Raw genomic sequence first — 55751 nt, 5'->3', positions numbered from 1 at the left:
GCGCCGCCGCCACAGCCGGTCAGACCCGCGACCGCCGCGACCACGCCGGCACACATCGCACTCACGAACACTGCCCTGCGGCGGGCGCGGCCGGCCAGGGGAAGTACGGTCACAGGTGGCGCTGCCTCTCGTGCGGTCGGCCTCAACGGCTGGGGGCGTACGGCAGCGTACCCGGGTCGGCCCGGCGGATCGGAGCCGGTCCGTCCGGACCCTCCGCCGGGGCGTGTCCGAGCGGGACGGGCTAGCCTGAAGCCCGTATTGCCGGACGAAACGGCAGGAATCACTTCGGAGAAGAGGAGGCGGACCCATGGCGGCAGGCGCGCCCCGGATCTTCGTCTCGCACCTCTCCGGCATCCCCGTCTTCGATCCGAACGGCGACCAGGTCGGGCGGGTACGCGACCTGGTGGCGATGCTCCGCGTCGGCCGCAAGCCCCCGCGGCTGCTCGGCCTCGTCGTCGAGCTGGCCACCCGGCGCCGCATCTTCCTGCCCATGACCCGCGTCACCGGCATCGAGTCGGGCCAGGTCATCACCACCGGCGTGCTGAACGTGCGGCGCTTCGAGCAGCGGCCCACCGAGCGGCTCGTCCTCGGCGAGATGCTCGACCGCCGGGTCCACCTGGTCGAGTCCGGCGAGGAGGTGACGGTCCTGGACGTCTCCGTCCAGCAGCTGCCGGCCCGCCGCGACTGGGAGATCGACCGGGTCTTCGTACGCAAGGGCAAGGGCGGCACCTTCCGGCGCAAGGGCGAGACGCTCACCGTCGACTGGTCCGCCGTCGACGGCTTCTCCCTGGAGGAGCACGGCCAGGGCGCGGAGAACCTGCTGGCCACCTTCGAACAGCTGCGGCCCGCCGACCTCGCGAACGTGCTGCACCACCTGTCGCCCAAGCGTCGGGCCGAGGTGGCCGCCGCTCTCGACGACGACCGACTGGCCGACGTCCTCGAAGAGCTGCCCGAGGACGACCAGATCGAGATCCTCGGCAAGCTCAAGGAGGAGCGCGCCGCCGACGTCCTGGAGGCCATGGACCCCGACGACGCCGCCGACCTCCTCGCCGAGCTGCCCGAGGAGGACAAGGAGCGGCTGCTCGCCCTGATGCAGCCGGCCGACGCGGCCGACGTGCGGCGCCTGATGGCCTACGAGGAGCGCACGGCCGGCGGTCTGATGACGACCGAGCCGATCGTGCTGCGCCCCGACGCGACGGTCGCCGACGCCCTGGCACGGGTGCGCAAGGAGGACCTCTCCCCCGCCCTCGCCGCGCAGGTGTACGTGTGCCGGCCGCCCGACGAGACGCCGACGGGCAAGTACCTCGGCACCGTGCACTTCCAGCGGCTGCTGCGCGACCCGCCCTACACGCTGGTCGGCTCGATCCTCGACGACGACCTGCAGCCCCTCGCGCCCGGCGCCACGCTGCCCACCGTCGCCGGTTTCTTCGCGGCGTACGACATGGTGGCCGCCCCTGTCGTGGACGAGGGCGGCGCGCTGCTCGGGGCGGTCACCGTCGACGACGTACTGGACCACATGCTGCCCGAGGACTGGCGCGAGACGGAGTTCCATCTGGCGCAGGACGGAGCGGACCATGGGGGCGGCTGACCGGGAGCGCGAGAACCGCGCCGAGCCCCGGAGCCCCCGGTTCCGCCTCGACCAGCCCCGCCCGCCGCGCCGCAAGCTGCTGCCCGACTACGACCCGGAGGCGTTCGGGCGGCTCTCGGAGCGGATCGCGCGCTTCCTGGGCACCGGCAGGTTCATCGTCTGGATGACGGTCGTCATCATCATGTGGGTGGTGTGGAACATCGCGGCGCCCGATCACCTGCGCTTCGACCAGTACCCCTTCATCTTCCTGACGCTGATGCTCTCCCTCCAGGCGTCGTACGCCGCCCCACTGATCCTCCTCGCGCAGAACCGCCAGGACGACCGGGACCGCGTCAACCTGGAGCAGGACCGCAAACAGAACGAGCGTTCTATCGCCGACACCGAGTACCTGACCCGGGAGATCGCCTCCCTGCGCATGGGTCTCGGCGAGGTGGCGACCCGCGACTGGATCCGCTCCGAGCTCCAGGACCTGGTCAAGGAGCTGGAGGAGCAGCGGATCGAGCAGCGTGACGCAGGCGACCGCTGACGGCCCTTCCCCGGGCGGGGTTACCGCGCCGTACTATCGGGTCTATGGCTACGGAAGACGCGGTGCGTGAAGCACTGGCGACGGTGAACGACCCCGAGATCCAGCGACCCATCACCGAGTTGGGGATGGTCAAATCGGTGGACATCGGCGCCGACGGGGCGGTGGCGGTCACCGTGTATCTGACCGTCTCCGGCTGCCCGATGCGCGAGACCATCACCAAGAACGTGACGGACGCGGTCGCCGCCGTCGAGGGCGTCACGCGCGTCGACGTCACCCTGGACGTGATGAGCGACGAGCAGCGCAAGGAGCTGGCCTCCGCGCTGCGCGGCGGCACCGCCGAGCGCGAGGTGCCCTTCGCCAAGCCGGGCTCCCTGACCCGCGTCTACGCCGTCGCGTCCGGCAAGGGCGGCGTCGGCAAGTCCTCGGTGACGGTGAACCTCGCGGCCGCGATGGCGGCGGACGGCCTGAAGGTCGGCGTCGTCGACGCGGACATCTACGGCCACTCCGTGCCGCGCATGCTGGGCGTCGACGGCAAGCCCACCCAGGTCGAGAACATGATCATGCCGCCGTCCGCGCACGGCGTGAAGGTCATCTCCATCGGCATGTTCACCCCGGGCAACACCCCGGTGGTGTGGCGCGGCCCGATGCTGCACCGCGCGCTCCAGCAGTTCCTCGCGGACGTCTTCTGGGGCGACCTCGACGTGCTGCTCCTGGACCTGCCGCCGGGCACCGGCGACATCGCGATCTCCGTGGCGCAGCTGGTCCCGAACGCCGAGATCCTCGTCGTGACGACGCCTCAGCAGGCGGCGGCCGAGGTCGCCGAGCGGGCCGGTTCCATCGCCGTGCAGACCCATCAGAAGATCGTGGGCGTCGTGGAGAACATGTCGGGGCTGCCCTGCCCGCACTGCGACGAGATGGTCGACGTGTTCGGCACGGGCGGCGGCCAGAAGGTCGCCGAGGGCCTCACCAAGACCACCGGCGCCACGGTGCCGGTGCTCGGCTCCATCCCGATCGACGTGCGGCTGCGCGAGGGCGGCGACGAGGGCAAGCCGGTCGTTCTGACCGACCCGGAGTCCCCCGCCGGCGCGGCGCTGCGCACCATCGCGGGCAAGCTGGGCGGCCGCCAGCGCGGCCTGTCGGGCATGTCGCTGGGCATCACGCCCCGCAACAAGTTCTGATCGCCCAGGGGCGCGGGGAACCCCCACGCGCCCCTGGCGGCGTCACGCGTACGCGCCGATGTCCTCGATCACCGAGAACCCCAGCCCGTACGCGCTCATGCCGCGCCCGTACGCGCCCAGGTGCACGCCCTGCCCGGTGGAGCCGGCGAGCACCCACCCGTACTCGGACTCCCGGTAGTGGAACGACGTCGGCTCCCCGTCCACGGGCAGGGAGAGCGACGACCAGTCGGCCCCCTCCAGGTCGTCCGCGAGGACCCACGCCGTCTCCGTCTGCTGGTCCAGCCAGTCGTCGCGCAGGGAGTGGTCCAGCTGGGTGGGCCAGGTGCAGGAGAGCAGGCCGACCCCGGCGAGCCAGGCCGCCGAGGAGACCGAGGTCGCCTCCAGGACACCCGTGCCGTCCGCGCTGCGCCGCACCGGGTTGGCCGCGACGGTCACCACCACCGCGAAGCGCTCGTCGTCGCTGTTGCCGAGGGTCCCCTCGGCGCGGACCGACGGCTCCTCGCCGTGGCCGATCGAACCGTGTTCCACGCAGCCGTCCGCCGTCGCGCCGACCCGCATCAGCCAGCGCGGCCCCGTGAACGCCTCGTCGAGGCCGTACCAGGGGAAGGGCGCCAGCAGGTAGCCGTCGACCGTGCGCCGGACGGAGGGCGCCGTCTGCGCGGTGCCCTCCGCGGCCGGCGCCTGCGCGCCTACGCGACTTGTCGTCTCCATGTACCCGGCCGCCTCCTGTCTCTCTGTCCGTCCGGAGCGGCCCGCCCCCCTCGGGCGTCCTCACGCCGGACAACAAGGCAGGATAGCCACACCGGTCGGCGACGACGGTTCAGGCGAGGCCTCAGGTGGCGTCCGCGTCGAACGGCGGGCGGTCACCCAAGTCGGGCTTGGCGGGCTCGGCGGTCTTCTTCCGCATGTCCACACTGGATGCGCCCGAGGAGGTGGCGACGGCCGGCGCGGAGGAGTCGGACGAGTCGCTGGCGCGGCCGTGCACGGCGTCCGCGACCTCGTTCATCTCCTTCTTCAGGTCGAAGCCGTTGCGGATCTCCTTGAGACCCAGCTCGTCGTTGTCGAGCTGCTTGCGGATGAACTTCTTCGGGTTCAGGTCCTCGAACTCGAAGTCCTTGAACTCCGGCCCCAGCTCTTCCCTTATGTCCGCCTTCGCGCTGTCCGAGAACTCACGGATCTTGCGGATCGTGCGGGAGATGTCCTGGATGACCTTCGGCAGCTTGTCGGGGCCGAAGATGAGCACGGCGAGGACGACCAGCGCCACTATCTCGAGTGCGCCAATGTCATTGAACACCTAGAGCTCCTTGCGATGTCCTCAGCCCGCAACAGGTCGTCGTCCGAGGTCTGGACCGTGCCCACGGTACCCGGCGCCCGTGTCCGTCCGGTAGCCACTGCGCCACAACGGGGCACAGACCAGCTCCGGCCGCTGCCCGGGCGGCTCAGTCACCGTCCGCCGAGCCGAGCACCAGGGTCACCTCGCGGTCGCGGCCACCGCCCTTGACGGTCAGGTCGAGGCGGTCCCCGGGGCGGTGGGCGCGGACCTTGACGATCAGTTCGTCACTGGAGTGCACGGGGGCGCCGTCCACCTCCGTGATGACGTCGCCCGGCTTCAGGCCCGCCTTGTCGCCGGGGCCGTCCGTATTGACCGCGGGGCCGCCGTCCCCGCTCTTGTCGGCGATGCGGGCGCCGTCGCCGGTGAACTCGGTGTCGAGCGTGACGCCGATCACCGGGTGCGTGGCCTTCCCGACGTTGATCAGCTCTTCGGCGACGCGCTTGCCCTGGTTGATCGGGATGGCGAAGCCGAGGCCGATGGAGCCCGCCTGGCCGCGGCCCGGGTCCGAGCCGTCGTCGGCGGAGCGGATGGCGCTGTTGATGCCGATGACGCGCGCCTTGGAGTCGACCAGCGGGCCGCCCGAGTTGCCCGGGTTGATGGGGGCGTCGGTCTGGAGCGCGTCCACGTACGAGACGTCGCTGCCGTCGCCCTTCTCACCGCCCGCCGTGATGGGCCGCTCCTTGGCGCTGATGATCCCGGAGGTCACCGTGTTCGCCAGGTCGAAGGGGGCGCCGATGGCCACGACGGGGTCACCCACGCGCACGTTCTCGGAGTTGCCGAGGGTCAGCGGCTTCAGGCCCCGGACGCCCGAGACCTTGACGACCGCGAGGTCGTAGCCGGAGTCACGGCCGATCACCTCGGCCTCGGCGGTGTCCCCGCCGCTGAAGGTCACCGTTATCCGGCCGCCCCGGCCGGCGGGCTCGACGACGTGGTTGTTGGTGAGGATGTGGCCCTTGCCGTCGAGGACGAAGCCGGTGCCGGTGCCCTGCGCCGAGCCGCCGCTGACGTGCAACGTCACGACTCCGGGGAGGGCCGTGGCGGCGATCGCGGCCACGCTGCCCCGTGGGCGGTCCTTGGACTCGACGTCGGCCTGCGGCAGTTCGATCTCGTCCAGGCCGTTGCGCTCCAGATACGACCCGAGCGCGCCGCCGATGAGGCCGGACACGAGGGCGATCAGGGCCACCCCGACGACGAGGACCCGCCTGCCGCGCTTGCGCTGCTGCTCCCTGGTCTCCGGAGGCAGCGACCCGATCTGCTGGAGCGGCACGTTCCAGGGGTCGTACGCGGGCCTGGGCGCCCCCTGAGCCGCCTGCGGGGCCGGTGGGGCCTGCGGGGCGGCAGAGACCTGGGGAACGCCGCCGTACGCGCCGGAGGCGGCCGCGGGCCCGCCGTGCGGGGACGTCATGCCGTGCGCGGGTGTCGTGCCCTGGGCAGGCGCCGTGCCCTGCGGGGGTGTCACACCGTGCGGGGGCGTCGTGCCGTGCGCCGGTGTGTTCCCGTGCGGGAGCGTGGTGCCGTGCTGGGGCGTCGCACCGTGCGCGGGCGTCGTGCCGTGCGGGAGCGTCGTGCCGTGGGCCGGGGTGGTCGCCGGGTGTTGGACCGGGGGCGCGGGCGCCCAGGGTCCCGGCTCCCCGTACGGCGGGGTGCTGTAGGGGTCCGGGTCGTGCAGGGGGCGGGGCCGCTCGCCCTGTGCGGAGGAGGCCGCGTCACCGGGGACCACGCCACCGCCGGACGGCACACTGGCACCGGGACCCGGTTCCAGGACCGCGCCCGGCTGCTCGGGCACGCCCGGCCGGGACACGTCGAGCTGCTGGGTCACCCCCGGCTGCGGGGCGGCGCCCTCGGGGGCCGCGACGGGCGGCTGGGGCGGGCCGGCCGGCGTCTCCGGCCGGGGACGGCTCCACCACTTGGCCTTCGCGGGCTTGCCCTCGTCCATGCTCTCCCCACAACTGGCCCGCGGCGGACGCCGATGACATGCTCGCCGACTACCTGCTCGACAACTCCGCGCCCGCCGGATCCCCCGACAGGTACGGTCCACCGAGATTCAACCAGGTTCCCGCACCGGAGCGCAGGGCTCCCGGCGCGTCAGTGGACCTGCGCGGCGTCCCGCAGCGGACCCGGGACGGGGTTCACCGCGGTGGCGTCCACCGATTCCGCGCCGTCCGAGCCCACTTGGCCCGCCACGGGCGGCCGCGCGACGCGGGGCGTCGTGGGGACGCGATGCGGCAGCTGGGGCGGGCGTATCAGAGGAGAGAGCAGGGCGGCGCCCGCCGGCATCGGCGCCGTCAGCTCGGGCACGGCGCCATGGGTGCGGGGCGGCCGCGCGCCACCGGGCAGGAGGGGGCCCAGCACCTCGGTCGGGGCGAGTGGGGCCGCCAGGACGCCGGAGCGCCGGCCCTGCGCCGCCGACGGGTTGCCCGCGCCACGCCGCCGCACTGAGTCGGGCGTCGCGGCGACACCGGAGCCCTGGCTGCGCTGCGGCGTGACATTGCTGGGCGCCTTGGAGCCGCCGGCGCGCGGGTCGCCGAGGTCCGCGGGGACGCCCGCGGTGACCCCGCCCAGCGCGATCGCGGCCAGCGACACCGCGCCCGCCGCGGCGAACGCGAAGCGGCGTCCGCGCCAGAGCGAGCGGTCGCCGTCCTGCCGGGTGACGTCGTGGACGCGGAAGCCGCGCCCCGTGCCGGGCAGCACCGCGGCGTGGGTGCCGGTGGGCGCGTACTCCACGAAGGAGTCGGTGCGCACGCCGAAGAGCCCGGGCCGCGGCAGCCCCGCGGAACCGGTCGATCCGGTGGCGAAGCCCTCGCCGGCGGGGTGCCCGGCGTCGTCGGGCGGCTCGAAGCCACCCGCGGGAAGACCTTGCAGGCGGGCGAGGAAACTCTCGCTGGGCGGCGGTGGAGCGGCCTGCGCGAAGACGCTCTTCAGGCGGCGCTGGGCGTCGGCCTCGGTCTTGCACATCGGGCAGGTCGCCAGGTGCGCGAGGACGCGCTCGCGCGCGTCATGGCCCAACTCCCCGTCCACCAGGGCGGCGAGACGGTCCCCCAGATGCTGCTCGGCGTCGGACAGCTGCCGCTCGTCAGGATTCGACCGTGATCCACTCACGCGGTCGCGCCCCCTCCTCCCAGCGCCACGGCTCCGGTGACCGCGAGCGAGCGACGCTCGGCACGGGCTTCGGGAGAGCGGTGCTGGAGGGCCTTGCGCAGCTGCGAGCGGCCCCGGTGGATACGGCTGCGGACCGTGCCGAGCTTCACGCCGAGGGTGGCGGCGATCTCCTCGTACGAAAGGCCCTCGATGTCGCAGAGGACCACGGCGGCGCGGAATTCGGGCGCGAGGGTGTCGAGCGCCTGCTGGACGTCCGCGTCGAAGTGCGTGTCGTTGAACACCTGCTGGGGGGAGGGCTCGCGGCTCGGCAGGCGCTCCGCCGCGTCCTCCCCGAGGGCGTCGAAGCGGATGCGCTGCTTGCGGCGCACCATGTCCAGGAAGAGGTTCGTGGTGATGCGGTGCAGCCAGCCCTCGAAGGTGCCGGGCGTATAGGTCGACAGGGACCGGAAGACACGGACGAAGACCTCTTGGGTGAGGTCCTCGGCGTCGTGCTGATTGCCGGTCAGGCGATACGCCAGGCGGTAGACCCGGCCGCTGTGCGTGCTGACGATCTCCTCCCAGGTGGGCGGAGTCCACGCCTGCGCATCCGCGTCAGCGGCAAAGGTCGCGGTCTGAGCGGAGTCGTTGGCACGGATGCGGTCAGCGGTGTCGGTCACGGATTTCGGCTCACCCGCCAACCCGAGAAAACGCCGGAGCGCTCCTCCCCGAACCGCGGACGCAGCCGCACCTCCCCTGTCGGCTCTGGTGGTGTCCAGTGGAGCCCCTACCATAACCACCTCGCCCGTTAGCTCCGGATAAGCGTTTTTACGTGAATTTGGTACGGGCTTCGCCGCGCGTGTCCTGCCGCTCGGGCGTGCCCGCTTCCGCTCCTGGTCCATACCGATCCCCCCGCCGTCCTCCCACTCCCTGTAAACGCCCGGTCCCATCTGCGGGTTCCCGGCCCAACGGATACAGTCACGGCCAGGCAACCATGGGGACAGGAGAGGGCCATTACCGGCAACCGGCAGACGAGCTGGGCGTTCGCCGACGCCTTTGTCGCCGAGGACGAAGCGCTGCGCTGGGCCCGCGACCGGGCCCGGGAGGCAGGGCTGCCCTCGGTGTCGCCCGGCACCGGCGCCGCGCTGCGGATGCTCGCCGCCACGGCCGACGCGAAAGCGGTCGCCGAGATCGGTACCGGGACGGGAGTGTCGGGGATCCACCTGCTGCACGGCATGCGGCCCGACGGCGTGCTCACCACCGTCGATCCCGAGCCCGACCGTCAGCAGTTCGCCCGCGAGGCCTTCCGTGCCGCGGGCTTCGCCGGCAACCGGGCGCGGTTCATCCCGGGGCGGGCCCTCGACGTCCTGCCGCGCCTGGCCGACGGCGGTTATGACCTGGTGTTCTGCGACGGCGACCGCATGGAGTCCCTGGACTACCTCGCCGAATCGTTGCGCCTGCTGCGACCTGGCGGACTGGTCTGCTTCGAGGGCGTCTTCGCGGACGGCAGGACGGTGGACTCGGGGCCGCAGCCCGTGGAGATCCTGGCACTGCGGGACCTGCTGCGCACCGTGCGGGAGAGTCCGGAGCTGGTCACGTCGCTGCTGCCGGTGGGCGACGGACTGCTCTGCGCGGTGAAGCGGTAGCGCGAGGCCGGCGGACAGGAGCACGAAAAGGGGCGGTTCCCGACCGCTCCTTTTTTTCTGCCCCGCGCCCCGGTTGGGGCCCGAAAAAACAGCACTGCCCCGGCATCGACGATGCCGGGGCAGTGAAAAGAGTGGGTGCGCTTCCGCGTCAGCCGACGACCTTCTTCAGAGCGTCGCCGAGCGCGTCGGCCTCGTCCGGAGTCAGTTCGACGACAAGTCGTCCGCCGCCTTCGAGCGGAACGCGCATGACGATGCCCCGCCCCTCCTTGGTCACCTCGAGCGGGCCGTCGCCCGTCCGCGGCTTCATGGCCGCCATGCTCGTTCCCCTTCCTGAAACCAGCTCATCGCAGCCGACAACCCAGGTGTCACCGGCATCGAACATATTGCTTCCAGGCCATTATCCCGCATCGCGGGACCCGATGACCAACATCGGTCTGCATCGCTTGCGCAACGCGCGCCCGCAAAACCACCCAATTCGGCGATGTGGCTGCGATACTTCGCCGCCCCCCACACCCGACAGAACCGGAATTCTTTGACGCAGGTCACATATCCGGCCTCGTGCCGGACCGTGATGATCTCCGTCATGCTGAGGTCCACGTACTGGACCAGCGGAGGGGACCACCATGGCCGACAGCGTGCTCTACGAGGTGAGCGACGGACTCGCGACGATCACGATCAACCGTCCCGAGGCGATGAACGCCATGAACACGGAGGCCAAGGTCGCCCTGCGGGAGGCCGTGCGGTCGGCCGCCGCGGACGCCGAGGTGCGCGCGGTGCTGCTCACCGCGACCGGGCGCGCCTTCTGCGTGGGCCAGGACCTCAAGGAGCACATCGGCTCCCTCGCGGCCGACCGCGAGGCGGGCACGGGGCAGACCATGAGCACGGTCCGGGAGCACTACAACCCCATCGTGCGGGCGCTGACGGGCATGCCGAAGCCGGTCGTGGCCGGGGTCAACGGCGTCGCGGCCGGCGCGGGGCTCGGTTTCGCGCTCGCCGCCGACTACCGCGTGGTCGCGGACACCGCCAAGTTCAACACCTCCTTCGCCGGGGTCGCCCTGACCGCCGACTCGGGCGTCTCCTGGACGCTGCCGCGCGTGATCGGCCCCGGTCGCGCCGCCGATCTGCTGCTCTTCCCCCGCAACATCACCGCGCAGGAGGCGTTCGACCTGGGCATCGCCAACAAGGTCGTGCCCGCGGCCGATCTCGCCGCCGAGGCCGCGCGGGTGGCCCGCGCCCTGGCCGAGGGGCCGACGCTCGCGTACGCGGCGCTGAAGGAGTCCCTCGCCTACGCGGCCGGCCACTCGCTGGACGAGGCGCTGGACAAGGAGGACGAGCTCCAGGGCAGGGCGGGCGCCTCGCAGGACCACGCGATCGCCGTCGAGGCCTTCATCGCCAAGGAGCAGCCGAAGTACCTGGGGCGCTGAACGTCAGGCGGTCCCGGCCGCCTCGCGGGCCACGCAGTCCGCGAGGTGGTCGTTGACCAGGCCGCAGGCCTGCATCAGGGCGTACGCCGTGGTCGGGCCGACGAAGCGGATGCCGCGCTTCTTGAGGGCCTTGGCCAGGGCGAGGGACTCGTCGGTGATCGCGGGGACGTCACCGAGGGCCTTCGGCGCCTCGCGGGAGGCCGCGTCGGGCGCGTACGACCAGATGAGCGAGTCCAGCTCGCCGGCGGGCCAGTCGGCGAGCACGCGCGCGTTGGCGAGGGTCGCGTCGATCTTGGCGCGGTTGCGGATGATGCCCGGGTCGGCCAGGAGCCGGGCGCGGTCCTCCGCCGTGAACTCCGCGACCGCGGCGATCTTGAAGTCCGCGAAGGCGGCGCGGAAGCCCGCGCGGCGGCGCAGGATGGTGAGCCAGGACAGGCCTGACTGGAAGGCCTCCAGGCAGAGCCTTTCGTAGAGCGCGTCGTCGCCGTGGACGGGGCGGCCCCACTCGTCGTCGTGGTACGCGATGTAGTCCTCGGTGGACAGGCCCCAGGGGCAGCGCAGGCCGCCGTCCGGGCCCGCGAGGGCGCCGCCTTCGATGCTCACTGTCCGCTCTCCCCGTCCTCGACGTCCTGTATGCCCTTGCCGTCCGCCTGGTGGGCGCCTGTGGCCCCGCGCCGCTCGTACCCCTCGAAGAGGGCCGGGCCCGCGACCGCCGTGGCCTGGACGCCCGCCAGGGCCGCCTCCAGCTCGGCGATGCGGGCGTCGCGCTCGGCCAGTTCGGCGCCGAGGCGGCCGAGCACGTCGTCGACCTCGTCCATGTGGTAGCCGCGCAGGGTCGTCGGGAAGCGGACCGCGTCGACGTCGGCCCGGCGCAGCGGCCGGTCGGGAGGCAGCGGATCGGTGAACCGCTCGGGCGCGGCGTCGGGCAGGACGGCGCTCTCGCCGCCGCCGACCACGGCGAGGGTCACCGCGCCGACCACCACGACGAGGGCGATGACCAGGAACAAGAACAAGACCATGCCGTCAGGCCCTCACACTCGACTGCCCGTGCTGAAACTGTGCGGCTCCGATCGTGCCATGCGCCTGTGACAGTTAAGGTCGCAGGCGGCCGAACCGCGGCACGGACCCACCAGCGACAAGGACCCAGGAGGGCCACAGGGCATGCTCAGGCTTGGCAGGCGCGAGTTCGACGCGCACGAGCCGGTGATCATGGCGATCGTCAACCGGACCCCGGACTCCTTCTACGACCAAGGGGCCACGTTCCGCGACGAGCCCGCGCTGGCCCGGGTGGAGCAGGCGGTCGCCGAGGGCGCGGCCATCATCGACATCGGCGGGGTCAAGGCGGGCCCCGGCGAGGAAGTGACGGCCGAGGAGGAGGCGCGGCGCACGGTGGGCTTCGTCGCCGAGGTGCGCAGGAGGTTCCCCGACGTGGTGATCAGCGTCGACACCTGGCGGCACGACGTCGGCGAGGCGGTCTGCGAGGCCGGCGCCGATCTGCTCAACGACGCCTGGGGCGGCGTCGACCCGCGGCTGGCGGAGGTCGCCGCGCGGTACGGCGTGGGCCTGGTGTGCACGCACGCGGGCGGTGCCGAACCGCGGACGAGGCCGCACCGCGTCGCGTACGACGACGTGATGGCCGACATCCTGCGCGTGACGGTGGGCCTCGCCGAGCGCGCGGTCGGCCTCGGCGTGCCGCGCGAGTCGGTCCTGATCGACCCGGGGCACGACTTCGGCAAGAACACCCGGCACAGCCTGGAGGCCACCCGCAGGCTCGGCGAGATGGTGGAGACGGGCTGGCCGGTGCTGGTGTCGCTGTCCAACAAGGACTTCGTGGGCGAGACGCTGGACAAGCCGGTCAAGGAGCGGGTGATCGGCACCCTGGCGACGACGGCGGTCTCGGCGTGGCTGGGCGCGCAGGTCTACCGCGTGCACGAGGTCGCGGAGACGAGGCAGGTACTCGACATGGTGGCGACGATCGCGGGGCACCGGCCCCCGGCGGTCGCCCGTCGGGGGTTGGCCTGAGCAACCGGGCCCGCCCCCAGAGGCCGGACGGAGTCCGGCACAGCCGTGCGAAGCCCGGGAGACGCCCCGGGCGCCGAGCGGTGCGAGGGCGGCACGAAGAAACGGTCATGGTGGCGACGATCGCGGGGCACCGGCCCCCGGCGGTCGCCCGTCGGGGGTTGGCCTCAGGTGTCTATGCGGGCGCTCTGCGCCTACTTGCCGACTTCCTTGGTGACCAGGGAGATCGCCTCTTCCACGTCGTCCGTGACGTGGAAGAGGAGCAGGTCGGCCTCGGAGGCCTTGCCCTGGGCGATGACCGTGTTCTTCAGCCAGTCGAGCAGGCCGCTCCAGTACCCCGTGCCGAACAGGACGATCGGGAAGCGCGTGACCTTGCGGGTCTGGACGAGGGTGAGCGCCTCGAACAGCTCGTCCAGGGTGCCGAGGCCGCCGGGCAGCACCACGAACCCTTGCGCGTACTTCACGAACATCGTCTTGCGGACGAAGAAGTAGCGGAAGTTCACGCCGATGTCGACGTAGGGGTTCAGGCCCTGCTCGAAGGGCAGCTCGATGCCGAGGCCGACCGAGGTGCCCTTCGCCTCGACGGCGCCCTGGTTGGCCGCCTGCATCGCGCCGGGCCCGCCGCCCGTGATGACCGCGAACCCGGCCTCCACGAGCGCCTTGCCGATCTCGACCCCCGCCGCGTACTCCGGCGAGTCCATCGGGGTGCGTGCCGAGCCGAAGACGCTGATGGCGGGCGGGAGTTCGGCAAGGGTGCCGAAGCCCTCGATGAACTCCGACTGGATGCGCAGGACCCGCCAGGGGTCGGTGTGCACCCACTCGGAGGGGCCGTCGGAGTCGAGGAGACGCTGATCGGTGGTGCCTGCCTGGACCTTGTCGCGGCGGCGCAGCACCGGGCCCAGCCGCTGCTCCTCGGGACGCTTCCCGGCAGCGGGGGTCCCTCGGTCCGTGCCGGCGTCGGGGTTGGTCATCGTCTGCTCCCTCCATGCGTGCGTGACCCACAGGGTAGGTCCACGCGGGTTACGCCCGAGGGACCTGCGGATGTCCGGCACCGGGAGGGTGCCCCGGTGGCCCCGGGGCCGGGCTAGGCCGTCAGCCAGGCCCGCAGCCGTTCCTCCGCCTCCGGGACGCGCGAGGCCTTGACGCGTTCGTCGACCTTGTGGGCGAGCAGCGGGTCGCCGGGGCCGAAGTTCACCGCGGGTACGCCGAGCGCGCTGAACCGGGAGACGTCCGTCCAGCCGAACTTGGGGCGGGCCTCGCCGCCGACGGCCGCCAGGAACGCGGCGGCGGCGGGGTGGGTGAGGCCGGGGCGGGCCGGGCCCGTGTGGTCGTCGACGACGAACTCGTCGACGCCGCAGTCGGCGAAGTACTCGCGCACGAAGGCGAGGGCGTCCTCCTCGCTGCGGTCGGGGGCGTAGCGGAAGTTGACGGTGACGGTGCACTCGTCGGGGATGACGTTGGTGGCGACGCCGCCCTCGACGCGGACGGCGTTGAGGCCCTCGTGGAACTGGAGGCCGTCGACGAACGGCCTGCGGGGCTCGTACGCGGCGAGCTTGTCCAGGATCGGGGTGGCGGCGTGGATGGCGTTGGAGCCCATCCACGCGCGCGCGGAGTGCGCCCGTACGCCCCTGGTCCTCAGCAGGACGCGCAGGGTGCCCTGGCAGCCGCCCTCGACCTGGCCGTCGGTGGGCTCCAGGAGGACCGCGAAGTCGCCGGCCAGCCAGTCGGGGTGGGCCTCGGCGACATGGCCGAGGCCGTTGAGGTGGGCGGCGACCTCCTCGTTGTCGTAGAAGACGAAGGTGAGGTCGCGGTTGGGCTCGGTCACCGTCCGGGCGATGCGCAGCTGGACGGCGACGCCCGACTTCATGTCGCAGGTGCCGCAGCCCCACAGGACGCCGTCCTCGTCGAGGCGGGAGGGCACGTTGTCCGCGATCGGCACCGTGTCGATGTGCCCGGCGAGGACGACCCGCTCGGCGCGGCCGAGGTGCGTGCGGGCCACGACGTTGTTGCCGTGCCGGTCGACGGTGAGGTGCGAAAGGCCGCGCAGGGCCGTCTCGATGGCGTCGGCGAGGTCCTTCTCCGAGCCACTCGGGGACGGGAAGTCGACGAGCCGGGCGGTCAGCTCGGCGGCGTCCAGCGTGAGGTCAAGCGGGGTCTGGGACATGCGCACGACCCTAACGCCGCGGGGCGGGCGGGCCGGTCGGCGGACTCCAGTACCTTGGTCGCGTGCCTGAGCCACCCCTCTTCGCGCGGCGCGGCCGTCTCCGCCGTCTGGCGGCCGCGGTCCTCGTGCTGTGCGCCGTCGCGGGCTATGTGGCGGTGCAGTACGTGTACGGCGGCAAGCCGCCGGCGCGGTGCCGGGTGGTGTCGGCCCACGACGACGGCGCGGCGTACGAGTTCACCGCGGAGCAGGCGGGCAACGCCGCGACGGTCGCCGCCGTCGGCACCTCGCGCGGCATGCCCGAGCGGGCCGTGACGATCGCGTTGGCGACCGCCCTCCAGGAGTCGGGGCTGCGCAACATCCGCCACGGCGACCGGGATTCGCTCGGCCTCTTCCAGCAGCGCCCCACGCAGGGCTGGGGCGACGAGCGCCAGATCATGGACCCGGCGTACTCGGCGGCCCGTTTCTACGAGCATCTCGCCGACGTCCCCGGCTATTCGCGGCTGCCGCTCACGGTGGCCGCCCAGCGCGTGCAGCGCAGCGGCTATCCGCAGGCGTACGCCAAGCACGAGCCGGACGCCGTGCTGCTCGCCGCCGCGCTCACCGGCCGCGCGCCCGCCTCCTTCAGCTGCGAGGGACGCCCGGGCGCGGTCCCCGGCGGCCCGGCGCGGGTGCGGGCGGCGCTCGCCCGCGACTTCGGGCGCGGGGTGCGGACCGAGGGCCGGGGGCGGACGGTGACGGTTCCGGTGCCCACCACGGCCGCGGCCGACGGCAGGGCACCGCGGCGCGGCTGGGAGCTGGCGCACTGGGCGGTGGCGCAGGCCTCCGCGCTGCGCGTCGAGCGCGTCTCGTACGGCGGGCGGGAGTGGGTCGCCGCGGAGTCGGGGACGTGGCGCAGGGTGCGCGGGGACGGCGCGGCGGGGCCGGGCCGTGCCTCCGGCGAGGTGCGCATCGTCACCGGGCAGTAGTACGCCACGTCACCCGTTCGGGGGGCGGCGATCATCGCGGCGCGCCGGGTCCGCCGGCCTCTCCGCCGCCTGCGCGGGCCCCTGCCCGATCCCTTGGGAACGAAGAGGATGAAGGATTCGGCAGCGCACCTCGGCCGCGATCCGTTTGCCCGTTTTTATCCAGAGCCGATAATGCGACGTATTGCCAACTCTTTACGTCCGCGCACCGCAACCTTCCCGGGCTTCGAGCGGTAGTCACGGCGTCCGATCGCCGGAAGCCATCCGGTGGGGCGCCGGAGCCGATCCGGCTGGACATCCAACGTTCTCTCCCGTCTGAAGGAGCACCATGTCCCTCCCCCTGACCCGCCGGATCGCCCGCGCCGCGCTGCTCAGCGCCGCAGGTGCAGCTTCCGTGGTCGGTGCGGCCGGCTCCGCGAGCGCCGTTGGCCTGCCCGCCTCCCCCGACCTGGGCGGCTTGACCGCGCTGGACGGCGCCGGTCTGGGCAACACCGTCGACGGCGCCGCCCAGAACACCACCAAGACCGCCGGGGACACCGGCGGCAAGGCCGTGAAGAAGGCCGTCCCGGCCGCGGGCAAGGTCGTCGGCAAGGGCGCCAAGACCGCCGCCCCGGCCGCGCAGAAGGCCGCCGGCGACGTCGCGGGCAGCGCGGGCGAGGTGCTCGGCGACACGGCGGGCACCGCCACCAAGGGCGGCCTGCCCACCGACGCCGTGAGCAAGGGCGGTCTGCCCACTGACGCGGTGAGCAAGGGCGGCCTGCCCACCAGCGGTCTGCCCACCGCCGGCCTGCCGACCCAGGGCCTGCCGCTCGGCTGATCGCCCGGCACCCGCACGCGGGCCCGGAGCCGGTGGCTCCGGGCCCGCGTCATGTCCGGGCGCGGCTCACGCCAGGCGCTGGACCGCCGCCGCCACCCGCTCGTCCGTCGCCGTCAGCGCCACGCGCACGAAGCGCTCGCCCGCCGGCCCGTAGAAGTCGCCGGGCGCCACCAGGATGCCGAGCCCCGCGAGATGTCCGACGGTCTCCCAGCAGGACTCCTCGCGCGTGGCCCACAGGTACAGGCTCGCCTCGCTGTGCTCGATGCGGAAGCCGTGCCCCAGCAGGGCGTCCCGCAGAGCGGCGCGCCGGGCCGCGTACCGCTCGCGCTGCTCGCGCACGTGCTGGTCGTCGCCGAGGGCCGCGACGACGGCCGCCTGGGTCGGCGCGGAGGTCATCATGCCGCCGTGCTTGCGGATCTGCAGCAGGTCGCCGAGGACGGCCGCGTCACCGGCGACGAACGCGGCGCGGTAGCCCGCGAGGTTCGACCGCTTGGACAGGGAGTGGACGGCGACGATCCCCTCGTAGGAGCCGCCGCACACGTCCGGGTGCAGGACCGAGACCGGGTCGGCCTCCCAGCCCAGTTCCAGGTAGCACTCGTCGCTGACGAGCAGCACGCCGTGCTCGCGCGCCCAGGCGACGGTGCGGGTCAGCTCCTCGCGGGTGAGGACGCGGCCGGTCGGGTTCGAGGGCGAGTTGAGCCACAGGAGCCGCAGGTTGGTGGGGTCGAGGTCCGTCGGCTCGTCGTAGGCGACGTACTCCGCCCTGGCCAGCCGCGCGCCCACCTCGTACGTCGGGTAGGCGAGGCGCGGGTAGGCGACGACGTCGCCCGGGCCGAGGCCCAGCTGGGTCGGGAGCCAGGCGACGAGTTCCTTGGAGCCGACGACCGGCAGGACCTCGCGGTGCGTGATGCCCCGTGCGCCCAGGCGGCGTTCGCACCAGCCGGTGAGCGCGTCGCGCAGTTCGGGGGTGCCCCACACCGTCGGGTAGCCCGGCGAGTCGGCGGCGGCGACCAGGGCCTTTTGGATCAGCTCGGGGACCGGGTCGACCGGTGTGCCGACCGACAGGTCGACGATGCCGTCCGGGTGCGCGGCCGCGGTGGCCTTGTAGGGCTCCAGCTTGTCCCAGGGGAAGGCGGGAAGCCGATCGGAGACTGCGGACACGTGCTCACTCCCGTGGTGCGCTTGTTTCGTGGGGGCGGCCCGCGGCGCCGCGGTGGAAATGCCTCGGTCCCGTACGGCAGGACATGCCGTACGGGACCGGGGCGGCGCTCAGGCTGCCGTTCTTACTGGTTCTGCGGCGGCAGTGCGGCGATGAAGGGGTGGTCGCGCTCGATCAGACCGAGCTTGCTTGCGCCACCGGGCGAACCGAGCTCGTCGAAGAACTCGACGTTCGCCTTGTAGTAGTCCTTCCACTCCTCGGGAGTGTCGTCCTCGTAGAAGATCGCCTCGACCGGGCAGACCGGTTCGCAGGCTCCGCAGTCGACGCATTCGTCCGGGTGGATGTACAAGGACCGGGAGCCCTCGTAAATGCAGTCGACCGGGCACTCCTCGATGCACGCCTTGTCCTTGACGTCGACACAAGGCTGCGCGATGACGTAGGTCACGCTGTCGTTCCTCCTCGATACGGGCGTTGGCGGGCCGTCCTCAGGCTCCGCTCGCCTGGCGCGCGGGAGCGCGGCGTCGTCGATGCCCGCCCCTAGTATCTCCGTTCCCGGGCAAGATCCGAACAGGAGGGGCGTACAGAGCTGTGGAATTCACTGCGGGCGGACGGCTTGAGGTCCGCATCACCCCTGCTGACGTGGGCAAAAGGGTATCGGTAAGACGCTTGAGGGAAGCGGGTTCACCGGGCGGCGGGTTCACCGACACGGTCGGTGTTCTCACATCGTGGAACGATGGTGTGGTGCTCATCACACGACGGACGGGCGAAAGCGTGCGGATCGCGGAGGACACCCTGGTCGCGGCGAAGGTCGTGCCGGCGGCGCCTGCCCGCAGACGGGGGCCCGCCGCCTCGTACGCGGAACTGGCGCGGGTCTGCGCGCGGGCCTGGCAGCCGCCGGAGAGCGAGCGGCTCGGCGACTGGGAGCTGCGGGCCGCCGGCGGCTTCACGCGGCGCGCCAACTCGGTGCTGCCGCTGGGCGATCCGGGACGGCCGCTGGACGAGGCGCTGGCGTACGTACGGCAGTGGTACGCGGCGCGCGGCCTGCCCGCCTATGTGCAGACCGCGACGGGCGCCGAGGGCACGCAGGAGCTGCTCTGCGCGGAGCTGGAGGCGCGCGGCTGGGCGCGCGAGGTGAGCGCGGAGCTGCGCGTCGGCGCCCTGGCGCCGGTCGCGGATCTGGACGCGGACGTGTCGCGCGTAGAGCTGTCCCGCTCGTGCGACGAGGCGTGGCTGCGGCGGTACGGGCGGGCCGGGGACGTGGCATCCCATGTGTCCGAGGTGCTGGCGAGCGGGCCGTCGGTGTGGTTCGCTTCCGTGCCCGGGAGCGGTGATGGCCCGGCCGCCATCGGGCGGTGCGTGGTGGACGGGCGCTGGGCGGGCTTCATGGCGGTCGAGGTGGACCCGGAGCACCGGCGGCGGGGACTCGCCACCGCGGTGATGACCGCGCTGGCCCGGCAGGCCCTGCTGGACGGCGCGTCGGCGGCCTGGCTCCAGGTCGAGGACGGCAACGGCGGCGCGCGGGCGCTGTACGACCGGATGGGCTTCGCGGCACATCACACCTACCACCACTACCGGCACGACGGTCCCTGAGGCGGCGGCCCCGGCGGGGCGGCGCACGGCACGGAAAGCAGCCCGGCGAGGGCATGAGACACGAGGCACGTATGCACGCGGAGTCCGGCGAATGGCGGCGGCGGTTCGCCGAAGAGGCACGGTCCGAACGGCCCGGACTCGCCCTGCTGTGCCTGCTGATCGGCGCGGAGGCCGACCCTTCCCTGGACGAGGCGGGCATCGACGCCGCTGAGATCGAGCTGGACCGGCTCGCGGGCCTGCTGCCGTTCCGTCCCGGCGGGCCGCGCGCGTGGGCGGCCGCGATGGCCGAACTCCTCGGCGGGCAGTGCGGCTTCGAGGGGACGCCGGGCGACTACCAGCGCCTGGAGTCCTCCCTCCTGCACCAGGTGCTCCGGCGCCGCAGGGGCCTGCCGATCCTGCTCTCCGTGGTGTGGATGGAGGTGGCGCGGCGCGCGGGCGCCCCGGTCTACGGGGTGGCGCTGCCGGGGCACTTCGTGGTCGGCTTCGGGCCGCGCGACGAACAGGTGCTCGCCGATCCGTTCGACGGCGGGCGGCTGCTGACCGGGCAGGACGCGGAGCTCTTGGTGGCCGGGACCGCGGGTACCGGCATCCAGCCGTCGATGCTGACGCCCGCCGACCCGCTGAACATCGTGCAGCGCATCCTGAACAACATCCGCGCCTGGGCCGCCGCGCGCCCCGAGCGCTCCGAGGTCGCCCTGTGGGCCCTGGACCTCTCCCTGCTGCTGCCCGCGCACCCCGCGCGCCTGCGTTACGAGCGGGCCCAACTCCTCGTGCAGCGCGGCGACTTCCTCGGCGGTGCGGCGGAGCTGGACGAGTACGCCGACGTCGTGACGGCGGTGGAGCCGACCACGGCGGAACGGGTGCGCCAGCAGGCGCGGGCCGCGCGGGCGATGCTGAACTGAGCGGCGGGGCCGCCCCTCAGAGCCAGCCCTTGTCGCGGGCGGCCCTGACGGCCTCCGCGCGGTTGCGGACGGCGAGCTTCTGGATGGCCATGGACAGGTAGTTGCGGACGGTGCCCTGCGACAGGTGCAGGGCACGGGCCAGCTCGGCGTTGGTGGCGCCGTCGGCCGCCGCGCGCAGCACCTCGCGCTCGCGGTCCGTCAGCGGGTTCGCGCCGCCCGCGAGGGCCGCCGCCGCCAGCGTGGGGTCGATGACCCGCTCCCCCGCCAGGACCTTGCGCACCGCCGCGGCGAGCTGGGCGGCGGGGGCGTCCTTGACCAGGAACGCGGCGGCGCCCGCCTCCATGGCGCTGCGCAGATAGCCGGGGCGCCCGAAGGTGGTGAGCACGACGATCTTCGTGGCGGGGCACGCGGCGCGCAGCTCGGCCGCCGCCTCGATGCCCGTGAGCCCGGGCATCTCGATGTCGAGCAGCGCCACGTCCACGGCATGCGCGCGTGCCGCCGCGAGCACCTCGTCGCCGCGGGCGACCTGGGCGACCACCTCGATGTCCGGCTCCAGGCCGAGCAGGGCCGCGAGGGCCTCGCGGACCATCGACTGGTCCTCGGCCAGCAGCACCCTGATCACACCGCTCGTCCCCGCCGCCACGCCGTTGCCGTCCTCGCCGCTCATGCGGGCGATCCTACGGCCGTGGAGGTCAGCGGCACGCGGGCCGCCAGTCGGAAGCCGCGGCGGGGCGCGGGGCCGGTCTCCAGGGTGCCGCCGACGGCCGTCACGCGCTCGGCGAGGCCGGTCAGCCCGTTGCCGGCGACCGTGCCCGGGCCGCCGCCCGTGCCGTCGTCCTCGACGGACAGTTCCAGGAGCGGCCCGGCCAGGGTCTGGCGGGCCGTGAACGCCACCGTGCAGTGCCGGGCGCCGCTGTGCCGCACGACGTTGGTGACGGCCTCCCGCAGCGCCCAGGCGAGCGCCGTCTCGCCCGTCTCGTCCGGCAGTTCGGCGGGCCCCTGGAGCGGCACGTCGGCCTCGATGCCGGCGGCGGCCAGCGCCGTGCGGGCGCCCGCCAGTTCGCCGGCCAGGGTGCGCCTGCGGTAACCGGAGACGGCCTCGCGGACGTCCACCAGGGCCTGTCGGCTGACCTGTTCGATGTCGGCCACCTGCTGGGCCGCCTTGTCGGGCTGGTCGGGGAGCATCCGCCCGGCCAGCTCGCTCTTGAGCGTGATCAGGGAGAGCGAGTGCCCGAGCAGGTCGTGCAGGTCCCTGGCCAGCCGCAGCCGCTCCTCGTTGGCGGCGAGCTGGGCGACGGTGGCCCGTGCCTGGCGCAGCTGGATCGTCGTACGGACCAACTGGCGTACGCCGCTCATCGCGAAGCCGACGAGGAGGCTGAGCACGGCGAGGTTGCCGAGGAGGTCCTGGAGGCTGTCCGTGCGCAGGCCCACCGCGATCATCGTCGCCGTCACCGCGGGGATGATCCAGCCCGCGTACCGCATCGGGAGCACCGCGCCGGCGGAGACCGAGACGTACACGAACAGCCCGAGCCAGTCGCTGCCGAAGGCGAACGCGAGGACCACGGCGAGGGCGAGTTGCACCGCGAACGACACCTGCACCGCACGCCAGTCGAGCACCCTCACGGTGTACCGGAAGACCAACGAGAGGTAGCACGCCACGAAGGCCGCCAGGCCCAGTGAGCCGAGCGCCGTGGCCACGGCGGAGCGCTCGGTCACCACGAGGTCGTGCACCGGGCCGGCCAGGAAGACGAGCCAGATGCCGATCCACAGCGACTTGACGAGGATCTGCCGGCGGTCGAGGACGGGCCGGCCGAAGACGTGCAGCGGGTGGGCCTCTTCGAGGAGCGGGTCGTGCGCGTCGCGGGCGCGGGGAGCCTTGCTCACGCCTTCAGTGTGTCCTTCCGGTACAGCCACGCCGCGCCGCCCGCGAACAGCAGGAAGTAGGCGACCAGCAGGGTGACGTCCTTCGCGTGCGGGGCGTCGCCCAGTTCGATGGCCTGCCCGAGGGCAGCGTACGCGTGGGTGGGCAGCCAGGACGCCACGTCCCGCAGCCACCCCGGGAAGGTCGTCGTGGGCATCCACAGGCCGCCGAGCAGGGAGAGCCCGAAGTAGACGATCATCGTGAGGGGGCGGACCGCGTCGCCGGACGCCAGGTAGCCGATGGCCACGCCGAGCGCCGCGAAGCAGAGGCTGCCCGCCCAGATCGCGCCGGTCAGCGCCAGCCACTGCCAGGCTGCGAAGCGGACGTCCTTGAAGGCGGCGGCGACGGCGAACACCACGAGGATGGACGGCAGGCTGACCACCGCCGCGCTCGCCGTCTTCGCCAGGACGTAACCGCGCCCGGGGAGCGTCGTCAGGCGCAGCTGGCGCACCCAGCCGCTCTCCCGTTCCTTGGCGATGCGCTCGCTGTTGCCCATCAGTACGGCGGTCAGGGCGCCGAAGGACGCCATCGAGACCATCATGAACGCGGGGACGGAGAGCCCCGAGCCGGGCACCTCGTCGGAGCCGCCCTGGGTGCCCGCCACGATCAGGAAGAGCACCGAGGGGTACATCACGGAGAAGAACAGGAACTTGCGGTTGCGCAGGGCGCGGACGATCTCCAGCTTGATCAGTCCGCGCGAGGCGAGTGCGTTGGTCATCGGGTCCTGGCCTCCTCGGCCTCGGTGATCGCCACGAAGGCCTGCTCCAGGCCGAGCCCGGCGACTTCGAGGTTGCGGGGGTAGGCGCCGAGCCCGTACAGGGCGTGCACGGTGGCGTCGGCGTCGGCGGACTGGAGCCGGACCGTGCGGCCCGAGACGTCCAGCGACGTCAGGAAGGGCAGTTCGCGAAGTCGTCCGGTCAGCGCCTCGTCGGTCTCGGCGAGGTCGAAGGAGACCTTGCGGGCGCCCGCCCTCGCCTTGATCTCGGCGGCGGTGCCGTCCGCGAGGAGACGGCCGCGGTGCAGGACCAGGACGCGGTCGGCGATCGCGTCGGCCTCTTCCAGGTAGTGCGTGGCGAACAGGACCGCGCGGCCCTGGTCTGCCTGCTCGCGCATGGTCGCCCAGAACGCCTGGCGGGCGGTCACGTCCATGCCGGTGGTCGGCTCGTCCAGGACGATCAGGTCGTTCGCGCCCGCCGTGGCGAGTGCGAAGCGCACACGCTGCTCCTGGCCGCCGGAGAGCTTGTCGGCCTTGCGGTCGGCGATCTGCGTGATGCCCGCGTCGGCGAGCACGTCGGTGACGCGGCGGGGCCTCGGGTGCAGATCGCAGGCCAGGCGCACCAGCTCGCGCACGGTGACCTCGCCCATCAGGCCGCCGCTCTGCAGCATGGCGCCGACCCGGCCCGCGGTGATCGCCTCGCGCGGCGAGGTGCCGAAGACCCGCACCGTGCCGCTGTCCGGGCGCCGCAGGCCGAGCAGCAGGTCGAGGGTGGTGGACTTGCCCGCGCCGTTCGGCCCGAGCAGCGCCACGGTCTCACCGGGGCGCAGGTCGAGGGTGAGACCGTCCACGGCGCGCATGTCGCCGTAGCTCTTGGTCACCTGGGTGAAGCTCACTGCCGTCATGTGATCCATCGTCGGCGACGGCGGTCGGCGACGGCAGTGTCGTCCGTGCCGGATCCGGGATGACAGATGTCATGCAGAGCTGTCGTCCCGGGCCCGGCGCGGACCTGTGCGTACGGCGGCTAGTCGGCGTTCGTCTCGATCACGCCGATGCGCTCGGCCGGTGTCTTGCCGAGCAGCGCCTTGTTCATGGCGCCCGCCACGTCGGTCGGCTGGACCGGTGTCTTGTCGCCGTTGCCGCGCTGGATGAGGATGCCGTCGAAGATGTTGCCGTACAGCTTCTTCAGCTCCACCAGGTCGTAGTGCGGCTGCAGGCTGCCGTCGTCCACGGCCTTGGCCGACAGGATCTTCGGCAGGGACCTCGCCGGGCCGAAGGGGATCTCCTTGCCGCCCGCCCTGATCGTGACGTTGGCGGACATCGCCGGCTTGGCGAACCGGGTCATGAACTTGTCGACCTCGGCCTTGGAGACCCGCGGGCTGCGGGTGGTGACCGGCACCCGGACCGGTCCGGCGCCGCCCGTCTCGACCTGCTTCTCGTAGGCCTGGGCGACAGCGGTGGTGGACGCCGCGGGGTCGATGCCCTTGCCGACCCTGCCGTAGACGGGGACGGCCTTGCCGGGCAGGAACTTGACCGTGCCCTCCTTGGCCGAGCCCGAGCCGCCCGCGGCGCGCTCCAGGGCGGCCGCCAGCTTCTCCTCGTCGACGGGCATGACCGGCTCGACGACACGCTGGTTGCCGAAGAGCGAGCCGATCACCGAGACGGGGTTGTAGTCGCTGCCCGCGGCCTCGCGGACGGTGGCCTGGCTGTCCAGGGTCAGGCCCGCCTGGTCCGGCTTGAGCGTGACCTGCTCACCGGCCACCGACAGCTTCAGGGGCTTGGCGACGCGCTCGCCGAGGGCGTCGTCCAGCTTCTTGACGGCCTCGTCGCGGGTGCCGCCGCCGATGTCGACGCCGAGCACCGTGGTGCCCTTCGGCACGTCGGCGTGGTTCATCAACAGGCCCGCGCCGTACGCCCCGCAGGCCACCACGACCACGGCGGCCGCGAGGAGGACCAGTTTGTTGCGGCCCTTCTTCTTCGGCTTCGGCGCCGGCTTGGCGGCGGCGGGCGGCACGTCGGAGCGCACCGGGTCGGGCAGCTTGGGCGGGGTGTGCGCCAGCGGCCCGTCGCCCCGCTCCCCGGGCGGGAACGGCGCGTTGTCCTGCGTGGCCGGTACGACGGGGATGCCGCTGGTCAGCGTCTCCCCGGAGACGTTGCCGCCCGGGGCGGGGGCACCCGGTCCGCCGACGGGCGGGCGCGGGCCGCCGGGGGGCGGCGAGAGGGGCCCGCCCTTCTGCGGCGTGAGGATCGCGGTGTCGTCGCTCAGGGCGCCCGAACGCGGCGGGACGCCCGTGGAGTTGCCTGGGCCGGCGGGACCGGCGGGGCGGGAGCCGGGCGTGGTCGGCGCGAGCGGGCCGTCGCCAGTGACGGGGCCGCCGGTCGGGCCCGCGGGGCCCCGGGAGCCCTGGGGGCCGTTCGCGGCGTCCCCCGGGCCCGTGCCCGGGCCGCCGGTGAAGTACGGCAGGTCGCCCTGCGGCGCTCCCGCGCCGAGGGGTCCGGACGCCACGGCGCCGGATACGTCGTAGGAGCCCGAGCCGTCGAACGAGCCCGAGCCGTCGTAGGAGCCCGAGCCGTCGAACGAGCCCGAACCGGAACCGTTCGCCCCTGGGCCGCCGGGGGCGCTCGAACCGCCCGCCGGGGGCGCGCCGTTGCCGGCGCCCGCCGCGCCGCTGTCGCCCCGCGCGGGCTTGCGCGGCGCGAACCAGTCGCTGGTCTTCTCCTCTGCCGTACCGGAACCTGCCCCTCCGCCCTCACCCGGGGCGGACCCGGCACCGGCGTCCGCGCCGGACGAGGCGGAAGCGGAACCGGACGGGAAGTCTCCGCCGCCGGCTCCGGAAGCGGCGCCTCGCGCGGCGTCCGCGTCCCCGGCCGTGTCCCTGGCGCCGGGGGCCCCGGGCGCGGCGTTCGCGTCCTGGGCGCGCGAGGTGTCACCGCGCGAGCCGCCCTCGTCGCCGACGGGCGTCCGCATGACGACCGGTGGGATGGGCCGCGAGCCGGGGATGTTGATCCGGACGCGGGTGGTCAGCGTGGTCTGGGTCTCGGGCTCGTCCGGCCGCTGCTCGGCGGCCTGCCGCCGCCGGCCGTCCGCGCCGCCGTCCGCGGCAGGGCCCTGCGCCGGGGAGCCGTACGGCGGCGTCCCCGAGGGGTATGCGGCTCCACCGCGCCCCTGGGGCCCGGAGGACGAACTGTCAGTTTCACGACTCAAGGCAGGTTCTCCTGGTTGACTCCGCCGCCCGGTCTCGGCCTCGTCCGGGGTCCCCCCGGCCGGAGGATGGGGAGGATCGGCGGCCGCACCACCATACTGGCCGCCGTCGGCACTCTTCCTGTGACCGGCGTCAAACCCGTGCGGAACACGGTCCGAAGTGGTACGTCACTTGCCAAGTCGGGCGGCGCCGCCGCCCGGTTGCGGCCGCCGGCCGAGCGTGGCGCACATCACAGCCACCGCCATACCGCCGAACAGGAAGGCGTACGAGCGCAGGCCCGCGCCGAAGAGGAAGTCCCCCTCCGATCTGGTGGCGGTGAGCAGCATGACGGCGACCAGCCAGCCCGCGGCGGGCGCGACGGCCCCGGCTCTGGTGCCGGCCGCCCGCGCCCCGCCGTAGAAGGCGCCGGCCGCGCCGAGGAGCGCGAGCAGCAACCCGGCGGGGAAGAAGCCGCCTTGGACGAGCGCGCCGGCGGTGCCGACGAGCGCGCCGAGCACGAAGAGAGCGGCGTACGCGGCGAGCCGTCCCGCTCGCAGCGGCTGCGCGAGGAAGCTTCCCGCGGGGGTGGGCGCCGGCGCGGGCGCGGGGCCCGGGGGCGGCGAAGCGGAGCCGGGGGACGACGCACGGGAACGCGTACTCACAGCGAGGTCACCTCGGCCATATCCGTCGTCCTTTCGAGTCCCGCGAACAGATCCGTCTCGCGGTGTCTGCCGTCACCCGACATTTCTCCCCGTACCAGCTCGTAGTACTCCACCTCGAAGAGGGGTTGGGCGAGATCGTTCGAGAGGACGAAGAGAGGCTCGCTCACCGTGATCTGGGTGGCGTGGGCGCGCATGGCCGCCGCCTTGGCCGCCTTGAAGGGGCCGCCGTCGATCTCCGTCGTGATCCGCTCGTCGTCCGTGACGCCCGGCACGTCGGCGACGGCGGCGGGCCGCGTGAACGGCGAGAAGCGCAGCGGGTCCGCCATCCGCCGGAAGCGCTCCTCGGCCACGGAGCGGGGCACGCGGTTCCAGTAGATCTTGGCGATGGTGTGCGGCTCCCCGAGGTCGCGGCGGAAGGCCGGCTCGGCCGCGAGGTCGGCGGCGCGCATGGCGACGCGGTGCGCCTGGATGTGGTCGGGGTGGCCGTAGCCCCCTTCGGGGTCGTACGTGACGAGGACCTGCGGCCGGACCTCGCGGATCACCTCCACGAGGTACGCGGCGGCCTCGTCCGGGTCGGCCGACCAGAAGGCACCGGGCCTCTCGTTCTGCTCGACGCCCATCATCCCGGAGTCGCGGTACCGGCCCGCGCCGCCGAGGAAGCGGTGGTCGGTGACGCCCAGCTCCTTCATGGCGGCGGCCAGTTCCCCGACGCGCCAGGCGCCCAGGGAGTCCTCGCGGTCGGCGGCGAGGTGGGCGAGCCCGGCCGGAATGACCTCGCCCTCCTCGCCCAGCGTGCAGGTCACCAACGTCACATGGGCGCCCTCGGCCGCGTACTTGGCCATGGTCGTGCCATTGTTGATCGACTCGTCGTCGGGGTGCGCGTGCACGAGCAGCAGGCGCCGGGCGGGCGGTTCCGTCATGGGACCACCCTACGAGGACGCCGCGGGACCTTCCCACGAGGACCGCGGGCGCGGGTCAGAACTTGATGTCACCGATCATCCCCGCCACGTTCGTCGTCAGCTCGTTGATCGTCGGGGCGATGGACGAACTCGCCAGGTAGAAGCCGAGCAGCGTGCAGACGACAGCGTGTCCCGCTTTCAGGCCTGACTTCTTGACCAGCAGGAAGACGATGATCGCCAGCAGCACCACCGCCGAAATCGAGAGTGCCACGGCGGTCACCTCCAAGTCGTTGACGAAACCCAGTGCGGACGCCAGCGGGTTCATACCCACCAAGCGCTACGGATCATAACTATCCGTGCGGACGCATGACTCGGAGCACAGCAGCACAGGGGGGCGCATGCGCCCTAGGGTCGGGGGATGACGACCGAGAATCCCGCAATCCACAGGCCCGGCCCGAGCCCTGAGTCAGGGCTCTCCTTTCCCCGGGAACACGCGCGTACGCAGCGGTTCACCCTGGGCGCGCCCCGTGCGTTCACGGTGGCGCCCGACGGATCGCGGGTCGTCTTCCTGCGTTCGTCCTCCGGCACCGATCCCTCGCACCGGCTCTGGGTCCTCGACCTCGCGGACGGCATGGCCGAGCGGCTCGCCGCCGATCCGGGCGTGTTGCTGGGCGGCGCGGCCGAGCGGCTCTCCCCGGCGGAGCGGGCGCGGCGCGAGCGCAGCCGGGAGGGCGGCGCGGGCATCGTGGAGTACGCGACGGACGCAGCGGTGGAGTTGGCGGCGTTCGCGCTGTCGGGCCGGCTCTTCACGGCGGAGCTGCGAACGGGCACGGTGCGTCAACTGCCCGCGCGGGGCCCGGTGATCGACCCGCGCCCCTCACCCGACGGCCGGCATGTCGCGTACGTCTCCGGGGGTGCCCTGCGGGTGACCGGTGCCGACGGCGAGGGCGACCGGGCGCTCGCGGAGCCGGAATCCGGCCACGAGTCGACCGTCACCTACGGCCTCGCGGAGCATGTCGCGGCCGAGTCGATGGCGCGGTACCGGGGCTTTTGGTGGTCACCCGAATCCGACCGGCTGCTCGTCGCGCGGGTCGACGACGCGCCGGTCGGGCGGTGGTGGATCGCGGACCCCGCGCACCCCGACCGGGAGCCCGCCCAGATCGCCTATCCGGCGGCGGGCACGGCCAACGCGGACGTACGTCTGTTCGTTCTCGGGCTGGACGGTTCGCGTACCGAGGTGGTGTGGGACCGTGTCCGGTTCCCGTACCTCGCCCGGGTGCACTGGTCCTCGGACGGCGCCCCGCTGCTCCTGGTGCAGGCCCGCGACCAGCAGAGTCAGCTGTACCTCGCGGTGCGCCCCGAGAACGGTTCGACGCGGATGGTGCACGCCGAGGAGGACGCCGACTGGCTGGAACTCTTCGCCGGGGCGCCCTGCTGGTCGCCCAGCGGCAAGCTGGTGCGGATCGTGGACGAGGGCGGGGCGCGGGTCCTCGCGTGGGGCGAGCGGCCGCTGACGGGGGCCCAGTTGCACGTCCGCGCGGTCCTGGACGTGACCGAGCAGGACATCCTCGTCTCCGCGTCGGCGGGCGAGGCCGCGGCCGATCCGGGCATCGGCGAGGTGCACGTCTACCGCGTCAACGAACTGGGTGTGGAACGCCTGTCGCGGGAACCCGGGGTGCACTCGGCGGTCCGCGCGGGCGGTGTCACCGTACTGGTTTCGGCCACTTTGGACCGTCCCGGCGCGGCGGTCCGCGTGCTGCGCGACGGCAAGCAGGTGGCCACCGTCGCCTCGCACGCCCGGCGCCCGGGGCTCACGCCGCGCGTGACGCTCACCGAAGGGGGCACGCGCCGCGTTCCGTGCGCCGTCCTGCTCCCCACGGATTACCAGGCGGCGGACGGGCCGCTTCCGGTACTTCTCGATCCGTACGGCGGTCCGCACGGTCAGCGCGTCCAGCGTGCGCAGAACGTCTTCTTGACCTCGCAGTGGTTCGCCGACCAGGGTTTCGCGGTGATCGTGGCGGACGGGCGCGGCATGCGGGGCCGCTCCCCCGCCTGGGAGAAGTCGATCAAAAATGACCTGACGCTCACGCTCGACGACCAGGTCCACGCGCTGCACGCCCTCGCGGCGAGCGGCGAATACCCCCTGGACCTGGACCGGGTGGCGATCCGCGGCTGGTCCTACGGCGGCTACCTCGCGGCGATGGCCGTGCTGCGCCGCCCCGACGTGTTCCACGCGGCGGTGGTCGGCGCCCCGGTGACGGATCTGCGGCTGTACGACACGCACTACGAGGAGCGGTACCTGGGGGATCCGACCCGGGCCCCGCAGACGTACCGCCACAACTCCCTGGTCTGGGACGACGGTCTGGTGGAGGCGGTCGAGCCGCACCGTCCGATGCTGATCGTGCACGGTCTCGCCGACGACAACGTGGTGGTGGCGCACTCCCTGCGGCTGTCCTCGGCCCTGCTCGCCGCGGGCCGCCCGCACGAGGTCCTGCCCCTGTCGGGCGTCACGCACATGACGCCGCAGGAGCAGGTCGCGGAGAACCTGCTGCTGTTCCAGGCCGACTTCCTGAAGCGGTCGCTGAACCTGGCCTGAGCGGGCCGCGGCGCTACGGCACGACCTGCTTCTCCTCGGCGAAGTGACAGGCAGAGTCGTGCGCCGCGGGCCCGGCCGCGTACCGGAACTCCGCGGGTACCGCGAGCGCCGGCACCTCGAGGGCGCACCGCTCCCGCGCCTTCCAGCAGCGGGTGCGGAAGCGGCAGCCCGAGGGCGGGTTGGCGGGTGAGGGCACGTCGCCGCTGAGGATGATCCGCTCCCGGTGCTCGCGCGCCGCGGGGTCGGGGACCGGCACGGCGGAGAGCAGGGCCTGGGTGTAGGGGTGCGTCGGATGTTCGTAGATCTGTTCGTCGGTGCCGATCTCGACGATCCGCCCGAGGTACATGACGCCGACCCGGTCGGAGATGTGCCGCACGATCGACAGGTCGTGGGCGATGAAGACGTAGCTGAGGTCGAACTCGTCCTGGAGCTGGTCGAGGAGGTTGATGACCTGGGCCTGGACGGAGACGTCGAGGGCGGAGACGGGCTCGTCGGCGACGATGACCTCGGGCCGCAGCGCGAGGCCGCGCGCGATGCCGATGCGCTGGCGCTGACCGCCGGAGAACTGGTGCGGGTAGCGGTTGATGTACTCGGGGTTGAGCCCGACCACGTCGAGGAGTTCCTGGACCTTCTGGCGGCGCGAGCCCTTGGGGGCGACCTCGGGGTGGATCTCGTAGGGCTCCCCGATGATGTCGCCGACGGTCATCCGCGGGTTCAGCGAGGTGTACGGGTCCTGGAAGACCATCTGGATGTTGCGGCGCACCGCCTTCAGGGCCCGGCCCGAGAGCCTGGTGATGTCCTCGCCCTTGTAGCGGATCTCGCCCGCGGTGGGCCGCTCCAGGTTGACGAGCATCTTGGCGACCGTCGACTTGCCGCAGCCGGACTCCCCGACGATGCCGAGCGTCTCGCCCCGCGTGAGGTCGAAGTCGACGCCGTCCACGGCCTTGACCGCGCCGATCTGCTTGCGGATGAGCACGCCCTGGGTCAGGGGGTAGTGCTTGACCAGGCCGCGCACCTGGAGGATCGGTTCGTGCCCGGGGTCAGCGTGCGGCATCGAGCGTCTCCTTCCAGAAGTGGCAGGCGCTCCCGCGCTCGGCGACGAGGCCCTCGTACGTCACGCGCGCGAGCGGCGGTTCCTCGGTGACGCAGATGTCCTGGGCCATGGGGCAGCGCGGGTGGAAGGCGCAGCCGGGCGGGATGCGCGTGAGGTTCGGCGGCAGGCCCTTGATCGCGTAGAGGGCGCGGCCCTTCTGGTCCAGGCGCGGGATGGATTCGAGGAGGCCGCGGGTGTACGGGTGGGCGGGCGCCCGGTAGATCTCGTGGACGGGGGCCTTCTCGACGATGCGGCCCGCGTACATCACGGCGATGGTGTCGGCGACGTCGGCGACGACACCGAGGTCGTGGGTGATGAGGATCAGGCCCATGCGCATCTCGCGCTGCAGTTCGGCGAGGAGGTCCATGACCTGGGCCTGCACGGTGACGTCGAGGGCGGTGGTCGGCTCGTCCGCGATGATGAGGGAGGGCTCCAGGGCCATCGCCATGGCGATCATGATGCGCTGGCGCATGCCGCCGCTGAACTGGTGCGGGTACTGGCCGACGCGTTCGCGGGCGGCGGGGATGCGCACCCGGTCCATCAGCTCGACCGCCTTGGCCCTGGCGTCCTTGCGGGACATGCCCCGGTGGACGACGAACATCTCGCCGAGCTGTTCGCCGACGCTCAGCACCGGGTTCAGCGACGACAGCGCGTCCTGGAAGATCATCGCCATGCCGGCGCCGCGGATCCCCCGGCGCTCGTCCTCCTTGAGCTTCAGCAGGTCCCTGCCCTGGAAGAGGATCTCGCCCTTGGTGATCCTGCCGGGGGGCGTGTCGAGGATGCCCATGACGGCCTGGGCGGTCACGGACTTGCCGGAGCCCGACTCGCCGAGCACGGCCAGCGTCTCGCCCTCGCGGACGGCGTAGTCCACGCCGTTGACGGCCTTGGCGACGCCGTCCCTGGTCCGGAACTCCACGTGCAGGTCGCGCACGTCGAGCAGGGTGGGCGCCGCCCCGGCGGGGGCCGCGAAGGCCTCGGATGCCTCGGTTGCCATGGGCGCCTACCTCAGCTTCGGGTCGAGGGCGTCGCGCACCGCGTCGCCGAGCATGATGAACGCGAGCACGGTGACCGCCAGCGCGCCGGCCGGCCAGAGCAGCATGTGCGGGGCGTTGCGGATGTACAGGGAGGCGGCCGAGATGTCGATGCCCCAGCTCACCGTCGGCGGCTTGAGCCCGACGCCCAGGTAGGAGAGCGTCGCCTCGAGCGCGATGAACGTACCCAGCGCGATGGTCGCGACGACGATGACGGGGGCGACGGCGTTCGGCGCGATGTGGCGCAGCAGCATCCGGGTGTGGGAGGCGCCGAGGGCCCGCGCCGCCTGGACGTAGTCGTTCTGCTTGGCGGTGATCACGGAGCCGCGGGCGATGCGGGAGATCTGCGGCCAGCCGAGCAGCACCATGAAGCCGACCACGGGCCACACGGTGGAGCTGGTGACCACGGACAGGAGCACCAGGCCGCCGAGGACGACGGGGATGGCGAAGAAGACGTCGGTGAGGCGGGAGAGGATCGCGTCCCACATCCCGCCGAAGAAGCCGGCGAGGCCGCCGAGGACGCTGCCGAGGAGGGCGACGCCGAGCGTGGCGCACACGCCGACGGTGACGGAGACCCGGGTGCCGTACACGACGCGGGTGTAGACGTCGCAGCCCTGCTCGTTGAACCCGAAGGGGTGGCCGGGCGAGGAGCCCTTCTGGGCGTTGGCGAGGTCGCAGGCCAGCGGGTTGCCGGTGGCGATGAGCGAGGGCCACAGCGAGACGACGACGAGGAAGACGATGATCAGGCCCGAGACGAGGAAGACGGGGTTGCGGCGCAGGTCGCGCCAGGCGTCCGACCACAGGCTGCGCGCGGGCGCCGAGGGGCCGCCGCCGTCGGGCCCGGCGGGGGTCCTGTCCAGCGAGGTCGCCTCGCTCGCGGCGAGGTCCATGGCGCCGCCCGCCCCGGTCGCCGCGATGGCGCGCTCCGGCTGATGCGGCTCAGGCATAGCGGATCCTCGGGTCGAGTACGGCGTACAGGAGGTCGACGATGAGGTTGGCCAGCAGGAAGACCAGGACGAGGACGGTCACGAAGCCGACGACGGTCTGGGTGCTCTGGCGCAGGATGCCCTGGTAGAGCTGGAAGCCGACGCCGTGGATGTTGAAGATCCGCTCGGTGACGATGGCGCCGCCCATCAGCGCGCCGACGTCCGTGCCGATGAAGGTGACGACGGGGATGAGCGAGTTGCGCAGCAGGTGCCGGGTGATGACGCGGCGCCGGGGCAGGCCCTTGGCGATGGCGGTGCGGACGTAGTCGGCGCGCCGGTTCTCGGCGATGGAGGTGCGGGTCAGGCGGGTGACGTACGCCAGGGAGACCGAGGCGAGGACGAGGCCGGGGATCAGGAGTTCGTCGAAGGGCGCCTCGCTGGAGACGGAGGGTTTCATGACGCCCCACTTGACGCCGAGCAGGAGTTGCAGCAGCAGGCCGGTGACGAAGGTCGGCACGGAGATCACCACCAGCGTCAGGAGCAGCACGCCGGTGTCGATCGGGCGCCCGCGCCGCAGCCCGGTGAGCACGCCCAGCGAGATGCCGATGACGATCTCGAAGACGATGGCGACGACGGTCAGGCGGATGGTGACCGGGAAGGCGGCCGACATCAGCTCGGTGACCTTCTGGCCGTTGAAGGCGGTGCCGAAGTCGCCGGTGAAGACGTTGCCCATGTAGGTGAGGTACTGCTGCCACACCGGTTTATCGAGTCCGAACTCCTTCTTCAGCCGGGCGGCCGTCGCGGCGTCGCACTTGCGGTCCCCGCACAGGCCCGCGACGGGGTCGCCCATCACGTTCACCATCAGGAAGATCAGCAGTGTGGCGCCCACGAAGACCGGGATCATCTGGAGCAGACGCCGGATCACATAACGTCCCATGGCCGCTCCCGGCGTCTCAGTCGACCTTGATCTGGTCGTACACCGGCACGCTGAACTGGTTCAGCGTCACGTCGGAGATCTTGTCGGAGTAGCCCGCGCTGCCGTTCTGGTACCAGAGCGGGATGGACGGCATCTTCTCGGCGAGGATCTTCTCGGCGTCCTGGAACTTGGCGACGGCCTTGGCGCTGTCGGTCTCGGCGTTGGCCTCGTTGACGAGCTTGTCGAACCTCTCGTCGGAGAACTTGCCGTCGTTGGACGAGGCGTCGGTGAAGTAGTTCGGCTCCAGGAAGTTCTGGATGAGCGGGTAGTCCATCTGCCAGCCCGCGCGCCAGGCGCCGTCGAGTTTCTGCTGGGAGGCCTTGCTGCGGAAGTCCGCGAAGGTGCCGACGGGGTTGCCGACGCAGGCCTTGTCCTTCTCCAGCGCCTTGTTGATGGAGTTGCAGACGGCGTCGACCCACTCCTTGTGGGAGCCGGTGTCCGCGTTGTACGTGATCTTCAGTCGGCCGCCGGGGATGCCGCCGCCCTCCTCGACCAGCTTCCTGGCCTTGGCGGCGTCGTACTCGCAGGCCTCGCCGCAGAGCCCGGACTTGTACCCGCCGTCCGCGCCGAGCACCGGGGAGGTCCAGTCGGTGGCGGGGGTCCGCGTCTTCTGGAAGATCGTCTCGGTGATCTGCTTGCGGTTGATGGCCATGGACAGGCCCTTGCGGACCTTCTCCGCGCCGGGCTTGGTCCACTTGTCGTCGTAGAAGGGGAAGGCGAGGGCCTGGATGATGCCGGCGGGGGTGTTGATGTACCGGTCGCCGAGGTCGCTCTTGGCGTTCCTGAGCTGGGCTGCGGGCACGTCGTCGACGAGGTCGAGGTTGCCGGCCATCAGGTTGGTGTAGGCGGTGTTGTTGTCGGTGTAGACCGTCATGTCCACACCGCCGTTGCGCGCCTTGTCCTCGCCGGGGTAGTCGTCCCACTTGCGCAGGGACATCTTCGAGCCCTTGGTGTACGACTCCACGGTGTACGGCCCGTTGCCGACGGGCTTGGCGAGCCAGGCGTCGTGGTCGTCGTAAAACGCCTTGGGCAGGGGGGCGAAGGCGGGGTAGCCGAGGGTGTCGGGCCAGGTGGAGAACTTCTGGGTGAGCTTGACGGTGAACGTCTTGTCGTCGACGACCTTCAGCCCGGAGAGGGTCTGCGCGCTGGGCTCGCCCTTCTCGGGGTGGACCTTGTCAAATCCCTCGATGTAGCCGAAGAAGTAGGCGTTCTTCTGGTTGTTCTCGAGGTTCGCGCCGTAGTTCCAGGCGTCCACGAAGGACTTGGCGGTCACCTTCTCGCCGTTGCTGAAGGTCCAGCCGTCCTTGAGCTTGACCGTGAAGTTCTGCGCGTCCTTGGTCTCGATCGACTCGGCGACCATGTTCTTGGCCTCGCCGGTCTTCGGGTCGTACTCCTTGAGACCCCGGAAGATCATGGCGAGGACCTTGCCGCCCTGCACCTCGTTGGTGTTGGCCGGTTCCAGGGGGTTCTGCGGGTCGCCCCAGGAGGAGCTGACGATGCCGGAGCCGTCGCCGCCACCGCCGCCGTCCCCGCCGCCGCCACAGGCGGTCGCCGCCAGGGTGACGGTCACCGCGCATGCGGCCCATCGGGCGTGCGTGGCTCCACGCATGGAGTCCTCCTATTCCGGGCTGTCGCCGCGCTCCGAGTCACTTATCGGCCAATATCGCCCCAGGGCTCAGGAACCGCACATTTACCCCACCCGTATGAGGACCGTACGAGGTCGAGTCCATCCGGATGTACGCATTCCGAGACAGCGGCGCCCGCATATCGGACTCATTGCCGCGCTTGCCCCATTGAGTCCGACCTTGTCCATCACGCATGATTACGCCAAGGCAATGTTATGGCCCTTATTGGTCAAAGCCTCGGCAAAGAATCCCAAGAGCCCATCAAGGCGGCCGAACATTCATTGACCCCGTGGGAAGCACCTTGCGAAAGTCGCGCCTAGCCCGTAGGTGCCCTGGTTGTCCTGCGGAATCCTGATGACCCCTCCGGGCCTGGAGCGCCATGACCTCGCCAACTCCCGCTGCTGCCGCCACGCTTGACGTGGTGGCCAAAAACGACGGCATGCCGCCCGCGCCCAAGGACCGGGGCGGCAAGGGGCGTTCGCCGGGCCGGCTGGCCTGGACCCGCTTCAAGAGGGACAAGTCGGGCGTGATCGCCGCGTGCGTCGTGCTCTTCTTCTTCGTCATCTCGCTGGCGGCACCGCTGATCTCGAAGGTGTACGGCAAGGACCCGTTCACCACGTACGGCGTGAACGACCCGAGCCTGTTCAACGAGTTCAGCTATCCGTTCAAGCCGAACGGCGGCATCGACGGAGAGTTCTGGTTCGGCATCGAGCCGCAGCTGGGCCGGGACGTCCTGACCTTCCTGCTGTACGGCATGCGCAACTCACTGCTGATCGCCACGGCCACCACGATCCTGGTGACGCTCATCGGCATCACGGTCGGTGTCACCGCCGGGTACATCGGCGGCAAGACCGACTACTTCATCGGCCGGGTCATCGACATCCTGCTGGCCTTCCCCTCGACGCTCTTCTTCATCGCCTTCTGGCCGGTGATGATCTCCGTGGTCGTGGCCCCGGAGGACAAGACACCCACCTGGCTGACGGTCACCAGCCTCATCGCGGTGATGACGGCCTTCGGCTGGGCCTCCATCGCCCGCCTGCTGCGCGGTGAGGTACTGGCCCTGCGCGAGCGGGAGTTCGTGGAGGCCGCGAAGGTGACCGGCGCCTCACCGGCCCGCATCATCTTCAAGGAACTGCTCCCCAACCTGTGGACGCCGATCCTCATCCAGGCCACGCTCGCGCTGCCGATGTTCGTCACCGCGGAAGCCGGCCTCGCCTTCCTGGGCGTGGGACTTCAGGAGCCCACTCCCGACTGGGGCGTGATGATCCAGCGCGCCTCCGAGGTGTACGAGCAGGACATCACGTACATGGCCTTCCCCGGCATCGCGATGGTGATCTTCGTCGTCGCCTTCAACCTCCTCGGCGACTCCGTGCGCGACGCGCTGGACCCGAAGACCAAACGCTGACACTCCCCAAGCCGGGCACCTGCGACGGGGCAGTGCCGGGCCGCTCCTCCGCTCTTCTTCCTCGACACATCAGGGTTGGTAGCCACATGTCTCTCTCCCGCAGAAACTTCGTCGTCGCGACCTCGGTCGCGGCCGGCGGTTCGATGGTCCTGTCCGCGTGCAGCAGCGGCGGCTCCGGCAACGGTGGCAAGGGCGGAAACCACGGCGGCGCCACCAAATACACGGGCGCCGAGGTCAAGATCGGCACCGCTGAGGACTCCAAGGGCCCGGCCCCCGAGGTCGAAGGCGCGCAGAAGGGCGGCACGATCTACGGCGTCGCCGAGGACGACGTGTCGCACATGGACCCGCAGCGCATCTACTTCGCGTACAACTCCTCGGTCGCCAACCTCTTCGCCCGCGCCCTCACCGGCTACTACATCGACGCCAAGGGCGGCATGACCCTCGTCGGCGACCTCGCCACCGACACGGGCAAGGCCTCCGACGGCAACAAGACCTGGACCTTCACGCTGAAGGACGGCCTGAAGTGGCAGGACGGCAGCGAGCTGACCGTCGAGGACGTCCGCCACGGCATAGAGCGCTCCTGGGCCTCCTTCATCACCGAGGGCGCCTCGTACGTCCAGATGGCGCTGACCGGCAAGGGCGCCAAGTGGCGTGAGGGCTACAAGGGCCCGTACGGCGGCGACCACCTCGACTCGATCGTCATCGACAAGGCGAAGAAGACGATCACCTTCAAGCTGAAGGAAGCCCGCCCGGACTTCAACTTCACGCTGGCGATGACCTCGTACTCCCCCGTGCCCGTCAAGCACGACACCAAGGAGAAGTACGACAAGGCGCCGGTCTCCTGCGGTCCGTACATCGTCAAGCACCGCTCCATCGACAAGTCGATGACGCTGACGCGCAACAAGCACTGGGACCCGAAGACCGACCCGATCCGCAACGCCTACCCGGACAGCTTCGAGTTCGAGTTCGGGCCGACGGGCCTTGACTCCTGCGACCGCTTCATCGCGGACCAGGGCAAGGACCAGCAGATGATCGCGATCTACGAGAACATCCCGGCCGAGCGCATGCAGAAGGTGCTCAGCAACCCGGACGTCAAGAAGCGGTCCTTCAACGGCCTGTCCTCCGGCACGTACTACTACGCCATCAACTGCAAGCGCATCACCGACGTCGAGGTCCGCAAGGCCCTCAACATCGCCTGGCCGCTGGAGCAGATCCGCCGGATCTACGGCGGTGAGTCGGCGGGCGAGCTGGCGACGACCATCCTCAGCCCCGACATCATCGGCCGCGAGAAGTTCGACGTCTTCGGCAAGCTGAAGAAGCCGCAGGGCGACCCCGAGCGCGCCAAGGCCATCCTGAAGAAGGCCGGCAAGCTGGGCCAGAAGATCGTCTACGCCTTCCCGCAGCGCCCCACGTACGACAAGACCAAGGTCGTCATCGAGAACTCGCTGAAGGCCGCGGGCTTCGACCCGGTCATCAAGCCGCTGAACTCGACGGACTACTACGACCAGGCGCAGCGCATCGACAACAAGTTCGACGTCATGTGGTTCGGCTGGTCCCCGGACTGGCCGACCGCCTACACCCTGATCCAGCCGCTCTTCGACGGTGACGCCATCGGCGACGGCCAGAACAACATCTCGCAGACGGACGTCGACTGGATCAACGAGGCGATCAAGAAGAACGCGGTCATCTCGGACCAGAAGGAGGCCGGCAAGGCCTGGGCCGCGCTGGACAAGCGGATCATGGAAGAGGTCGTGCCGATCATCCCGGAGACCTACCAGCGCCGCTTCTACCTGCACGGTTCCAAGGTCGGCGGGGCCCAGCACGACCCGCAGTTCGCCGCGACGCTGATCTACAAGACCTACGTCAAGGCCTGACGAACGGCCCCCGTGGCGGGGCGGGCCTCCTGAGGGAGGACCGCCCCGCCCCCTCCTCACCCACGGCATCCGTCAGGAAAACCAACTGCCATGCTCCGCTTCCTCCTTCGCCGCATCGCCGGTGGCGCGGTGATCCTGCTGATCATCAGCGTTCTCGTCTTCGTCCTCTTCTACGCCGCCCCGCGCGACCCCGCCCGGCTGGCCTGCGGCAAGGTCTGCTCCCCGGAGACCCTGGACCTGGTACGGCACAACCTGGGGATCGCCGACTCACTCCCGGTGCAGTACTGGCACTGGTTCCAGGGGCTGTTCGTCGGCCGTGACTACGCCTCGTTCGGCAACTGCCCGGCGCCGTGCCTCGGTTACTCCTTCCGCAACCGTGAGCCCGTCCTCGGCACGATCCTGGACCGCTTCCCGACCACCTTGTCGCTCTCGCTCGGCGCGGCCCTCGTATTCGTGATCTTCGGTGTCGGCACCGGCATGCTGGCCGCCCACAAGCAGGGCAAGACCCTCGACAAGATCGCCTCGTCCGCGTCGCTGGTCGCGTCCTCGCTCCAGATCTACGTCGTCGGCGTCTTCGCCGTGTACCTCTTCACCTACAAGCTCCAGTGGCTGGACCGGCCGCAGTACACGTCGATCAGCGAGGACCCGGGCGCCTGGTTCTCCGGCCTGATGATCCCCTGGCTGGTCCTCTCACTGATCTTCACGGCGAACTACACCCGCATGACGCGCTCCCAGATGGTCGAGACCCTCAGCGAGGACTACGTCCGTACGGCGCGCGCCAAGGGCCTGTCCGGCCGCTCGGTCTTCTTCCGCTTCGCCTGGCGCGGCGCGATGGGCCCGATCGTCACGATCTTCGGCCTCGACCTGGGCGTGCTCCTCGGCGGCGCGATCATCACCGAGAAGACCTTCGCCCTGCACGGCATCGGCGACCTGTCGGTCCGCGCGGTCTACACCAGCGACCTGCCCATGCTGCTGGGTGTCGTCCTGGTGGCCGCCACGGCGATCATCTTCTTCAACATCATCGTCGACGCGGTGTACGCCCTCATCGACCCGCGCGTGCGCCTCGCCTAGGAGCCGGATCCCATGAGCACCCCCTTCCTCTCCGTACGCGATCTGCGCGTCCACTTCTCCACCGAGGACGGCATGGTCAAGGCCGTGGACGGCCTCGACTTCGACCTGGAGAAGGGCAAGACCCTCGGCATCGTCGGCGAGTCCGGCTCCGGCAAGTCCGTCACCAACCTCGCCATCCTCGGCCTGCACCACAAGGACAGCACGGTGATCGAGGGCGAGGTCCTGCTCGACGGGCAGGAGCTCCTCACCGCCACCGAGCGGGAGCTGGAGAGGCTCCGCGGCAACAAGATGGCGATGATCTTCCAGGACGCCCTGGCCTCGCTGTCGCCGTACCACACCATCGGCCGGCAGATCGGCGAGACGTTCCGCAAGCACACCGGCGCCTCCAAGAAGGAGGCGCGGGCGCGGTCGATCGAGATGCTGACGAAGGTGGGCATCCCGCAGCCGGACCTGCGCGTGGACGACTACCCGCACCAGTTCTCCGGCGGTATGCGCCAGCGCGCGATGATCGCGATGTCGCTGGTCTGCAATCCGACGCTGCTGATCGCCGACGAGCCGACCACCGCGCTCGACGTGACGGTCCAGGCCCAGATCATGGACCTGCTCAAGGACCTCCAGCAGGAGTTCGGCACGTCGATCATCTTCATCACCCACGACCTCGGCGTCATCGCGGACATCGCGGACGACGTCCTCGTCATGTACGGCGGCCGGTGCGTGGAGCGCGGCACGAAGAAGGAAGTGCTGCGCGCTCCCCAGCACCCCTACACCTGGGGCCTGCTCGGTTCCATGCCGTCCCTGGACGGGCCGGTGGACGTGCCGCTCTCGCCCATCCCCGGCACTCCGCCGAGCCTCCTCAACCCGCCGTCCGGCTGCCGCTTCCACCCGCGCTGCACGTTCACCGAGCAGGTCGGGGGCGGGCGCTGCTCCAGTGAGCAGCCGCTCCTGGAACTGACCGGGGGCCGGGGCGCGGCCTGCCACCTCACCACGGAGCAGCGGTCGCAGTTCTTCGCCGACTTCGCCGGCACCGCGGGTGCCGCGGGCCTCGTGGCCGAGGCGGGCCGCGGCGCGCACGACGCCGACCGACGCGACTGACGTACAAGAGACGGGACTTCACGACAATGAGCAGCACCACTCCCACTCCTCTCCTGGATGTCAGCGGGCTGACCAAGCACTTTCCGATCATGGGCGGGTTCCCGTTCAAGCGGAAGGTCGGTGCCGTGCAGGCGGTGGACGGGCTGGACTTCGCCGTCGCCGAGGGCGAGAGCCTCGGCCTGGTCGGCGAGTCCGGCTGCGGCAAGTCGACGACGGGCCGGCTGATCACGCGCCTGCTCGAACCGACCGGCGGGAAGATCACCTATCGCGGGCAGGACATCACGCACGCCTCCCGCAAGGAGCTGGCGCCGGTCCGCTCGGAGATCCAGATGATTTTCCAGGACCCGTACGCGTCGCTGAACCCGCGCCAGACGGTCGGAAAGATCATCTCCGGACCGATGGAGGTCAACGGCATCACTCCGACGGGCGGCCGGGAGGCCCGCGTCCGGGAACTCCTGGAGACCGTCGGCCTCAACCCCGAGCACTACAACCGCTTCCCGCACGAGTTCTCGGGCGGTCAGCGCCAGCGCATCGGCGTGGCGCGGGCGCTGGCCCTGGAGCCCAAGCTCATCGTGGCGGACGAACCGGTCTCCGCCCTGGACGTCTCGATCCAGGCGCAGGTGGTGAACCTGCTGCAGAAGCTCCAGAAGGAGCTGGACATCGCGTTCCTGTTCATCGCCCACGACCTGGCGGTGGTCCGGCACTTCTCGCAGCGGGTCGCCGTCATGTACCTGGGCCGGATCGTGGAGATCGCGGACCGCGAGGACCTGTACGGCAATCCTCGCCACCCCTACACCAAGGCGCTCCTGTCGGCCGTCCCCGAGGCGACCCCGGACGACGTCCCGCGCCGCGAGCGCATCCTGCTCACGGGCGACGTCCCCTCCCCGGTCAACCCGCCCTCGGGCTGCCGCTTCCGTACACGCTGCTGGAAGGCGACGGACAAGTGCGCCTCCGAGGACCCGCCGCTGGTCCAGCTCGACGGCAACCGCGGGGGGCACCTGACGGCGTGCCACTACCCGGAGGACTCGGCCCAGCTCTCGGTCCCGGCGGCCCGCAAGTCCCTCTGACCGGCCCGCAAGTCCCTCTGGCCGGCGCGCGGAACCCACCCCGCGCCCCGGGTCCTGCCCCCGGCCACATCCACGGAACCGGCCCGCCCTCCCCCTTGACCCGAGCGGGGCGGGGCCGGTTCCGGCGGGCTCACCCGCACTCCGGGTCCGTCGCCAGCCGGGCGTGCAGTTCCACGTCGTGACGGACACCGTCGTACGACAGTTTCCGGCGTTGCAGGCCCTCCACCGTGAAGCCCGCCGCCTCGGCCACGCGGCAGGAGGCGGGGTTGTTCGTGCGGTGGCCCAGTTCCAGGCGGAACAGGGCCAGTTCGTCGAAGGCCCAGCGGGCCAGTGCCCCGCAGGCGTAGGTGGCGATGCCTCTGCCGCGTGCGGCCGGTGTCGTCCAGTAGGAGACCCAGCCGGTGGCGTGGGTCCGGTCCACCGCGCCCACCGCGACGTTGCCCAGGGGGACGCCCGTGCGGGCGTCCACCACCGCGAGGGCGTATGCCGAGCCGCCCGCCCACTCGGCGGCGCGTCGGGCTATCCAACCGTCCGCCGCCGCCCGGGAGTCGACGGGCCTGTCGGCCTGACGGCCCATCTCCGGGGCAGCGAAGGCCGCCAGGACGGCGGGGGCGTCCTCGGGCTCCCAGGGGCGCAGGAGCGGCTCCTGCGGCGTTGACGGAGGCGGGAGCGGGGGCCGGGACCGGTTCATGACGCTGCCTTCGGGGCGAGGTGACGGGGTGACGGGGTGACAGGGTGACGGGGTCGGGAGGCTACGGGGGCGTTTACCCCGGCATCAATCCCTGGCCGACTCCTCGACGCGGGTCGCCCTCGCCCGTCAGGCGGTCCCACCGCTGCCAGGCCCGTACATACGCCTCCTGTACCGCGTCCTCCGCCTCCGCCAGGTCCCCGGTCATGGCAGAGACCGCGGCCACCCGAGCGCTGTCGCCCGCTTCTGTACTGATACACGCCCGGCGAGCACGGGTTGTTACACACGAAGGCGCCCCCGGCCGTGTCGGCAGGGGGCGCCTTCGATCTCTTGCCGGCCGCGGGCCGGTGACGTCATGCCGCGTGTACGACGTCCTTCTCCTCCGCGAAGTGGCACGCCGACTCGTGGGCCGCCGGGGTGTCCCGGCCGACGAAGCGCTCCGGGATGGCGAGGAGCGGGGTCTCCTCGGCGCACTTGTCCTGCGCCTTCCAGCAGCGCGTGCGGAAGCGGCAGCCGGAGGGCGGGTTCGCCGGGGAAGGGACGTCGCCGGTGAGGATGATGCGCTCGCGGCCCTCGCGGGCCTCCGGGTCCGGGACGGGGACCGCGGAGAGCAGCGCCTGCGTGTACGGGTGCGTCGGGTGGTCGTAGATCTGCTCGTCGGAGCCGATCTCCGCCATCTTGCCGAGGTACATCACGCCCACGCGGTCCGAGATGTGCCGGACGATCGACAGGTCGTGCGCGATGAAGAGGTAGGAGAGGTTGAACTCGTCCTGGAGCTTCTCCATCAGGTTGATGACCTGGGCCTGGACGGAGACGTCCAGGGCCGAGACCGGCTCGTCGCAGATGATGATCTCGGGGTTGAGCGCCAGGCCGCGCGCGATGCCGATGCGCTGGCGCTGACCGCCCGAGAACTGGTGCGGGTAGCGGTTGATGTACTCGGGGTTCAGGCCGACCACGTCCAGGAGGTCCCGGACCTTCTGGCGGCGCGAGCCCTTCGGGGCCACCTCGGGGTGGATCTCGAAGGGTTCCCCGATGATGTCGCCCACCGTCATACGGGGGTTGAGCGAGGTGTACGGGTCCTGGAAGACCATCTGGATGTTGCGGCGGACCGCCTTCAGCGCGCGCCCGGACAGCTTGGTGATGTCCTGGCCCTTGTAGAAGACCTCGCCGGCCGTGGCCCGCTCCAGGGTCATCAGGAGCTTGGCGACCGTGGACTTGCCGCAGCCGGACTCGCCCACGATGCCCAGCGTCTCGCCCTGGTAGAGGTCGAAGGAGATGCCGTCGACCGCCTTGACCGCGCCGATCTGCTTCTTGAGCAGGATGCCCTGGGTCAGCGGGAAGTGCTTGACCAGGTTGCGGACCTGGAGGATCGGCTCGCCGCGTTCGACCGGGGCCTCGATGGCGGCCACGGCCTCCGTCTCGGTGGCGGCGTCGACCAGCGCCACCTCGGAGACGTTCGGCATCACGTCCTGCGGCTCCTCGGGCGGGAGCTTCTTCGGCTCAGCCATGGATCGTCTCCTTCCAGAAGTGGCACGCGCTGCCGCGGCCCGGCAGATCCGCGCCGTCCTGCTCGGTGACCGACATCAGGGCCGGGATCTCCGTGCGGCAGATGTCCTGCGCCTTCGGGCAGCGCGGGTTGAACGCGCAGCCACCGGGGATCTTGAGCAGGTTGGGCGGCAGGCCCTTGATCGCGTAGAGCTCCTGGCCCTTCTGGTCCAGGCGCGGGATCGAGTCGAGCAGGCCACGGGTGTACGGGTGCGCGGGGCGCTTGTACAGCTCGTGGACGGGTGCCGTCTCGACGATGCGGCCCGCGTACATCACCGCGATCTTGTCCGCGACGTCGGCGACCACGCCAAGGTCGTGGGTGATCAGGATCAGGCCCATGTTGTACTCGCGCTGCAGCTCCGCGAGCAGGTCCATGACCTGGGCCTGGACCGTCACGTCGAGCGCCGTGGTGGGCTCGTCCGCGATGATCAGGTCGGGCTCCAGGGCGAGCGCCATGGCGATCATGATGCGCTGGCGCATACCGCCGGAGAACTGGTGCGGATAGTCGTTCACCCGCTCCTTGGCGGCCGGGATCCTGACCCTGTCCATCAGTTCGACGGCCTTGGCCTTGGCCTCCTTGCGGCCGAGTCCCTCGTGCACCCGGAACATCTCGCCGAGCTGGTAGCCCACGGAGAGGACGGGGTTGAGGGACGACAGCGCGTCCTGGAAGATCATCGCGATCTTGCGGCCGCGGATCTTCCTGCGCTCCTCGTTGGACATCTTCAGCATGTCCTGGCCACGGAAGAGGATCTCGCCCTGCGGGATCTTCCCGGGCGGCATGTCGAGGATGCCCATGATCGCCTGGGCGGTCACGGACTTGCCCGAGCCGGACTCGCCGAGGACGGCGAGCGTCTCGCCCGCGTCCACGCTGTAGTTGACGCCGTTGACCGCCTTGACCACACCGTCTCGGGTGTGGAACTCGACGTGCAGGTCCTTGACGTCCAGGAGCCTGCCACTCTTCTCCTCGCCCGAGCGGGGGGCGGGGACGGAATCTGTCTTCTGATCGATGCTGGTCACGTACGCCTCCCTCAGCGCAGCTTCGGGTCGAGGGCTTCGCGTACGGCGTCGCCGAGCATGATGAACGCCAGCACGGTGACACTGAGCATCCCGGCGGGGAAGATCAGCGTGTGCGGGTTGTTCCGGATGTCGCTGAGTGCGTCGGAGATGTCGCCGCCCCAGGAGAGCGCGTCGTCGCCGAAGCCGAGGCCCAGATACGACAGTGTCGACTCGGCGACGATGTAGGAGCCGAGTGAGATCGTCGCGACGACGATGACGGGGGCGAGGGCGTTCGGCAGGATGTGCCGGAAGAGGATCCGCTTGGTGCCCGCGCCGAGCGCGCGCGCCGCCACCACGTAGTCCGCGTGCTTGGTCGTGATGACCGCGCCGCGCATCACACGGGCGATCTGCGTCCAGCCGAGGAAGGCCAGGGCGCCGGTGATCACCGCCGCGTTGCGTTCGGTGAAGGCGTTCAGGACGACCATGGCGCCGAGCAGGAACGGGACGCCGAAGAACACGTCGACGATGCGGGACAGCAGGCTGTCCCAGATCCCGCCGAAGTAGCCCGCCAGCATGCCGACCAGGCCGCCGAAGACGGTGACCAGGATGGTCACGCCGAGGCCGACCATGATCGAGTTGCGGGTGCCGTAGACGGCCCGGGCGTAGACGCTGCGGCCCTGCCGGTCGTAGCCGAACCAGTCGGCCTGGAAGAAGTGACCGAGGTTCGGCTTCTCCAGGAAGTGGTTCGTCAGGTCGCCGTACCTGGGGTTCGCGTCGGAGAACACGCCCGGGAAGGCGGCCACGCACAGCAGCAGGAGGATCAGTGCCGCCGAGATCACGAAGAGCGGCCTGCGGCGCAGGTCGTGCCAGGCGTCGCCCCAGAGGCTGTGGGGCTTGCCGGGCGCCTCGACGGCGTCGGCGACGACCTGCTCCTCGGCCGGCGCGGTGGCCGCGATCGCCTCTTGCGGCGTGGTCTTGGCGATGTCAGGCATAACGGATCCTCGGGTCCAGGACCGCGTAGAGCAGGTCGACGAGCAGGCTGGCGAGGAGGTACACGAGGACGAGGACGGTGACGATGCCGACGATGACCGTTCCCTCGTGCTGGCCGAGCGCGCGGTAGAGGAGGTTGCCGACACCCCCGACGTTGAAGATGCCCTCGGTGATGACCGCGCCGCCCATCAAGGTGCCGATGTCCGTACCCAGGTAGGTGACCACGGGGATCAGCGAGTTGCGCAGCAGGTGCCGCGAGATGATGCGGTGGCGCGGCAGGCCCTTGGCGACGGCCGTGCGGATGTAGTCGGCCTGCCGGTTCTCGGCGATCGAGGTGCGGGTGAGCCGCGCCACGTAGGCGAGGCCGACCAGCCCGAGCACGAGGGCGGGCAGGATCAGTTCCCCGATGTTCTCCGAGTCCTGGACCGTCGGTGTGACCCAGCCCAGTTCGTTGCCGAAGATCAGCTGGAAGAAGAGGCCGAACACGAAGATCGGGACGGAGATCACGAGGAGCGTGAAGAGGGTCACGGTGTTGTCGATGATGCGGCCGCGCCGCACGCCGACGAGCACGCCCAGGGAGATCCCGACGACGAGTTCGAAGGTCCACGCCAGGGCGGCCAGACGCATCGAGACCGGGAAGGCCTGCGTGATCTCGTCGAGGATCGGCCGGTTGCCGGCGATCGTGTGCCCGAAGTCGCCCTGCAGCAGTCCGCCCATGTAGTGGAAGTACTGCTGCCACAGCGGCAGGTCGAGACCGCGGTCGTGCTTGATCTGTGCCACCTGCGCGGGGTCCGGCGGCTTGTCTCCCCACAGTGCCGCGACCGGGTCACCCGGGAGCACGTTGACCATCAGGAAGATCAGAAGAGTTGTCCCGATGAAGACCGGGATCATCTGGAGCAGTCGCCTCGCGACGTAACGCCCCATGGTGGTGCCTCCGTCCATTGCGGAGCCGCCCGCGAAGCGACGCCCGGGATCGCCGGGCGTCGCTTCGCGGGAGCGGAACTCCGACGACTGCTACTTCTCGAAGACCTCGACCTCGGTGAGGATCGGGTCGCCGGCCTGGTCGAACTCGACCTTCTTCACGTTCTTCGAGTACGCGGAGAGCGTCTTGTTGTACCAGAGCGGGATGCCCGGGAAGGTCTCCGTCAGGCGCTTCTCGGCCTGCTGGTAGAGCTTCGCGGACTCGTCGATGGACTTGGCCTTGTCGGCCTTGGCGGTCAGCTCGTCGAACTTCTTGTCCGAGAAGCCGCCCTTGTTGCCGTCGACGCCCGTGCCGTAGAGGTCGGCGAGGAAGTTGCCGTTGAACGGGTAGTCGAGCACCCAGCCGGAGCGGTACATCGACTTGACCTTCTTCTGGTCACGGATCTCCGTGTCGGCCGCGAAGTCGGTCACCGGGTCGCCGACGCACTTGACGCCGGTCGCGTTGGTGATCGAGTTGCAGACCGCGACGACCCAGTCCTTGTGCGGCTGGTCGGCGTTGTACTGGATGGAGATCTTGTTGCCGGGGACGCCGCCGCCGTCCTTGATGGCCTTCTTGGCCTTCTTCGGATCGAACTTGCAGTACTCGCCACAGGCGTCGCTCTGGTAGCCCTTGACGCCCTTGGCGACCCAGCCGGTGGCGGCCTCACGCGTGCCGTGGAACACCGTCTTGGCGATGGTGTCGCGGTCGATCGCCATCGACAGGCCCTGGAGGACCTTGACGTCGATGTCCTTCCACTGCTTGGTGTAGAAGGCGAAGTTGATCGTGTTGAGAGCCGAGAAGTCCATGTCGATCGCGCGGTCGCCGAAGTCCTGCTTGAAGTTGGCGATCTCGCTGTTCGGGACCAGCGGCATGGTGTCGACGTTGTCGGACTTCAGGTCGGCGTAGGCCGCCGTGTCCTTGTTGTACGCCTTGAAGTTGATGCCGCCGTTCTTGGGCTTGTCCTCGCCCTTGTAGCCGGACCAGGCGGTGACCTGGATCGACTTCTTGTGGTCCCAGCTCTTGAACTTGTAGGGACCGTTGCCGACCGGCGCCTCGCCGTACTTCTTCGGGTCCTTCAGCGCGGCCGAGGGCATCGGGAAGAAGGGCTTGTAGACCAGCTTGTACGCGTAGTACGGGATGCCGTTCTTCAGCGTGATGGTGAAGGTGTTCTCGTCGACGACCTTCAGGCCGGACATGGCCTTCTTCTTGGCCTTGCCCTTGGCCGGGTGGACGTCGTCGTAGCCGACGATGTCGCGGTACCAGGAGCTGTTCTGCTGGCCGTTGGCCGGGTCGGCGGCCCAGTTCCAGGCGTCGACGTACGACTTGGCGGTGACCGCCTCGCCGTTGTGGAACTTCCAGCCCTGCTTGAGCTTGACGGTCCACACCTTGTTCGCCTTGTCGGGAGTGACCGACTCGGCGTTCTCGTACGTGATGTTGCCCTGCTTGTCGTAGTGGACAAGCCCGGTGAAGAGCGCGTCGATGACGACGCTGCCGTACGCCTCCATGGTGTTGGACGGCTGCAGGGCGTTCTGCGGCTCACCGTTGGCGTAGCTGACGATCCCCTTGGGGTCGACCTTTCCGCTGTTGCCGTTGTTGCTGTCGCCGCCGCCACAAGCGGTGGCAGTCAAAGCCACAACACCGGCTATCGCGACCCACTTGGCGCTCTTGGCACCACGCATGGGGTTCCTCCTCATGAGTCCACTTGTTCACTGCGAGAGGGGGTACGGGTGATCGCGCCGACACCCCTGACGGCGAAGATCGAGTACCCCAGTGTGCTCGTGAGTCGGCGCTCCCCACAGCGCGTGACCCATTGACCCGAGCTATACGCGGTCAACTATTAGCCATGCGGTACCGGTCGACCACACCCTTTTGGTCTCGGTTCAATCACACCTGGCACGTACAACTTCCAAAATCCGGACAAACCGATCCTAGATAGATGGTTGCGAAACGGACGTGTTACCCATCTAACGGTCAGTGACGTCCGCATAGCGGACACTCCGGGGGGAAAAAGGAGTTGCCGCGGGCGTCTTCACGCGGCAGTGGCCGTGCGTGGCCACACCGTATCGCCAGCACAAACGCGAAAGGCCGGCTTCCGCCCAACTCCCCTCGGGGGTGGTGGAAACCGGCCTCATCGGCCCCACAGGCACCGCCGGAGGTTTACCGGCCGGCAGCGCCTGTGGGAACGCGGACGTCAGCCGCGCTTGGCGCGCGACGCGGTGCGGCCGCGCTCCTTCTGGTCCAGGACGACCTTGCGGATGCGCACGGTCTCCGGGGTCACCTCGATGCACTCGTCGTCGCGGCAGAACTCCAGGGACTGCTCCAGGGAGAGCTTGCGCGGCGGCACGACGTTCTCCGTGGAGTCCGCGGAGGCGGCGCGCATGTTGGTGAGCTTCTTCTCCTTGGTGATGTTCACGTCCATGTCGTCGGAGCGCGAGTTCTCACCGATGATCATGCCCTCGTACACCTCGGTGCCGGCCTCGGTGAAGATGACACCGCGCTCCTGGAGGTTGATCATCGCGAACGGCGTGACCGTGCCCGCGCGGTCGGCGACCAGGGAGCCGTTGTTACGCGTCTTCAGCTCGCCGAACCACGGCTCGTGGCCCTCGAAGATGGAGTGCGCGATGCCGGTGCCGCGGGTCTGGGTCAGGAACTCCGTACGGAAGCCGATGAGGCCGCGGGACGGGACGATCCACTCCATGCGGATCCAGCCCGAACCGTGGTTCGTCATGGTCTCCATGCGGCCCTTGCGGGTCGCCATCAGCTGCGTGATGGCGCCGAGGTGCTCCTCGGGCGAGTCGATCGTCATGCGCTCGATCGGCTCGTGGACCTTGCCGTTGATCTCCTTGGTGACCACCTCGGGCTTGCCGACGGTCAGCTCGAAGCCTTCCCGGCGCATGGTCTCGACGAGGATGGCCAGCGCCAGCTCGCCGCGGCCCTGCACCTCCCAGGCGTCGGGGCGCTCGGTGTCCAGGACGCGGAGCGAGACGTTACCGATCAGCTCCTTGTCCAGGCGGTCCTTCACCTGGCGGGCGGTGACCTTGTGGCCCTTGCCGCCCTTGCCGACCAGCGGCGAGGTGTTGGTGCCGATGGTCATGGAGATCGCCGGCTCGTCGACCGTGATCAGCGGCAGCGCGATCGGGTTCTCGGGGTCGGCCAGGGTCTCGCCGATCATGATGTCCGCGATACCGGCGATGGCGCAGATGTCGCCCGGGCCGGCCTTCTCGGCGGGCTTGCGGGTGAGCGCCTCGGTCATCATCAGCTCGGTGATGCGGACGTTCTGCTGGGTGCCGTCGCGCTTGATCCACGTGACGGTCTGGCCCTTGCGCAGCTCGCCCTGCTCGACGCGGCAGAGCGCGATACGGCCGAGGAAGTTGTCCGCGTCCAGGTTGGTGACGTGGGCCTGGAGGGGGGCCGACTCGTCGTACTCCGGAGCGGGGACGTGCTCCAGGATCGTGGTGAAGAACGGCTCCAGGCTGTCGCTGTCGGCCGGGACGGTGCCGTCCTCCGGCTTGGTCAGCGAGGCGATGCCGTCACGGCCACAGGCGTAGACGATCGGGAACTCGATCTGGTCCTCGTCGGCGTCCAGGTCGAGGAAGAGGTCGTACGTCTCGTTGACGACCTCGTCGATCCGGGAGTCCGGGCGGTCGGTCTTGTTGATGCACAGGATGACCGGCATCCGGGCCTGGAGGGCCTTGCGGAGCACGAAGCGGGTCTGCGGCAGCGGACCCTCGGAGGCGTCGACGAGCAGGACGACCGCGTCCACCATCGACAGGCCGCGCTCGACCTCGCCACCGAAGTCGGCGTGGCCGGGGGTGTCGATGATGTTGATGGTGATGGGCTCGCCACCACTCTTGGGGTGGTACTTGACGGCCGTGTTCTTGGCCAGGATCGTGATGCCCTTCTCACGCTCCAGGTCGTTCGAGTCCATCATGCGGTCGTCGAGCGACTCCGCGGCGTGGGCGGCGAAGGCACCGGCCTGCTTGAGCATGGCATCGACGATGGTCGTCTTGCCGTGGTCGACGTGGGCGACGATGGCGACGTTACGAATGTCATGGCGCGTGGGCATACAGCTGCGGTTCTCCCGGGAAGAGTGGACGGCGTCGCGTACGGTCCGGTACGCGGCCCTGCCGGGCAGACAACACGCCACGGCCTTACCCCAGTCTACGTGGCTCGCGCGGAGGCGGCCCCCGCGGGGGGTTTTCGGGTGGTGGCAACAGCTCGCCCAAGGGGCGGGCGTCAGGGGTGAAACCGCAGGTCAATGGGTAAGTACGACCTTGCCCGCCGGGGTGGCCGGCGGGCAAGGGAGTTGAGCGGAATCTGAGCGTCGGTCCCGTGAAGAGATCGTGTACGTCACCTGGACGAGGCGTACGTCACTTCGCCGACGGCGAGCCCGCCGGTTTGGCGCCCTGCTTCAGGAAGCCGATGTCCTCGTAGCGCGGGGCCTGGAAGCCGAAGGCTCCCGCGTTGGCGAGGTTCGGCCGGGCGGCCACCAGCTGGGGGCGCTGGTACAGCGGGATGGAGCCGGCCTCGGCCCAGATGCGGGCGTCGGCCTTGCGCACCAAGGAGCGTGACGTTTCTTCATCCAGTTCACTCATCGCCTGATCGAACAGCTGGTCGATGTGGTCGGTGCCGACCCGCGTGTAGTTCTGCTCGACGTTCAGGGAGCCGTCCGCGGCCGGGACCGGCTTGGCGAAGATCGGCCGGGCGTCGGTGGCCGGGAAGGCCGACGCGGGCCAGGAGTACAGGGCGAGGTCGTACTGGCCGGACGCGATGTGGTCCTTGAAGTAGCTGGTGTCGGAGACCCGCGCCGTCTCCGTGCGCACGCCGATCCTCTCCAGCATCCGCGAGATCCGGTCGGCCACCGCTCGCAGCGGCTCCGAGCCGTCCCCGGAGGGCAGCACGAAACGCAGGGTGAGGGGCTTGCCGTCCTTGGCGAGCGGCCCGCTCGCTGCGGCGGGAGCGGCGGTGCCCTTGGGGGCGTACGCGCCGGGGGCGCCGCCCTTGGCGCGGTCCCGGGAGTTGGACTTCACGGCGGACCGGGGGTCGTCGTGCTGCCCGGTGCGGTCGGCGGCGTCCCTTCTCTTGGCGTTCTGCTTCTTCGCGTTCGCCTTCTCAGCACTCTTCTTCTTGGCGTTGCTCTTCTTAACGTTCGCCTTCTTGGCACTCGCCTTCTTCGCCGCCGTCTTCTTCGCGTTCGCCTTCTGCTGCGCGTCGGACTTGTTCTTCACGTCCGGCTCGCCGGGCAGCTCCAGGACGTCGGCCTGCCGGGTGAGGGCGGCCCTCTGGTAGGCGGCGGCGGGCGCGGGAGCCAGGACGGAGGTGCTGTTGTCGGCCGGCTTGTCGTCTCCCTCACCGACGACGTACGTGCCGTCGCCCGCCTCCTGACCGGAGTCCTCGCCCTCCCGGTCTCCCGCCCCGGACTGCGACCCGGAACCGGCCTCCCCGCCCGCCGTCTTCGACTTCTTGTCCTTCAAGGCCGCGCCCGGCGTCCAGCCCGCGTCCGCGAGCAGCGCCCGCGCCTCGGCGGTGTCCTGCTCGCCGAGCGCTCCGCTGTTGTCCGCGTACGCCTCCTGCCCGGCGAGGGCGAGGTGGCTGCCGACCGGCTTCGCGGGCAGGCCGAGCGGCTTGAGCACCGCCTCGGCCAGCTCCTCGCGGTTCAGGGCGCGGGCCACCGCCCGGCGCACCCGGTCGTCGGCCAGCGGGCCGCTGGAGCCGTTGAGGGCGAGCTGGGTGTAGGCGGGCTCCAGCGACTTGCGGACCACGTAGCCGGTCAGGCCCGCCTGTTCGGTCGCGTACTTCTTCACGGCCTTGCGGATCTTCTGGCGCGCCTCGGCCTCGGCTGCCGCGGCCTTCTCGTCGGAGCCGTGGGCGATCGCCCAGGAGCGCAGCGCCCTGGCGGGGGTGAGCCGGGCGGCAGGGCCTTGGGTCAGGGGGCCCTGGTCCGCCGGGTCGCGTCCGGCGAGCGAGATCCGCCCGGCTTCCGTGGCGTCGATCTCGGCGAGGTCGACCTTGCCCTTGGCCAGCGCCTCGGCGCGCTCCCCCCGCGAGACCCGGCGCAGCACCAGCTTGTCGAGCTTCACCGGCCGTCCCCACCAGCGTGGATTGCGGCCGAGTGTCACCTCGCCGGCCTTGCGGTCGATGTCTGAGAGCGCGAAGGGGCCCGCGGTGACCTTCAGCTTGCGGCGGGCGCCGTCGTTGAAGGAGTCGGGGGCACCCATGACCTGCTTCGGGTACAGCGGCGAGAAGAGGGAGCGCCAGTCCGCGTAGGGCTTGGCGAAGGTGACCCGCACCTCCAGGTTGTTCGCGCCGCGCTCGATCTTCTCGATGCGGTCGTAGCCGGCGTTGCGGGCCGTCCAGTACGCGGTGTCCTTGCCGGACAGGGCCCGCCACTGCGCGGCGAAGTCGTCGGCGCCGATCTCCCGGCCGTCGCTCCAGACGGCCTGCTGGTTGAGCTTGTAGAGGACGACCTGGCGGGGCTCGCGCTCGACGACCTTCGCCGACTCCAGGAAGTCGGCGTTGCGCTGCGTCCTGCCCTGCGCGTCGAGGCGGAACAGGTTCGGCAGGACGGCGCCCGCGATCCGCGAGGTGCCCGCGTCGGCGTCGGACTGGAAGGTGTTGAGGGTCTCGGGCAGCGCGTCGAGCGCCCAGTTCACGGTCCCGCCGTCGGCGACCATGTCCCGGCCCGCCGGTGCGACGTCCTGACCCGCGACGGGCCGGCCGGCCTCGTCGTTCGAGCTGCATCCGGCGAGGGCGGGCAGGGCCAGCACCCCCGTCGCGAGGAACACGACAGATCTGACCCTGACGCGGTCGTGGGACATGGGTGGTACCTCCGGGGTCCGGGGCTCGCCCGGCCGCCCGCTACCAGGACCGGGCCGGGTTTGATCACGTTTGGCGGTATATGGAGCTGATCACATCTATGGCCCCACTGAAGGTGACCGGGCGGACCGCGCGGCGGCGCCACGGCGTGCGGGCCCCTAGATGCCACCCGTGCGGCCCAACGGGCCGGGCCGCCGCCACTGCCCGCCACTGCCCGCCGCTCCCTGTCGGCCAGGACCGGTCGCTGCCGGTCGGTACCGCTCCCTGCCGGTCGGCACCGGTCGGCACCGGTCGGGAGCGGTCGAGAGCGGCGCGATAGGCGCGTGTCGCGGCGCATTCACCGTCCCCGATCCGGCAATCGGCGCAGATCTCTTCACAAGCCGGGATGTGACGCGCGACACTCGCAGCCGCATGAACGTTGCCACCGCACACTCCGAAGTGAGGGCAAGTCATGGCTCTGCACGACGAACTGACGGCCGTTCAGCACTGCGTGGAGGATCTGGCCCGTACGGTCGGCAGGCTGGAGCAGCAGGCCGGCGGCCGGCTGGCGGGCGTCGACGTACGCCGCGTGCGCGCCGACGCGGACCGGCTGCGCGAGAGCGTCGCCCTGCTGCGCGCCTCGGCCGCGCCACCGCTCCCGGGTGAGGGTGAGCAGCCGCGCGGGCCGGATCTCGTGACCATTTCCGACACGCCGTACGACAGCGCGCTGTGGACGAACGCCGGGGACTGCGACGACGAGGGCCTGGGCGGCCGCGACCGCCGCGCCCCCTGACGCACCGCCGCGGCGGATCCTCCCCGCGAGCCACCCCGGCAGCCCGACCCGGCGGTCGATCCCGACAGCCGGCTCCGACCCGAGGTACCCGAGGACGAAGGAGTGGAGCCTCGTTGGCCACCGGCACGGAACCCCGACCGAAGAGCGGACCGGCCCGCGGCGGCGGAGTGCGCGACGGCACGCGCGCCGCGATCGCCGCCGCCCATCTGCGGACCGACCGCTGGTGGCTCGCGCCCGCGGCGACCGCCGCCGGACTGCTCGCCTTCGTCGTCTACTCGACCTGGCGGGCCTTCGCGAACGCGGATTACTACCAGGCGCCCTACGTCTCGCCGTTCTACTCGCCGTGTCTGGCCGACAACTGCGCGCCCATGCGCTCCGGCCCCAACTGGGAGGTCGTCGGCGGCTGGTGGGGCCTGTCCCCCGCGCTGCTCGTCCTGATCTTCCCACTGGGCTTCAGGCTGACCT

Annotated in this window: 53 protein-coding genes and 1 pseudogene (2 of these 54 only partly in view); 18 read left to right on the top strand and 36 right to left on the bottom strand. The window is 71.0% G+C overall.

Annotated elements, in window-relative coordinates; genetic code table 11:
• Window positions 1–56 carry the beginning of a hypothetical protein gene (locus tag ACZ5GP_RS23075; protein ID WP_468752869.1) on the bottom strand. It extends 676 nt beyond the left edge of the window, so 56 of the gene's 732 nt are visible here — the first part of the coding sequence; its start codon is at window positions 54–56; its stop codon lies off the left edge, out of view.
• Between the two features lie 251 nt (window positions 57–307).
• Between ACZ5GP_RS23075 and ACZ5GP_RS23070 the strand changes: the two genes are divergently transcribed.
• The 3 genes from ACZ5GP_RS23070 to ACZ5GP_RS23060 are packed head-to-tail and all read left to right on the top strand — an operon-like array spanning window position 308 to window position 3292.
• Window positions 308–1588, top strand: coding sequence for a magnesium transporter MgtE N-terminal domain-containing protein (locus ACZ5GP_RS23070; protein ID WP_468752633.1), 1281 nt, complete (start codon window positions 308–310; stop codon window positions 1586–1588).
• Window positions 1575–2114 (top strand): DUF1003 domain-containing protein, encoded by a 540-nt coding sequence (locus ACZ5GP_RS23065; RefSeq protein WP_468752632.1) that lies wholly within the window; start codon window positions 1575–1577, stop codon window positions 2112–2114. The genes ACZ5GP_RS23070 and ACZ5GP_RS23065 overlap by 14 nt, the downstream gene beginning before the upstream one ends.
• 44 nt (window positions 2115–2158) lie before the next feature.
• On the top strand, window positions 2159–3292 hold the full coding sequence (locus ACZ5GP_RS23060) for an Mrp/NBP35 family ATP-binding protein (protein ID WP_468752631.1): 1134 nt from the start codon (window positions 2159–2161) through the stop codon (window positions 3290–3292).
• Window positions 3293–3334: 42 nt separating this feature from the next.
• Here ACZ5GP_RS23060 and ACZ5GP_RS23055 read toward each other — a convergent pair whose 3' ends face one another.
• The 5 genes from ACZ5GP_RS23055 to sigE all read right to left on the bottom strand — a co-directional run bounded on the left by ACZ5GP_RS23055 (window position 3335) and on the right by sigE (window position 8494).
• A complete protein-coding gene (locus tag ACZ5GP_RS23055; RefSeq protein WP_468752630.1) occupies window positions 3335–4003 on the bottom strand; it encodes a hypothetical protein in 669 nt (222 codons plus the stop codon).
• A 121-nt stretch (window positions 4004–4124) separates the two neighbouring features.
• Window positions 4125–4586: a sec-independent translocase gene (locus ACZ5GP_RS23050; RefSeq protein ID WP_468752629.1), complete on the bottom strand. Its 462-nt coding sequence runs from the start codon at window positions 4584–4586 to the stop codon at window positions 4125–4127.
• A gap of 145 nt (window positions 4587–4731) precedes the next feature.
• Window positions 4732–6561: a S1C family serine protease gene (locus ACZ5GP_RS23045; RefSeq protein WP_468752628.1), complete on the bottom strand. Its 1830-nt coding sequence runs from the start codon at window positions 6559–6561 to the stop codon at window positions 4732–4734.
• A 149-nt stretch (window positions 6562–6710) separates the two neighbouring features.
• A complete protein-coding gene (locus tag ACZ5GP_RS23040) occupies window positions 6711–7724 on the bottom strand; it encodes an anti-sigma factor family protein (RefSeq protein ID WP_468752627.1) in 1014 nt (337 codons plus the stop codon).
• Window positions 7721–8494: an RNA polymerase sigma factor SigE gene (gene sigE / locus ACZ5GP_RS23035; RefSeq protein WP_358585512.1), complete on the bottom strand. Its 774-nt coding sequence runs from the start codon at window positions 8492–8494 to the stop codon at window positions 7721–7723. The genes ACZ5GP_RS23040 and sigE overlap by 4 nt, the downstream gene beginning before the upstream one ends.
• Window positions 8495–8650: 156 nt before the next feature.
• Between sigE and ACZ5GP_RS23030 the strand changes: the two genes are divergently transcribed.
• The gene (locus ACZ5GP_RS23030) at window positions 8651–9346 is read left to right on the top strand and encodes an O-methyltransferase (protein WP_358585532.1); all 696 of its coding nucleotides are present in this window, start codon (window positions 8651–8653) and stop codon (window positions 9344–9346) included.
• 148 nt (window positions 9347–9494) lie between these two features.
• Here ACZ5GP_RS23030 and ACZ5GP_RS23025 read toward each other — a convergent pair whose 3' ends face one another.
• Together ACZ5GP_RS23025 and ACZ5GP_RS23020 are read right to left on the bottom strand one after the other, a co-directional pair.
• Complete coding sequence (locus ACZ5GP_RS23025) at window positions 9495–9662, bottom strand: DUF3117 domain-containing protein (RefSeq protein WP_003966491.1); 168 nt, start codon at window positions 9660–9662, stop codon at window positions 9495–9497.
• On the bottom strand, window positions 9650–9931 hold the full coding sequence (locus tag ACZ5GP_RS23020) for a hypothetical protein (RefSeq protein ID WP_468752626.1): 282 nt from the start codon (window positions 9929–9931) through the stop codon (window positions 9650–9652). The genes ACZ5GP_RS23025 and ACZ5GP_RS23020 overlap by 13 nt, the downstream gene beginning before the upstream one ends.
• Window positions 9932–9969: 38 nt before the next feature.
• On the opposite strand from ACZ5GP_RS23020, the gene chcB reads away from it, so the two are divergent.
• Entirely contained in the window at window positions 9970–10770 is an 801-nt protein-coding gene (chcB, locus tag ACZ5GP_RS23015) for a 2-cyclohexenylcarbonyl CoA isomerase (RefSeq protein ID WP_468752625.1), read from the top strand.
• Between the two features lie 3 nt (window positions 10771–10773).
• Here chcB and ACZ5GP_RS23010 read toward each other — a convergent pair whose 3' ends face one another.
• Both ACZ5GP_RS23010 and ACZ5GP_RS23005 read right to left on the bottom strand, forming a co-directional pair.
• Entirely contained in the window at window positions 10774–11367 is a 594-nt protein-coding gene (locus tag ACZ5GP_RS23010; RefSeq protein WP_468752868.1) for a DNA-3-methyladenine glycosylase I, read from the bottom strand.
• Between the two features lie 2 nt (window positions 11368–11369).
• A complete protein-coding gene (locus ACZ5GP_RS23005) occupies window positions 11370–11789 on the bottom strand; it encodes a DivIVA domain-containing protein (protein ID WP_468752624.1) in 420 nt (139 codons plus the stop codon).
• A 142-nt stretch (window positions 11790–11931) separates the two neighbouring features.
• On the opposite strand from ACZ5GP_RS23005, the gene folP reads away from it, so the two are divergent.
• Window positions 11932–12792, top strand: a complete 861-nt coding sequence (gene folP / locus ACZ5GP_RS23000) for a dihydropteroate synthase (RefSeq protein ID WP_468752623.1) — start codon at window positions 11932–11934, stop codon at window positions 12790–12792.
• Between the two features lie 191 nt (window positions 12793–12983).
• On the opposite strand, the gene ACZ5GP_RS22995 is transcribed toward folP, so the two are convergent.
• Both ACZ5GP_RS22995 and dapE read right to left on the bottom strand, forming a co-directional pair.
• Window positions 12984–13760: an LOG family protein gene (locus ACZ5GP_RS22995; protein WP_468752622.1), complete on the bottom strand. Its 777-nt coding sequence runs from the start codon at window positions 13758–13760 to the stop codon at window positions 12984–12986.
• A 113-nt stretch (window positions 13761–13873) separates the two neighbouring features.
• Entirely contained in the window at window positions 13874–14953 is a 1080-nt protein-coding gene (dapE, locus tag ACZ5GP_RS22990) for a succinyl-diaminopimelate desuccinylase (RefSeq protein WP_468752621.1), read from the bottom strand.
• Window positions 14954–15015: 62 nt separating this feature from the next.
• On the opposite strand from dapE, the gene ACZ5GP_RS22985 reads away from it, so the two are divergent.
• Entirely contained in the window at window positions 15016–15918 is a 903-nt protein-coding gene (locus ACZ5GP_RS22985; RefSeq protein WP_468752620.1) for a heavy metal transporter, read from the top strand.
• Window positions 15919–16243: 325 nt separating this feature from the next.
• The gene (locus ACZ5GP_RS22980) at window positions 16244–16732 is read left to right on the top strand and encodes an ATP-binding protein (RefSeq protein ID WP_468752619.1); all 489 of its coding nucleotides are present in this window, start codon (window positions 16244–16246) and stop codon (window positions 16730–16732) included.
• A 66-nt stretch (window positions 16733–16798) separates the two neighbouring features.
• Here the strand turns inward: ACZ5GP_RS22980 and ACZ5GP_RS22975 are convergent, their stop codons facing one another.
• Window positions 16799–17893, bottom strand: a complete 1095-nt coding sequence (locus ACZ5GP_RS22975) for a bifunctional succinyldiaminopimelate transaminase/glutamate-prephenate aminotransferase (protein ID WP_468752618.1) — start codon at window positions 17891–17893, stop codon at window positions 16799–16801.
• Between the two features lie 122 nt (window positions 17894–18015).
• The gene (fdxA, locus tag ACZ5GP_RS22970; RefSeq protein WP_018089397.1) at window positions 18016–18336 is read right to left on the bottom strand and encodes a ferredoxin; all 321 of its coding nucleotides are present in this window, start codon (window positions 18334–18336) and stop codon (window positions 18016–18018) included.
• Between the two features lie 143 nt (window positions 18337–18479).
• On the opposite strand from fdxA, the gene ACZ5GP_RS22965 reads away from it, so the two are divergent.
• On the top strand, window positions 18480–19481 hold the full coding sequence (locus ACZ5GP_RS22965; protein WP_468752617.1) for a GNAT family N-acetyltransferase: 1002 nt from the start codon (window positions 18480–18482) through the stop codon (window positions 19479–19481).
• A 53-nt stretch (window positions 19482–19534) separates the two neighbouring features.
• Window positions 19535–20383: a transglutaminase-like domain-containing protein gene (locus ACZ5GP_RS22960; protein WP_358590529.1), complete on the top strand. Its 849-nt coding sequence runs from the start codon at window positions 19535–19537 to the stop codon at window positions 20381–20383.
• Between the two features lie 16 nt (window positions 20384–20399).
• On the opposite strand, the gene ACZ5GP_RS22955 is transcribed toward ACZ5GP_RS22960, so the two are convergent.
• The 8 genes from ACZ5GP_RS22955 to ACZ5GP_RS22920 form a co-directional block, all read right to left on the bottom strand.
• Window positions 20400–21050 carry a response regulator gene (locus ACZ5GP_RS22955; protein ID WP_468752616.1) on the bottom strand — a complete coding sequence of 217 codons (651 nt, stop codon included), beginning with the start codon at window positions 21048–21050 and terminating at the stop codon, window positions 20400–20402.
• A complete protein-coding gene (locus ACZ5GP_RS22950) occupies window positions 21047–22207 on the bottom strand; it encodes a sensor histidine kinase (protein WP_468752867.1) in 1161 nt (386 codons plus the stop codon). Before ACZ5GP_RS22950 ends, ACZ5GP_RS22955 begins: the two co-directional genes overlap by 4 nt.
• 56 nt (window positions 22208–22263) lie before the next feature.
• Window positions 22264–23022, bottom strand: coding sequence for an ABC transporter permease (locus ACZ5GP_RS22945; RefSeq protein ID WP_468752615.1), 759 nt, complete (start codon window positions 23020–23022; stop codon window positions 22264–22266).
• Window positions 23019–23933: an ABC transporter ATP-binding protein gene (locus ACZ5GP_RS22940; protein ID WP_468752614.1), complete on the bottom strand. Its 915-nt coding sequence runs from the start codon at window positions 23931–23933 to the stop codon at window positions 23019–23021. The genes ACZ5GP_RS22945 and ACZ5GP_RS22940 overlap by 4 nt, the downstream gene beginning before the upstream one ends.
• Before the next feature lie 110 nt (window positions 23934–24043).
• A complete protein-coding gene (locus ACZ5GP_RS22935) occupies window positions 24044–26224 on the bottom strand; it encodes a hypothetical protein (protein WP_468752613.1) in 2181 nt (726 codons plus the stop codon).
• Between the two features lie 165 nt (window positions 26225–26389).
• A complete protein-coding gene (locus ACZ5GP_RS22930; RefSeq protein ID WP_468752866.1) occupies window positions 26390–26758 on the bottom strand; it encodes a DUF6113 family protein in 369 nt (122 codons plus the stop codon).
• A gap of 101 nt (window positions 26759–26859) precedes the next feature.
• On the bottom strand, window positions 26860–27783 hold the full coding sequence (mshB, locus tag ACZ5GP_RS22925) for an N-acetyl-1-D-myo-inositol-2-amino-2-deoxy-alpha-D-glucopyranoside deacetylase (RefSeq protein WP_468752612.1): 924 nt from the start codon (window positions 27781–27783) through the stop codon (window positions 26860–26862).
• Window positions 27784–27838: 55 nt separating this feature from the next.
• A complete protein-coding gene (locus tag ACZ5GP_RS22920; RefSeq protein WP_358583875.1) occupies window positions 27839–28033 on the bottom strand; it encodes an SH2 domain-containing protein in 195 nt (64 codons plus the stop codon).
• A 147-nt stretch (window positions 28034–28180) separates the two neighbouring features.
• On the opposite strand from ACZ5GP_RS22920, the gene ACZ5GP_RS22915 reads away from it, so the two are divergent.
• Window positions 28181–30358: a prolyl oligopeptidase family serine peptidase gene (locus ACZ5GP_RS22915; RefSeq protein WP_468752611.1), complete on the top strand. Its 2178-nt coding sequence runs from the start codon at window positions 28181–28183 to the stop codon at window positions 30356–30358.
• 13 nt (window positions 30359–30371) lie between these two features.
• On the opposite strand, the gene ACZ5GP_RS22910 is transcribed toward ACZ5GP_RS22915, so the two are convergent.
• Genes ACZ5GP_RS22910 through ACZ5GP_RS22890 form a run of 5 tightly spaced genes read right to left on the bottom strand, consistent with a single transcriptional unit; the run spans window position 30372 to window position 35993 of the window.
• On the bottom strand, window positions 30372–31412 hold the full coding sequence (locus ACZ5GP_RS22910) for an ABC transporter ATP-binding protein (RefSeq protein WP_468752610.1): 1041 nt from the start codon (window positions 31410–31412) through the stop codon (window positions 30372–30374).
• Entirely contained in the window at window positions 31399–32445 is a 1047-nt protein-coding gene (locus ACZ5GP_RS22905; RefSeq protein WP_468752609.1) for an ABC transporter ATP-binding protein, read from the bottom strand. Before ACZ5GP_RS22905 ends, ACZ5GP_RS22910 begins: the two co-directional genes overlap by 14 nt.
• A 6-nt stretch (window positions 32446–32451) precedes the next feature.
• Window positions 32452–33429, bottom strand: a complete 978-nt coding sequence (locus ACZ5GP_RS22900) for an ABC transporter permease (protein WP_468752608.1) — start codon at window positions 33427–33429, stop codon at window positions 32452–32454.
• On the bottom strand, window positions 33422–34345 hold the full coding sequence (locus tag ACZ5GP_RS22895) for an ABC transporter permease (protein WP_468752607.1): 924 nt from the start codon (window positions 34343–34345) through the stop codon (window positions 33422–33424). Before ACZ5GP_RS22895 ends, ACZ5GP_RS22900 begins: the two co-directional genes overlap by 8 nt.
• 16 nt (window positions 34346–34361) lie before the next feature.
• Window positions 34362–35993 carry a peptide ABC transporter substrate-binding protein gene (locus ACZ5GP_RS22890; protein ID WP_468752606.1) on the bottom strand — a complete coding sequence of 544 codons (1632 nt, stop codon included), beginning with the start codon at window positions 35991–35993 and terminating at the stop codon, window positions 34362–34364.
• Between the two features lie 395 nt (window positions 35994–36388).
• Here ACZ5GP_RS22890 and ACZ5GP_RS22885 point away from each other — a divergent pair, with 395 nt between their 5' ends.
• The 5 genes from ACZ5GP_RS22885 (at window position 36389) to ACZ5GP_RS22865 (ending at window position 42518) form a co-directional block, all read left to right on the top strand.
• Entirely contained in the window at window positions 36389–37414 is a 1026-nt protein-coding gene (locus ACZ5GP_RS22885) for an ABC transporter permease (RefSeq protein ID WP_468752605.1), read from the top strand.
• A gap of 86 nt (window positions 37415–37500) precedes the next feature.
• Window positions 37501–39288 carry an ABC transporter substrate-binding protein gene (locus ACZ5GP_RS22880; RefSeq protein WP_468752604.1) on the top strand — a complete coding sequence of 596 codons (1788 nt, stop codon included), beginning with the start codon at window positions 37501–37503 and terminating at the stop codon, window positions 39286–39288.
• Between the two features lie 90 nt (window positions 39289–39378).
• Window positions 39379–40359 (top strand): ABC transporter permease, encoded by a 981-nt coding sequence (locus ACZ5GP_RS22875; RefSeq protein WP_358583861.1) that lies wholly within the window; start codon window positions 39379–39381, stop codon window positions 40357–40359.
• Window positions 40360–40371: 12 nt separating this feature from the next.
• Entirely contained in the window at window positions 40372–41451 is a 1080-nt protein-coding gene (locus ACZ5GP_RS22870) for an ABC transporter ATP-binding protein (RefSeq protein ID WP_358583860.1), read from the top strand.
• A gap of 26 nt (window positions 41452–41477) precedes the next feature.
• Window positions 41478–42518: an ABC transporter ATP-binding protein gene (locus tag ACZ5GP_RS22865; RefSeq protein WP_468752603.1), complete on the top strand. Its 1041-nt coding sequence runs from the start codon at window positions 41478–41480 to the stop codon at window positions 42516–42518.
• 130 nt (window positions 42519–42648) lie between these two features.
• Here the strand turns inward: ACZ5GP_RS22865 and ACZ5GP_RS22860 are convergent, their stop codons facing one another.
• The 9 genes and pseudogenes from ACZ5GP_RS22860 to ACZ5GP_RS22820 all read right to left on the bottom strand — a co-directional run bounded on the left by ACZ5GP_RS22860 (window position 42649) and on the right by ACZ5GP_RS22820 (window position 54516).
• Window positions 42649–43209: a GNAT family N-acetyltransferase gene (locus ACZ5GP_RS22860; RefSeq protein WP_468752602.1), complete on the bottom strand. Its 561-nt coding sequence runs from the start codon at window positions 43207–43209 to the stop codon at window positions 42649–42651.
• Window positions 43210–43318: 109 nt separating this feature from the next.
• Window positions 43319–43462: pseudogene (locus ACZ5GP_RS22855) on the bottom strand (sigma factor); the annotation flags it as partial.
• A gap of 97 nt (window positions 43463–43559) precedes the next feature.
• The gene (locus ACZ5GP_RS22850) at window positions 43560–44714 is read right to left on the bottom strand and encodes an ABC transporter ATP-binding protein (RefSeq protein WP_358583855.1); all 1155 of its coding nucleotides are present in this window, start codon (window positions 44712–44714) and stop codon (window positions 43560–43562) included.
• Entirely contained in the window at window positions 44707–45768 is a 1062-nt protein-coding gene (locus tag ACZ5GP_RS22845; RefSeq protein ID WP_468752601.1) for an ABC transporter ATP-binding protein, read from the bottom strand. Before ACZ5GP_RS22845 ends, ACZ5GP_RS22850 begins: the two co-directional genes overlap by 8 nt.
• An 11-nt stretch (window positions 45769–45779) precedes the next feature.
• A complete protein-coding gene (locus tag ACZ5GP_RS22840) occupies window positions 45780–46739 on the bottom strand; it encodes an ABC transporter permease (protein WP_358583851.1) in 960 nt (319 codons plus the stop codon).
• Window positions 46732–47661: an ABC transporter permease gene (locus ACZ5GP_RS22835; protein WP_358583849.1), complete on the bottom strand. Its 930-nt coding sequence runs from the start codon at window positions 47659–47661 to the stop codon at window positions 46732–46734. The genes ACZ5GP_RS22840 and ACZ5GP_RS22835 overlap by 8 nt, the downstream gene beginning before the upstream one ends.
• Before the next feature lie 90 nt (window positions 47662–47751).
• Window positions 47752–49377, bottom strand: a complete 1626-nt coding sequence (locus tag ACZ5GP_RS22830) for a peptide ABC transporter substrate-binding protein (protein ID WP_468752600.1) — start codon at window positions 49375–49377, stop codon at window positions 47752–47754.
• A 512-nt stretch (window positions 49378–49889) separates the two neighbouring features.
• Window positions 49890–51764: a translational GTPase TypA gene (gene typA, locus ACZ5GP_RS22825; RefSeq protein ID WP_358583847.1), complete on the bottom strand. Its 1875-nt coding sequence runs from the start codon at window positions 51762–51764 to the stop codon at window positions 49890–49892.
• A 304-nt stretch (window positions 51765–52068) separates the two neighbouring features.
• Window positions 52069–54516: an ABC transporter family substrate-binding protein gene (locus ACZ5GP_RS22820; RefSeq protein ID WP_468752599.1), complete on the bottom strand. Its 2448-nt coding sequence runs from the start codon at window positions 54514–54516 to the stop codon at window positions 52069–52071.
• 449 nt (window positions 54517–54965) lie between these two features.
• Between ACZ5GP_RS22820 and ACZ5GP_RS22815 the strand changes: the two genes are divergently transcribed.
• Both ACZ5GP_RS22815 and ACZ5GP_RS22810 read left to right on the top strand, forming a co-directional pair.
• Window positions 54966–55286 carry a hypothetical protein gene (locus tag ACZ5GP_RS22815; protein WP_358583843.1) on the top strand — a complete coding sequence of 107 codons (321 nt, stop codon included), beginning with the start codon at window positions 54966–54968 and terminating at the stop codon, window positions 55284–55286.
• 113 nt (window positions 55287–55399) lie between these two features.
• Window positions 55400–55751, top strand: the beginning of a protein-coding gene (locus ACZ5GP_RS22810) for a hypothetical protein (RefSeq protein WP_468752598.1). 485 nt of this gene lie beyond the right edge of the window; the window shows 352 of its 837 coding nt (coding positions 1–352); the start codon lies at window positions 55400–55402; the stop codon falls past the right edge of the window.

This window comes from Streptomyces sp. NPDC031466, from assembly GCF_055581265.1.
The sequence above is the reverse complement of the archived record's forward strand: the minus strand, read 5'-3'. Positions and strand labels throughout refer to the sequence as shown.

Bases quoted from the DNA above. Each gene is read 5' to 3' on its own strand.
- ACZ5GP_RS23045 (WP_468752628.1), bottom strand. From the start codon at position 6,561: ATGGACGAGGGCAAGCCCGCGAAGGCCAAGTGGTGGAGCCGTCCCCGG.
- sigE (WP_358585512.1), bottom strand. From the start codon at position 8,494: ATGGTAGGGGCTCCACTGGACACCACCAGAGCCGACAGGGGAGGTGCG.
- ACZ5GP_RS23055 (WP_468752630.1), bottom strand. From the start codon at position 4,003: ATGGAGACGACAAGTCGCGTAGGCGCGCAGGCGCCGGCCGCGGAGGGC.
- ACZ5GP_RS22945 (WP_468752615.1), bottom strand. From the start codon at position 23,022: ATGACCAACGCACTCGCCTCGCGCGGACTGATCAAGCTGGAGATCGTC.
- ACZ5GP_RS22815 (WP_358583843.1), top strand. From the start codon at position 54,966: ATGGCTCTGCACGACGAACTGACGGCCGTTCAGCACTGCGTGGAGGAT.
- ACZ5GP_RS23070 (WP_468752633.1), top strand. From the start codon at position 308: ATGGCGGCAGGCGCGCCCCGGATCTTCGTCTCGCACCTCTCCGGCATC.
- folP (WP_468752623.1), top strand. From the start codon at position 11,932: ATGCTCAGGCTTGGCAGGCGCGAGTTCGACGCGCACGAGCCGGTGATC.
- ACZ5GP_RS22955 (WP_468752616.1), bottom strand. From the start codon at position 21,050: ATGAGCGGCGAGGACGGCAACGGCGTGGCGGCGGGGACGAGCGGTGTG.
- ACZ5GP_RS22890 (WP_468752606.1), bottom strand. From the start codon at position 35,993: ATGCGTGGAGCCACGCACGCCCGATGGGCCGCATGCGCGGTGACCGTC.
- ACZ5GP_RS22870 (WP_358583860.1), top strand. From the start codon at position 40,372: ATGAGCACCCCCTTCCTCTCCGTACGCGATCTGCGCGTCCACTTCTCC.
- ACZ5GP_RS22835 (WP_358583849.1), bottom strand. From the start codon at position 47,661: ATGGGGCGTTACGTCGCGAGGCGACTGCTCCAGATGATCCCGGTCTTC.
- mshB (WP_468752612.1), bottom strand. From the start codon at position 27,783: ATGACGGAACCGCCCGCCCGGCGCCTGCTGCTCGTGCACGCGCACCCC.
- ACZ5GP_RS23060 (WP_468752631.1), top strand. From the start codon at position 2,159: ATGGCTACGGAAGACGCGGTGCGTGAAGCACTGGCGACGGTGAACGAC.
- ACZ5GP_RS22865 (WP_468752603.1), top strand. From the start codon at position 41,478: ATGAGCAGCACCACTCCCACTCCTCTCCTGGATGTCAGCGGGCTGACC.
- ACZ5GP_RS22880 (WP_468752604.1), top strand. From the start codon at position 37,501: ATGTCTCTCTCCCGCAGAAACTTCGTCGTCGCGACCTCGGTCGCGGCC.
- ACZ5GP_RS22895 (WP_468752607.1), bottom strand. From the start codon at position 34,345: ATGGGACGTTATGTGATCCGGCGTCTGCTCCAGATGATCCCGGTCTTC.
- ACZ5GP_RS22940 (WP_468752614.1), bottom strand. From the start codon at position 23,933: ATGGATCACATGACGGCAGTGAGCTTCACCCAGGTGACCAAGAGCTAC.
- ACZ5GP_RS23025 (WP_003966491.1), bottom strand. From the start codon at position 9,662: ATGGCGGCCATGAAGCCGCGGACGGGCGACGGCCCGCTCGAGGTGACC.
- ACZ5GP_RS22910 (WP_468752610.1), bottom strand. From the start codon at position 31,412: ATGCCGCACGCTGACCCCGGGCACGAACCGATCCTCCAGGTGCGCGGC.
- chcB (WP_468752625.1), top strand. From the start codon at position 9,970: ATGGCCGACAGCGTGCTCTACGAGGTGAGCGACGGACTCGCGACGATC.
- ACZ5GP_RS22875 (WP_358583861.1), top strand. From the start codon at position 39,379: ATGCTCCGCTTCCTCCTTCGCCGCATCGCCGGTGGCGCGGTGATCCTG.
- typA (WP_358583847.1), bottom strand. From the start codon at position 51,764: ATGCCCACGCGCCATGACATTCGTAACGTCGCCATCGTCGCCCACGTC.
- ACZ5GP_RS22905 (WP_468752609.1), bottom strand. From the start codon at position 32,445: ATGGCAACCGAGGCATCCGAGGCCTTCGCGGCCCCCGCCGGGGCGGCG.
- ACZ5GP_RS23005 (WP_468752624.1), bottom strand. From the start codon at position 11,789: ATGGTCTTGTTCTTGTTCCTGGTCATCGCCCTCGTCGTGGTGGTCGGC.
- ACZ5GP_RS22820 (WP_468752599.1), bottom strand. From the start codon at position 54,516: ATGTCCCACGACCGCGTCAGGGTCAGATCTGTCGTGTTCCTCGCGACG.
- ACZ5GP_RS22960 (WP_358590529.1), top strand. From the start codon at position 19,535: ATGAGACACGAGGCACGTATGCACGCGGAGTCCGGCGAATGGCGGCGG.
- ACZ5GP_RS22840 (WP_358583851.1), bottom strand. From the start codon at position 46,739: ATGCCTGACATCGCCAAGACCACGCCGCAAGAGGCGATCGCGGCCACC.
- ACZ5GP_RS22885 (WP_468752605.1), top strand. From the start codon at position 36,389: ATGACCTCGCCAACTCCCGCTGCTGCCGCCACGCTTGACGTGGTGGCC.
- dapE (WP_468752621.1), bottom strand. From the start codon at position 14,953: ATGTCCCAGACCCCGCTTGACCTCACGCTGGACGCCGCCGAGCTGACC.
- ACZ5GP_RS22980 (WP_468752619.1), top strand. From the start codon at position 16,244: ATGTCCCTCCCCCTGACCCGCCGGATCGCCCGCGCCGCGCTGCTCAGC.
- ACZ5GP_RS22995 (WP_468752622.1), bottom strand. From the start codon at position 13,760: ATGACCAACCCCGACGCCGGCACGGACCGAGGGACCCCCGCTGCCGGG.
- ACZ5GP_RS22830 (WP_468752600.1), bottom strand. From the start codon at position 49,377: ATGCGTGGTGCCAAGAGCGCCAAGTGGGTCGCGATAGCCGGTGTTGTG.
- ACZ5GP_RS23020 (WP_468752626.1), bottom strand. From the start codon at position 9,931: ATGACGGAGATCATCACGGTCCGGCACGAGGCCGGATATGTGACCTGC.
- ACZ5GP_RS22915 (WP_468752611.1), top strand. From the start codon at position 28,181: ATGACGACCGAGAATCCCGCAATCCACAGGCCCGGCCCGAGCCCTGAG.
- ACZ5GP_RS22900 (WP_468752608.1), bottom strand. From the start codon at position 33,429: ATGCCTGAGCCGCATCAGCCGGAGCGCGCCATCGCGGCGACCGGGGCG.
- ACZ5GP_RS22860 (WP_468752602.1), bottom strand. From the start codon at position 43,209: ATGAACCGGTCCCGGCCCCCGCTCCCGCCTCCGTCAACGCCGCAGGAG.
- ACZ5GP_RS22850 (WP_358583855.1), bottom strand. From the start codon at position 44,714: ATGGCTGAGCCGAAGAAGCTCCCGCCCGAGGAGCCGCAGGACGTGATG.
- ACZ5GP_RS23065 (WP_468752632.1), top strand. From the start codon at position 1,575: ATGGGGGCGGCTGACCGGGAGCGCGAGAACCGCGCCGAGCCCCGGAGC.